General features: G+C 70.5%; 49 protein-coding genes and 2 pseudogenes (1 of these 51 only partly in view). 30 read left to right on the forward strand and 21 right to left on the reverse strand.

What is annotated here, in order from left to right; all coding sequences use genetic code 11:
- From Q0C41_RS01465 to Q0C41_RS01495, 7 genes and pseudogenes are all read left to right on the forward strand, one after another.
- Window positions 1-694: hypothetical protein (locus Q0C41_RS01465; RefSeq protein ID WP_291980664.1), on the forward strand; the 694-nt coding region annotated here is incomplete at its 5' end.
- Between the two features lie 107 nt (window positions 695-801).
- Complete coding sequence (locus Q0C41_RS01470) at window positions 802-1,944, forward strand: acyl-CoA dehydrogenase family protein (protein ID WP_291980665.1); 1,143 nt, start codon at window positions 802-804, stop codon at window positions 1,942-1,944.
- The gene (locus Q0C41_RS01475; protein WP_291980666.1) at window positions 1,941-3,134 is read left to right on the forward strand and encodes a HupE/UreJ family protein; all 1,194 of its coding nucleotides are present in this window, start codon (window positions 1,941-1,943) and stop codon (window positions 3,132-3,134) included. The genes Q0C41_RS01470 and Q0C41_RS01475 overlap by 4 nt, the downstream gene beginning before the upstream one ends.
- 31 nt (window positions 3,135-3,165) lie before the next feature.
- A complete protein-coding gene (locus tag Q0C41_RS01480; RefSeq protein ID WP_291980667.1) occupies window positions 3,166-4,755 on the forward strand; it encodes an amino acid adenylation domain-containing protein in 1,590 nt (529 codons plus the stop codon).
- The gene (locus Q0C41_RS01485) at window positions 4,745-5,044 is read left to right on the forward strand and encodes an acyl carrier protein (protein WP_291980668.1); all 300 of its coding nucleotides are present in this window, start codon (window positions 4,745-4,747) and stop codon (window positions 5,042-5,044) included. Before Q0C41_RS01480 ends, Q0C41_RS01485 begins: the two co-directional genes overlap by 11 nt.
- A pseudogene (locus Q0C41_RS31305) lies at window positions 5,041-7,437 on the forward strand (AMP-binding protein); the annotation flags it as partial. The gene Q0C41_RS01485 and the pseudogene Q0C41_RS31305, both read left to right, overlap by 4 nt.
- 139 nt (window positions 7,438-7,576) lie before the next feature.
- A complete protein-coding gene (locus Q0C41_RS01495) occupies window positions 7,577-9,274 on the forward strand; it encodes a phosphopantetheine-binding protein (protein ID WP_291980670.1) in 1,698 nt (565 codons plus the stop codon).
- 17 nt (window positions 9,275-9,291) lie between these two features.
- Here the strand turns inward: Q0C41_RS01495 and Q0C41_RS01500 are convergent, their stop codons facing one another.
- Window positions 9,292-10,050: a glycosyltransferase family 2 protein gene (locus tag Q0C41_RS01500; protein WP_291980671.1), complete on the reverse strand. Its 759-nt coding sequence runs from the start codon at window positions 10,048-10,050 to the stop codon at window positions 9,292-9,294.
- Window positions 10,047-14,153, reverse strand: a complete 4,107-nt coding sequence (locus Q0C41_RS01505; RefSeq protein ID WP_291980672.1) for an amino acid adenylation domain-containing protein — start codon at window positions 14,151-14,153, stop codon at window positions 10,047-10,049. Before Q0C41_RS01505 ends, Q0C41_RS01500 begins: the two co-directional genes overlap by 4 nt.
- Window positions 14,154-14,176: 23 nt before the next feature.
- Between Q0C41_RS01505 and Q0C41_RS01510 the strand changes: the two genes are divergently transcribed.
- On the forward strand, window positions 14,177-15,379 hold the full coding sequence (locus tag Q0C41_RS01510) for a glycosyltransferase family 4 protein (RefSeq protein ID WP_291980673.1): 1,203 nt from the start codon (window positions 14,177-14,179) through the stop codon (window positions 15,377-15,379).
- Here Q0C41_RS01510 and Q0C41_RS01515 read toward each other — a convergent pair.
- Both Q0C41_RS01515 and Q0C41_RS01520 read right to left on the reverse strand, forming a co-directional pair.
- Window positions 15,361-16,812 carry a lipopolysaccharide biosynthesis protein gene (locus tag Q0C41_RS01515; protein ID WP_291980674.1) on the reverse strand — a complete coding sequence of 484 codons (1,452 nt, stop codon included), beginning with the start codon at window positions 16,810-16,812 and terminating at the stop codon, window positions 15,361-15,363. The two genes, Q0C41_RS01510 and Q0C41_RS01515, sit on opposite strands and share 19 nt — an antisense overlap.
- Window positions 16,809-18,215, reverse strand: a complete 1,407-nt coding sequence (locus Q0C41_RS01520; protein ID WP_291980675.1) for a nucleotide disphospho-sugar-binding domain-containing protein — start codon at window positions 18,213-18,215, stop codon at window positions 16,809-16,811. The genes Q0C41_RS01515 and Q0C41_RS01520 overlap by 4 nt, the downstream gene beginning before the upstream one ends.
- A gap of 273 nt (window positions 18,216-18,488) precedes the next feature.
- On the opposite strand from Q0C41_RS01520, the gene Q0C41_RS01525 reads away from it, so the two are divergent.
- The 5 genes from Q0C41_RS01525 to Q0C41_RS01545 all read left to right on the forward strand — a co-directional run bounded on the left by Q0C41_RS01525 (window position 18,489) and on the right by Q0C41_RS01545 (window position 22,722).
- Window positions 18,489-20,264: an NAD(P)/FAD-dependent oxidoreductase gene (locus Q0C41_RS01525; RefSeq protein WP_367079078.1), complete on the forward strand. Its 1,776-nt coding sequence runs from the start codon at window positions 18,489-18,491 to the stop codon at window positions 20,262-20,264.
- Window positions 20,248-20,565, forward strand: coding sequence for a hypothetical protein (locus Q0C41_RS01530; protein WP_291980676.1), 318 nt, complete (start codon window positions 20,248-20,250; stop codon window positions 20,563-20,565). The genes Q0C41_RS01525 and Q0C41_RS01530 overlap by 17 nt, the downstream gene beginning before the upstream one ends.
- A 68-nt stretch (window positions 20,566-20,633) precedes the next feature.
- Window positions 20,634-21,539: an aldo/keto reductase gene (locus Q0C41_RS01535; RefSeq protein ID WP_291980677.1), complete on the forward strand. Its 906-nt coding sequence runs from the start codon at window positions 20,634-20,636 to the stop codon at window positions 21,537-21,539.
- 11 nt (window positions 21,540-21,550) lie between these two features.
- A complete protein-coding gene (locus Q0C41_RS01540) occupies window positions 21,551-22,285 on the forward strand; it encodes a class I SAM-dependent methyltransferase (RefSeq protein ID WP_291980678.1) in 735 nt (244 codons plus the stop codon).
- A gap of 131 nt (window positions 22,286-22,416) precedes the next feature.
- Window positions 22,417-22,722 (forward strand): laminin B domain-containing protein, encoded by a 306-nt coding sequence (locus Q0C41_RS01545; protein ID WP_291980679.1) that lies wholly within the window; start codon window positions 22,417-22,419, stop codon window positions 22,720-22,722.
- An 18-nt stretch (window positions 22,723-22,740) separates the two neighbouring features.
- On the opposite strand, the gene Q0C41_RS01550 is transcribed toward Q0C41_RS01545, so the two are convergent.
- From Q0C41_RS01550 to Q0C41_RS01560, 3 genes are all read right to left on the reverse strand, one after another.
- Window positions 22,741-24,696 carry a S41 family peptidase gene (locus Q0C41_RS01550; RefSeq protein WP_291980680.1) on the reverse strand — a complete coding sequence of 652 codons (1,956 nt, stop codon included), beginning with the start codon at window positions 24,694-24,696 and terminating at the stop codon, window positions 22,741-22,743.
- Between the two features lie 149 nt (window positions 24,697-24,845).
- On the reverse strand, window positions 24,846-27,854 hold the full coding sequence (locus tag Q0C41_RS01555; RefSeq protein WP_291980681.1) for a serine/threonine-protein kinase: 3,009 nt from the start codon (window positions 27,852-27,854) through the stop codon (window positions 24,846-24,848).
- 290 nt (window positions 27,855-28,144) lie between these two features.
- Window positions 28,145-28,441, reverse strand: a complete 297-nt coding sequence (locus Q0C41_RS01560; protein ID WP_291980682.1) for an HU family DNA-binding protein — start codon at window positions 28,439-28,441, stop codon at window positions 28,145-28,147.
- Between the two features lie 224 nt (window positions 28,442-28,665).
- On the opposite strand from Q0C41_RS01560, the gene Q0C41_RS01565 reads away from it, so the two are divergent.
- Together Q0C41_RS01565 and Q0C41_RS01570 are read left to right on the forward strand one after the other, a co-directional pair.
- Complete coding sequence (locus Q0C41_RS01565; RefSeq protein ID WP_291980683.1) at window positions 28,666-28,899, forward strand: hypothetical protein; 234 nt, start codon at window positions 28,666-28,668, stop codon at window positions 28,897-28,899.
- On the forward strand, window positions 28,883-29,401 hold the full coding sequence (locus tag Q0C41_RS01570; protein ID WP_291980684.1) for a hypothetical protein: 519 nt from the start codon (window positions 28,883-28,885) through the stop codon (window positions 29,399-29,401). The genes Q0C41_RS01565 and Q0C41_RS01570 overlap by 17 nt, the downstream gene beginning before the upstream one ends.
- Before the next feature lie 4 nt (window positions 29,402-29,405).
- On the opposite strand, the gene msrB is transcribed toward Q0C41_RS01570, so the two are convergent.
- Complete coding sequence (gene msrB, locus Q0C41_RS01575) at window positions 29,406-29,864, reverse strand: peptide-methionine (R)-S-oxide reductase MsrB (RefSeq protein ID WP_291980685.1); 459 nt, start codon at window positions 29,862-29,864, stop codon at window positions 29,406-29,408.
- 146 nt (window positions 29,865-30,010) lie between these two features.
- Between msrB and Q0C41_RS01580 the strand changes: the two genes are divergently transcribed.
- Both Q0C41_RS01580 and Q0C41_RS01585 read left to right on the forward strand, forming a co-directional pair.
- Window positions 30,011-31,576 (forward strand): Gfo/Idh/MocA family oxidoreductase, encoded by a 1,566-nt coding sequence (locus tag Q0C41_RS01580; RefSeq protein WP_291980686.1) that lies wholly within the window; start codon window positions 30,011-30,013, stop codon window positions 31,574-31,576.
- 13 nt (window positions 31,577-31,589) lie between these two features.
- Entirely contained in the window at window positions 31,590-32,300 is a 711-nt protein-coding gene (locus tag Q0C41_RS01585) for a class I SAM-dependent methyltransferase (protein WP_291980687.1), read from the forward strand.
- A gap of 27 nt (window positions 32,301-32,327) precedes the next feature.
- On the opposite strand, the gene Q0C41_RS01590 is transcribed toward Q0C41_RS01585, so the two are convergent.
- The 3 genes from Q0C41_RS01590 to Q0C41_RS01600 are packed head-to-tail and all read right to left on the reverse strand — an operon-like array spanning window position 32,328 to window position 33,397.
- A complete protein-coding gene (locus tag Q0C41_RS01590; protein WP_291980688.1) occupies window positions 32,328-32,597 on the reverse strand; it encodes a hypothetical protein in 270 nt (89 codons plus the stop codon).
- Window positions 32,585-33,079 carry a M20/M25/M40 family metallo-hydrolase gene (locus tag Q0C41_RS01595; RefSeq protein WP_291980760.1) on the reverse strand — a complete coding sequence of 165 codons (495 nt, stop codon included), beginning with the start codon at window positions 33,077-33,079 and terminating at the stop codon, window positions 32,585-32,587. Before Q0C41_RS01595 ends, Q0C41_RS01590 begins: the two co-directional genes overlap by 13 nt.
- Before the next feature lie 60 nt (window positions 33,080-33,139).
- Window positions 33,140-33,397, reverse strand: coding sequence for a hypothetical protein (locus tag Q0C41_RS01600; protein ID WP_291980689.1), 258 nt, complete (start codon window positions 33,395-33,397; stop codon window positions 33,140-33,142).
- A 103-nt stretch (window positions 33,398-33,500) separates the two neighbouring features.
- Here Q0C41_RS01600 and Q0C41_RS01605 point away from each other — a divergent pair, with 103 nt between their 5' ends.
- The 5 genes from Q0C41_RS01605 (at window position 33,501) to Q0C41_RS01625 (ending at window position 40,296) form a co-directional block, all read left to right on the forward strand.
- Window positions 33,501-34,871 (forward strand): sulfatase-like hydrolase/transferase, encoded by a 1,371-nt coding sequence (locus tag Q0C41_RS01605; RefSeq protein WP_291980690.1) that lies wholly within the window; start codon window positions 33,501-33,503, stop codon window positions 34,869-34,871.
- 82 nt (window positions 34,872-34,953) lie between these two features.
- Window positions 34,954-37,119 (forward strand): PKD domain-containing protein, encoded by a 2,166-nt coding sequence (locus Q0C41_RS01610; protein WP_291980691.1) that lies wholly within the window; start codon window positions 34,954-34,956, stop codon window positions 37,117-37,119.
- Window positions 37,120-37,210: 91 nt separating this feature from the next.
- Window positions 37,211-37,978, forward strand: a complete 768-nt coding sequence (locus Q0C41_RS01615) for a Crp/Fnr family transcriptional regulator (RefSeq protein WP_291980692.1) — start codon at window positions 37,211-37,213, stop codon at window positions 37,976-37,978.
- A gap of 28 nt (window positions 37,979-38,006) precedes the next feature.
- The gene (locus Q0C41_RS01620; RefSeq protein WP_291980693.1) at window positions 38,007-39,404 is read left to right on the forward strand and encodes a hypothetical protein; all 1,398 of its coding nucleotides are present in this window, start codon (window positions 38,007-38,009) and stop codon (window positions 39,402-39,404) included.
- Between the two features lie 187 nt (window positions 39,405-39,591).
- Window positions 39,592-40,296 (forward strand): PEP-CTERM sorting domain-containing protein, encoded by a 705-nt coding sequence (locus Q0C41_RS01625; protein ID WP_291980694.1) that lies wholly within the window; start codon window positions 39,592-39,594, stop codon window positions 40,294-40,296.
- 60 nt (window positions 40,297-40,356) lie between these two features.
- Here Q0C41_RS01625 and Q0C41_RS01630 read toward each other — a convergent pair whose 3' ends face one another.
- The 4 genes from Q0C41_RS01630 to Q0C41_RS01645 form a co-directional block, all read right to left on the reverse strand.
- Entirely contained in the window at window positions 40,357-40,515 is a 159-nt protein-coding gene (locus Q0C41_RS01630; protein ID WP_291980695.1) for a hypothetical protein, read from the reverse strand.
- Between the two features lie 15 nt (window positions 40,516-40,530).
- Window positions 40,531-41,154, reverse strand: coding sequence for a hypothetical protein (locus Q0C41_RS01635; RefSeq protein ID WP_291980696.1), 624 nt, complete (start codon window positions 41,152-41,154; stop codon window positions 40,531-40,533).
- A 131-nt stretch (window positions 41,155-41,285) separates the two neighbouring features.
- Window positions 41,286-42,386, reverse strand: a complete 1,101-nt coding sequence (locus Q0C41_RS01640) for an ionic transporter y4hA (RefSeq protein WP_367079080.1) — start codon at window positions 42,384-42,386, stop codon at window positions 41,286-41,288.
- Between the two features lie 124 nt (window positions 42,387-42,510).
- Window positions 42,511-42,975, reverse strand: a complete 465-nt coding sequence (locus Q0C41_RS01645) for a glycine zipper 2TM domain-containing protein (protein WP_367079081.1) — start codon at window positions 42,973-42,975, stop codon at window positions 42,511-42,513.
- A gap of 269 nt (window positions 42,976-43,244) precedes the next feature.
- Between Q0C41_RS01645 and Q0C41_RS01650 the strand changes: the two genes are divergently transcribed.
- From Q0C41_RS01650 to Q0C41_RS01660, 3 genes are all read left to right on the forward strand, one after another.
- Window positions 43,245-44,300 (forward strand): zinc-dependent alcohol dehydrogenase family protein, encoded by a 1,056-nt coding sequence (locus Q0C41_RS01650; RefSeq protein WP_367079082.1) that lies wholly within the window; start codon window positions 43,245-43,247, stop codon window positions 44,298-44,300.
- 77 nt (window positions 44,301-44,377) lie between these two features.
- Window positions 44,378-44,617 (forward strand): hypothetical protein, encoded by a 240-nt coding sequence (locus Q0C41_RS01655; protein WP_291980700.1) that lies wholly within the window; start codon window positions 44,378-44,380, stop codon window positions 44,615-44,617.
- A gap of 90 nt (window positions 44,618-44,707) precedes the next feature.
- Window positions 44,708-45,934, forward strand: a complete 1,227-nt coding sequence (locus tag Q0C41_RS01660; RefSeq protein ID WP_291980701.1) for a hypothetical protein — start codon at window positions 44,708-44,710, stop codon at window positions 45,932-45,934.
- A gap of 12 nt (window positions 45,935-45,946) precedes the next feature.
- Here Q0C41_RS01660 and Q0C41_RS01665 read toward each other — a convergent pair whose 3' ends face one another.
- Window positions 45,947-47,119 (reverse strand): P1 family peptidase, encoded by a 1,173-nt coding sequence (locus Q0C41_RS01665; protein ID WP_291980702.1) that lies wholly within the window; start codon window positions 47,117-47,119, stop codon window positions 45,947-45,949.
- Between the two features lie 71 nt (window positions 47,120-47,190).
- Between Q0C41_RS01665 and Q0C41_RS01670 the strand changes: the two genes are divergently transcribed.
- The gene (locus Q0C41_RS01670) at window positions 47,191-48,390 is read left to right on the forward strand and encodes an amidohydrolase family protein (protein WP_291980703.1); all 1,200 of its coding nucleotides are present in this window, start codon (window positions 47,191-47,193) and stop codon (window positions 48,388-48,390) included.
- Between the two features lie 22 nt (window positions 48,391-48,412).
- Here the strand turns inward: Q0C41_RS01670 and Q0C41_RS01675 are convergent, their stop codons facing one another.
- Window positions 48,413-49,036, reverse strand: a complete 624-nt coding sequence (locus Q0C41_RS01675) for a YdeI family protein (protein WP_291980704.1) — start codon at window positions 49,034-49,036, stop codon at window positions 48,413-48,415.
- Window positions 49,037-49,144: 108 nt separating this feature from the next.
- On the opposite strand from Q0C41_RS01675, the gene Q0C41_RS01680 reads away from it, so the two are divergent.
- Together Q0C41_RS01680 and Q0C41_RS01685 are read left to right on the forward strand one after the other, a co-directional pair.
- Window positions 49,145-52,240, forward strand: a complete 3,096-nt coding sequence (locus tag Q0C41_RS01680; RefSeq protein WP_291980705.1) for a serine hydrolase — start codon at window positions 49,145-49,147, stop codon at window positions 52,238-52,240.
- A gap of 71 nt (window positions 52,241-52,311) precedes the next feature.
- Window positions 52,312-52,971, forward strand: a complete 660-nt coding sequence (locus tag Q0C41_RS01685; protein ID WP_291980706.1) for a carbonic anhydrase — start codon at window positions 52,312-52,314, stop codon at window positions 52,969-52,971.
- A gap of 54 nt (window positions 52,972-53,025) precedes the next feature.
- Here the strand turns inward: Q0C41_RS01685 and Q0C41_RS01690 are convergent, their stop codons facing one another.
- Window positions 53,026-54,297 carry a CotH kinase family protein gene (locus Q0C41_RS01690; protein ID WP_291980707.1) on the reverse strand — a complete coding sequence of 424 codons (1,272 nt, stop codon included), beginning with the start codon at window positions 54,295-54,297 and terminating at the stop codon, window positions 53,026-53,028.
- A gap of 16 nt (window positions 54,298-54,313) precedes the next feature.
- Window positions 54,314-55,582 carry a porin gene (locus Q0C41_RS01695; RefSeq protein WP_291980708.1) on the reverse strand — a complete coding sequence of 423 codons (1,269 nt, stop codon included), beginning with the start codon at window positions 55,580-55,582 and terminating at the stop codon, window positions 54,314-54,316.
- 96 nt (window positions 55,583-55,678) lie between these two features.
- Here Q0C41_RS01695 and Q0C41_RS01700 point away from each other — a divergent pair, with 96 nt between their 5' ends.
- The gene (locus Q0C41_RS01700; protein WP_291980709.1) at window positions 55,679-56,509 is read left to right on the forward strand and encodes an ATP-binding protein; all 831 of its coding nucleotides are present in this window, start codon (window positions 55,679-55,681) and stop codon (window positions 56,507-56,509) included.
- A 103-nt stretch (window positions 56,510-56,612) separates the two neighbouring features.
- Here the strand turns inward: Q0C41_RS01700 and Q0C41_RS31310 are convergent.
- Window positions 56,613-56,816 (reverse strand): annotated as a pseudogene (locus tag Q0C41_RS31310) (helix-turn-helix transcriptional regulator); the annotation flags it as partial.
- Here Q0C41_RS31310 and Q0C41_RS01710 point away from each other — a divergent pair.
- Entirely contained in the window at window positions 56,815-57,129 is a 315-nt protein-coding gene (locus tag Q0C41_RS01710) for a DUF2834 domain-containing protein (protein ID WP_291980711.1), read from the forward strand. The pseudogene Q0C41_RS31310 and the gene Q0C41_RS01710 sit on opposite strands and share 2 nt — an antisense overlap.
- Here Q0C41_RS01710 and Q0C41_RS01715 read toward each other — a convergent pair.
- Window positions 57,116-57,534, reverse strand: partial view of an enolase C-terminal domain-like protein gene (locus tag Q0C41_RS01715; protein WP_291980712.1) — the final stretch only. Its footprint extends 949 nt past the window's final position; only the last 419 of its 1,368 coding nucleotides appear in the window; its start codon lies off the right edge, out of view; the stop codon is at window positions 57,116-57,118. The two genes, Q0C41_RS01710 and Q0C41_RS01715, sit on opposite strands and share 14 nt — an antisense overlap.

The following is a 57,534-nucleotide window of genomic DNA, read 5'->3' on the forward strand; positions in this document are numbered from 1 at the left end:
CCTCGCGCCGTCGCGGGCGCCGTCGTGGTCGGTGGACCTCTTCGATACGCACGACACCGCTGAGGCCCGCCGTCTGCAGGCCCTCGAGACGCAGGACGACGTGCCGCCGACGCTGCGCGTCCGGGCGCGGTGGGTGGCGCGGGTGGTGGTGACGCCGCGTGGCCCATGGGGGGCGGGCCGCGTGGCCGTCAGCGCCGGCACCGCGCCCGAGGCGTGGGTCGTGCGCCGCGCGGCCGACGGGCGACGCCCTGACACGTCTGCCCCCTGCGCGATGGCGGCGGCGGGTGATCGCCTGCTGAACGGCGAATACGGCCCGATGGACGACGACAGTGCACACGAGCTTCCCGTGACGGCCGTGGACGGCTGGCATGCCGCCGATGCGCTGCACGGGCAGGTGTCGCAGTGGACGGCTCGCCCCGTGGCCACCGCCGTCTTCCGGGTCGACGCCCCGCTGCCGCTGACCCTGGCGATGGATGCCGCGGCCACGGGCGCCCAGACCATCCTCGTGCGCCTGAACGACCGCGTGCTCGAGACCAGCTGGCAGGGCGCCGGCCGCATCCCGATCCCCGCCGATGCTGTACGTCCAGGCGACAACACGTTGTCGCTGGAGGTCCGCGAGGTGGTCCGCCCGGACGGCGACACGCGTGCCCTCGGGATCCAGATTCGTCAGCTGCGTGTCATACCTCGGCGCTGATCGTGCCAGTCGTCGTCGCGCGGCGCCGGTGGGCGCCGACCGTCGACGTACCATGAACGGCCGGCAGGGACGCCGGTGTGTGCCGTCACTCGTGCCAAGGGAGGCGTGTGGAGTTCGAATGGACCGCTGACCAGCTGCGCCTCCGCCGCGGCGCCGTGGAGTTTGCCCGCGCGCGGTTGGTCGAGGGGGTGGCTGGTCGCGATCGTGAGGGGACCTTCTCCCGTGAGGCCTGGCAGGCCTGCGCCGAGTTCGGGCTGCAGGGCCTGCTCGTGCCTGCCGAGTGGAATGGGGGCGGGCAGGATCTCCTGTCGGCCGTCGCGGTCTTCGAGGGCCTTGGCTACGGCGCGCGCGACAACGGCCTGGTGTTCTCGGTCGCCGCGCATGCGGCGTCGTGCGAAGGACCGCTGTGCGCCTTTGGCAGCGAGGCGCAGAAGCGCGAGTGGCTGCCCGGCCTGGCTGAGGGCAGCGTCATCGGCGCGACGGCGATCACGGAGCCGGACTCCGGATCGAGTGCGCTGTCGCTGGCGACGACGGCGGTGCCGCACGACGACGGCTGGCGACTGCAGGGCTCCAAGACGTTCGTCACCAACGGCCCGGTCGCCGACCTCTTCATCATCTATGCGCGCACGGGACCCGGTGTCGGTGGCGTCACCGCGTTCCTGGTGCCGCGTCACACCAGCGGACTGGTCGTCGGCGCACCGATCGAGAAGATGGGACTGCGCACCAGTCCGATGTCCCAGGTCTTTCTGGAAGACTGCTGGGTCCCGGCCTCTGCCGTCGTGGGTGGCGTCGGGTCGGGGGCCCTGATCTTCAGCCAGGTGATGGAGGCCGAGCGTCTGCTGGTGATGGCGCCGGCCATCGGCGTGATGCAGCGGCTGCTCGAACGCTGTGTCGCGCACGCCAGGCAGCGCAAGGTCGGATCGGTGCCAATCGGCAAGCACCAGGCGATTGCGCACCGCCTCGCGGACATGGACGTGCAACTGGAGGCGGCGCGGCTGCTGCTCTACCGGGCCGCCTGGCAGCGGGCGCGCCACGGCACGGCGACGCGGGAGTCGGCGATGGCCAAGCTCGCCGTGAGCGAGGCCTACGTGGAGACGTGCCGCAGCGCGGTCCAGATCTTCGGGACCTACGGCTATACCGTGGAGTACGAACTCGAGCGGGAGTTGCGCGACGCACTCGCCGCCACGCTCTATGTGGGCACATCCGAGATCCAGCGCAATCTGATCGCTGGACTCAGGGGGTTGGGATGATCGCGTCGTTGCGACTGGCGCTGCTCTTCGTGGTGCTCGTGCTGTCGGCGAGCGAGGTGCGCGCCCACAACGTGGGCCAGAGCTACCTGTACCTGCAGGTCTACCAGGACCGCGTCACCGGACGCTTCGAAGTCTCGCTGGCCGACTTCAACGCCGCGCGCCGGCTGACGGGCACGGATCAGGAGATCACGCCGGCGAATCTCGACGAGCGGATCGGCGTCCTGCGCGACTACTACCGCTCGCACGTCACGATTGCCGACGCCCGGGGGCCTCTGGAGATTCGCTTCACCACGCACGGCGTGCTCGACGTGCGCGGCGGCTACGCCCAGCTGTCGTTCGACCTCGGTGGGCTCGACGGCGTGCCCGATCGGCTGACGTTCGACTATTCGGTGCTGCTGGACGAGGAACCCGGTCACCGTGGTTTCCTGCTGGTCGAGCACAACTGGGCCACCGGCACCATCGCCAACGAAGGCCAGATCTCGCTGGTGTTCAGTCCCGACGCCCGTCACCAGACGTTCGAGATCACCACCGGCGGCCGCTGGCGCGGCTTCGTCGCCGTCGTCCGGCTCGGGGTCGATCACATCTGGATGGGGCTGGACCACGTGATGTTCCTCGTGGCCCTCCTGCTGCCGGCGGTGCTGGTGCGCCGGGACGGCCGATGGGGTGCGATTGAAGACTTCACGCCGGCGCTGGTCAACGTCGTGAAGATCGTGACGGCCTTCACCGTGGCGCACAGCGTGACGCTCTCGCTGGCCTCGCTCGGCATCCTGCACCTGCCTGTGCGCATGGTCGAGGTCATCATCGCCGGCTCGATCGCGGTGGCGGCTGCCGACATCCTGTTTCCGCTGTTCCGCGGGAGAATCTGGCTGGTCGTGTTCGGCTTCGGCCTGTTCCACGGCTTCGGCTTCGCTGCGGCCATGGAGGAGATCGGGGTGCTGCGCGAGCACATCGGCCTGACGCTGTTCGGATTCAACCTCGGGGTCGAGCTCGGCCAACTGGCCATCGTCCTCGTGGTGTTCCCGCTGTTGTTCCTGGCGCGCCGGCTGGCGATCTACCGGCGCGTCGCGTTGCCGCTGACCGCGGCCGCGATGATCCTGATCTCGATGGTGTGGGTGGTGGAGCGATCCTTCGACATCAAGCTGCCGAGGCCCGGGACCGTCGTGTCGGCCGTGCGCAGCTCACTGTCGTGACTGGGGGACCCGAGAACGGAGGCAAGTCCGCATGCCCGTGCTACTGAACCGGCTGGTCGACGAGGCGGCGTCGCGTGACCCCGGCGCTCCGGCGATCCGGTGCGACGGCGACACCCTCACGTACGAGCAGCTGGCGCGGCGCGCCAATGGACTCGCGCGAGTCCTGCTGGAGACCGGCCTCTCGCGAGGCGACCGCGTGGCCGTGTGGCTCGGCAAGGGACTCGACGTTCCGGTCAGCTTCTACGGCGCCCTCGCGGCGGGCGCCACTCTGGTGCCGATCGATCCGAAGTCGCCCGTGGATCAGGCCGTCCGCATCATGCGCGCGACCGGGGCGACCCACCTCATCTCGGAGCCGGACCGTCGTGCCGCGGTCTCCCGGGCGCTTGCCGACTGCCCCGATGTGGCCCAGGTGATCGGGCTCGCTGGCGACGAGGCGACGCCGGTGCCGTGCGTCACGTGGGAGACGGTCCTGGAGCAGGCGAGCGACCGGCCGCCTGACGTCCAGGTGCTCGACCTCGATCCGGCCTACATCCTCCACACGTCGGGCTCCACCGGCCTGCCGAAGCTGATCCTGCACACGCACTACGGCGCGATGAGCTTCGTCGACTGGGCCGCGTCGACGTACGCCCTGCGCAGCGACGACCGGCTCACCAACCACTCGTCGCATCACACCTGCTTTGCGACCTTCGACTACTACGCCGCGGCCCGCGCCGGCGCCACGACGGTCATCCTGACGCCGGCGGTGCTGATGATGCCGGGCAGCCTGTCTGCCGTCCTCGAGCGCGAGCAGGTCTCGGTGTGGTACTCCGTGCCGGCGGCGCTGGTCCAGCTGTCGCTGCGTGGCGACCTCGAGGCGCGGAACCTGCGCGCGCTGCGCTGGGTGCTCTTCGCGGGCGAGACCTTCCCCGGCAAGCACCTGCGTCGGATCCGGCAGCAACTGCCCGGCGCCCGTCTCAGTCACGTGTACGGATCGACCGAGGTCAACGTCTGCACGTACTTCCACCTCCCGGAGACCGGCGACCCGGTGGGCCCGCTGCCCATCGGCAAGGCGTGCGCCACCACGCGCACGCTCGTCGCGGATGCGGCGCTGCACCCGGTGCCGGATGGCGAGGTGGGTGAGCTGTTCGTGCGTGGCTCGACGGTGATGGCGGGCTATTGGGGCGACCCCGAGCGCAACCGCGAGGTGCTCGTCCGGCGGCCTGCCGGCGGCGGCCTCGACGAGGTGTACTTCAGGACGGGCGACCGGGCCCGCGTGCTGGCCGACGGCAACCTGGCGTTCGTCGCCCGCGCCGACCGCCAGGTCAAGGTGCGCGGCCACCGCGTCGAGCTCGAAGAGGTCGAGGCCGCCCTGCTCTCACTGGCCGCGGTGGAGGAGGCCGCGGTGTTCACCGTCCCCGATGGCGAGGGCAGCTCGGCGCTCCGGGCCGCGGTCGTGGTGGGTGGCGATGCGCCACCGGCGGTCCGGGACATGCTGGCCGACCTGCGGCGGAGTCTCCCGCCGTACGCGCTGCCGTCGGACATCGCCGTCGTGGACGCCCTGCCGCGCACGCCCACCGGCAAGGTCGACGTGCGGGCGCTCGCCGGGCAGTTGATGGAAGGAAAGACACGCGATGGCGACTGATGCGCACCCGACGCCCGAGACCTCCGAGATCGAAGGCCGCATCGTGGAGTTCCTGCACCGCGAACTGCTGGAGCCGGGCGTGACGATCGGCCGCGACGCCGACCTCCTGTCGGGCGAGGTCATCGACTCGATCGGCATTCTGCGCCTGGCGACCTTCGTCGGCGAGGAGTTCCGCATCGTGATCCAGCCGGCCGACTTCGTGGTGGAGAACTTCCGGAGCGTCGCGGTGATCGCCGGCTATGTCGTGCGCGCGCTGGCGGCACATGGGCCAGGAGACACGAGGCCATGAGCGATGCCGGGCCGTCGGACCGGTCGCGCGACGCCGCGGCCGCGCCGCAGCCGTTGACGCACAGCCAGCAGCAGATCTGGATCGGCCAGCGGCTCACCCCCGAGAGCCCGCTGTACAACATGGCGTTCGCCTTCGTCTTCCCGACGGCGCTGCGCGCCGATCTGTTCTGCGCGGCGTGGCAGCGGATCGTCGACGCCAGCGACGCCCTGCGGACGCGGATCGTGGACGACGAGCGCGGGAACCCGCGGTGGACGCTGGCCGCGCGCGGGCGGTCCACCGAGGTGATCGTCCTGGCTCCCGGACCCGATCCTGCTGGCACGTTCCGCGAGTGGTGCCGTGCACGCTGCGCCCGTCCCCTGCCGCCGGACGGCGATCTGGTCGACAGCGTGCTCGTGCCGTTCGGTGACGGTCGCACCGGCTGGTATCTCAACCAGCACCACGTGATCGCCGACGCCTGGTCGACGCAGTTGCTGTACCGCCAGGTCGGGGCCGAGTACGAGCGCCTGCTGCGCGGCGATGGCACCGCGCCGCCGGCGCTCGCCGCCTACTACCCGACGATCGCGGTTTTGCCAGCGGGCGTCGCCACGCGCGCGAGCGCCCGGGAGCACTGGCGACTCCGGCCGCAGCGGGCCGGTCGGTCGGTGCCACTCTACGGTCGTCCTGCCGTCCCTGTCGACACGGCCAGCAGTCGCCTGACGCTCGACCTCGGCGAGGCCCGGTCTCGCGCACTCGACCGCCTCTGCCGCGATCTGGGATGGGCCCATCTGCCGGAGGGCGTGGCCAGGTTCGCCGTGTTCGCGACGCTGCTCGTCAGCTGGCTCCACCGCATCAGCGGCGCCCGCGACCTCGGCTTCGATACCCCGGTCAACGGTCGGCCGACGGCGCAGGCCCGGCGCGCGCTCGGCCTGTTCATCGAGATGTTCCCCTTCTCGGTCACCGTCGAGGTCACCGACACGTTCCGGACGCTGGCGACCCGGTGCCTGCAGGAGTCCCTGCTCCTGCTGCGCCATGCGCTGCCGGGCCTCAGCGCCCCGACGGCTGCCACCACCGGCACGGTCGTCCTCAACTACGTGCCGGGCTCGTTCGGCACCTTCGCGGGGCTGCCGGCCGACGTCGACTGGGTGCACCCGGGACACGGCGACCGCGTGCATGCCCTGCGGCTCCAGGTCCACGACTTCGCCGGCACCGGGCGCGTCGTGCTGCACCTCGACGTCAATGACGACGCGCTCGAGGCGCGGCTGCGGGTGCGCAGTCTGCGCCACTTCGAGACGCTGCTCGATGCCGTGCTCGACAATCCCGATCGGCCGATCGCCGCGATCGACATCCTCGTGGACGAGGAGCGAAGAACACTCGCCGCGCTGAACGCCACCGCCGCGCTGCCGCTGCCGCAGCAGTCGGTGACCGCGATGTTCGAGGCACGAGCGGCCAGTGATCCCGACGTGGTCGCCGTCCGGCAGGGCACGACGTCGCTGACGTTCGCCGCGCTGCGGGATCAGGCCGACGCCCTCGCCGCGACGTTGCTGGCGCACGGCATCGCCCCGGGCGATCGCGTGGCGATCGCCGGCCGCCGGTCCGTGCTCTCGGTCGTCGCCATGCTCGGCACGCTGCGGGCGCGCGCCGCGTATGTGCCGATCGACGCCTCGACACCATCGGCGCGCCTCGACCACGTGCTGCAGGACTCCGGCGCACGCGTGCTCCTCGTGGGCGAGGGCGTGTCCGCGGTGCCGGCGCGTCACGGGGTCACGGTGCTTTCGGTTGCCGAGGCGATCCACGCCGGTGTCGGGACGAGACCGGTCCAGCCCGGGCCGAGCCTGGAGGACCTCGCGTACCTCATCTACACGTCCGGCTCGACGGGCCGGCCCAAGGGCGTGCCGATCGACCACGGCGGGCTGGCGGACTATCTGTGCTGGGCAGAGCGCCGCTACGTCCGCGGCGACCGTCTCACGTACCCGCTGTTCACGTCTCTCGCCTTCGACCTCACGGTCACCAGCGTGTTCCTGCCGCTGATCACCGGGGGCACGCTGGAGGTCTACCCCGAACCCGACGGTCCCGTCGATGCCGCGCTGATGGACGTGGTCGCGGCCAACACCGTCGACATCATCAAGCTCACGCCCTCGCATCTCTCGCTGCTGCGGCGCCTCGGCGTCGACGGCTCGCGGCTGCGCCGCCTCGTGGTCGGCGGCGAGGATCTCAAGACCTCGCTGGCCGCCGCCGTCGACGCGGCACTGCACGGGGCGGCGGAGATCCACAACGAGTACGGCCCGACCGAGGCGGTCGTCGGATGCGTCGCGCATCGCTTCGACCCATCGTCGGACACCGCGGCGAGTGTGCCGATCGGCGTGCCCGCCGATCACGTCCAGGTGGCGATCCTGAACGAGGCGCTGTCGCCCGTGCCCGAGGGCGTGGCGGGCGAGCTGTGGGTGTCACGCTTCGGGCTCGCTCGCGGGTATCACGAGGCGCCGGAGCTGACGCAGGAGCGATTCACGTCGCTCCCGTGGCGTCCCGGCGAGCGCTGGTATCGCACGGGATCTGGTGCGGATCACCAGCGGGGGCCTGCTCGACTACCTCGGCCGGATCGACCGACAGGTCAAGGTGTCGGGGCATCGCATCGAGCTGGGAGAGGTCGAGGCCGCCCTGCTCGCCGTGCCGTCGATTGCGCAGTGCGCCGTGATCGCGCGCCGACGCACGGCGCCAGCGCCGGCGGCGGAGGAGGCCGTCCGCCACTGCGTCCGCTGTGGCCTGCCGTCCAACTACCCGCGCGTGACGTTCGACACCGACGGCGTGTGCAACCTGTGCCGCGCCTACGACGCCATCGAGCCGCATGCCCGGGCCTACTTCCGCACGATGGCCGACCTGCGGGCGCTGTTCGAGGCGACGGCCCGCGCGCATCCCTCCCGCTACGACTGCCTGATGCTCTACAGCGGCGGCAAGGACAGCACCTACGCGCTGTGCCGGCTGGTGGAGGAGGGGCTCTCGGTCTACGCCTTCACGCTGGACAACGGCTTCATCTCGGACGGCGCCAAGGAGAACATCCGGAAGGTGACCGCGCAGCTCGGCGTGCCGATCGAGTTCGCCACGACGCCGGCGATGAACGCCATCTTCCGCGACAGCCTCGCGCGCTTCTCGAACGTCTGCAACGGCTGCTTCAAGACCATCTACACGCTGGGCATGCTGCGGGCGCGCGATCTGGGGATCCCGATCGTCGTCACCGGGCTGTCGCGCGGCCAGCTGTTCGAGACGCGGCTGTCGGAAGAGATGTTCCGCGACGGCCGGGTCCGTCCCGACGAGGTCGACGCGGCGGTGCTCGCGGCCCGCAAGGTGTACCACCGTGCGCCCGACGAGGTCTCGCGGACACTCGATGTGCGTGCGTTCCAGGACGACCGCATCTTCGAGCAGGTGCAGTTCGTCGACTTCTACCGGTACTGCGACGTCGGCATGGACGAGATGCTGGATCACCTCCGACGGACCGTGCCCTGGATCCGCCCATCCGACACTGGCCGCTCGACCAACTGCCGGATCAACGACCTCGGCATCTACGTGCACCAGAAGGAGCGCGGGTACCACAGCTACGCGCTGCCCTACAGCTGGGACGTGCGCCTCGGTCACAAGACGCGCGCCGCCGCGCTCGACGAACTCGACGACGACATCGATCCGGCCGCCGTGCGCGGGCTGCTGGCCGAGGTCGGCTACGACGAGCAGCGGATCGCCGGGGCTGGCGAGCAGACGTCGCTGGCGGGCTTCTATGTCGCCTCAGGGGACGTCGCCGAGCAGGACGTGAGGCGAGCGCTGGCCGAGCGCCTGCCCGCCGCGTCGATCCCCGCGTGGTTGCGGCGGGTCGACGCGATTCCGCTCACCACCAACGGCAAGGTCGACGAGCAGGCGTTGTCCGGCCTGCTCGCGGACCGGACCATCGAGGCATCGGACGATCCTCCGCAGGGACCGGTCGAGGAGTTCCTGGCTGGCGTCTGGCGTGAAGAACTCGGCGTGCCGCGCGTGGGCTCTGGCGACAGCTTCTTCGATCTCGGCGGCACCTCGCTGGTGGCCATGCAGGTGATGGTGCGCCTGTGCCGTGAGTTCGACATCACGCTGCCGCTGGCCACGATCTTCACGCGGCCGACGCTCGCTGCGCTGGCCCGCGCCGCGGAGGAGCAGATCCTCGCCGACGTCGCCGGCGACACGGAGCTAGTGGACACCCAGACGGCTCGCCCGGCATCGCGTCACCCGGACTGACGGGGCTGGCGCTCGCGCTACCGGCTCCCCCGCACCAGGTGCAGCAGGACCCCGGCGCGTTCGGCGACCCCCAGTTCCCTGAACGACGCGATCTGCGCATTCGTCCGGGTGTACAGCGAGAGGCGGCGCACCCGGTCCCGTACGCGAAGGAACTCGAGGTGCGTGATCCGCATGTCGGGTCGGAACTCGACCCGCAGGTCCGGACGAGCCGCTGTCATCCGGTGCACGAGCTCGGTGTCGGCGGCGCGAGCCCACAGCCTGAACGGTCCCACCTGCGCGAACAGCGACGCCCGCACGGCCATGTTGTTGCCGTAGGCGAAATGGTACGCAGGCGCGCACCGGGTGAGCACGTACTCGGCCTTGGCGTTCTCGTACGCGCCGAGCAGCGTCAGGGCCCACGACGCCTCGGCCGGATAGCGGCAGTGGCCGATCAGGATGGCGACACCGGGATCGCGCATGCCGTCGCACACCGACTGCAGCCAGCGTCGGTCGGTGACGCAGTCGGCGTCGGTGAAGGCCAGCAGCGGCGCGCGCGCCTGCCGGATGCCGGCGTTGCGCGAGGCGTACGCACCCGGTGACTCCTCGCGCAGCAGCGTCACCTGCGGGTAGCGGCGGACCACGGCCGCGGAGTCGTCCGTCGACCCGTTGTCGACCATGATGATCTCGACCGGCCCGCCGACGTCCTCCTGATTCAGCAGCGCCTCGATGCACGCCGTCAGGCTCGGCTGGCGATTGAAGAACGGCACGATCACGGACACGCGGGGCAACTCGGTCATGGGGTCGGCATCGCGGGGGCGTCCTCGGCCTCCAGGTGCTTGAGGACCACGGCCCGTGCCGCGTCCACCGACGCCGCGTCGTGCGGATCGGGCGTGGGGTGGACGGTGAACGGGCCGAGAAAGTAGGGCCGCCACGTCGCGGCGGCATCGCTCGGCGTGCCGACCGGGTTGAAGAAGACGGTCGGGGTGTGCACCGGTCGGGGCTGATGGTGCGCATGGAGCCGGAAGCGCTCGGCGCGCACGTCGGCCTCGATGATGCGCGGCGTGAGCGGCAACCCGGCCCGCCGTCTCATGCCGCCCACCAGGCTCAGTAGACGCCGCCAGGGCCGCTCCGTGAGCCATTGCCTGGTCCGCCGGTAGGGCCCTTGCGTGAGCGGATGGTGTCCCTTCATGTACAGGCGCAGGATCTGCGCAGTCGAGAGTTCGGCCAGCGGCCGGTCGAGGCCGTCGATGCGGGCGCGGAACGGACCCACGCCGTAGAAGTCCACGGGCATCGGTGCGATCACGTACAGACGCTGCACCGGCATCCCGCGCGCTTCCATCACGCGCACGGCCTCGATCGCCAGCCACGCGCCGAAGGAGTAGCCGGCCACGATGCAGGGGGTGGCCGGAAATCGTCGGTGAATCTCGCCCACTACGTCCTCGGCGAGGTCGGTCATCGTGGGCCAGCGCCCGCGATTGCCCTCGGTTCGCCGGCTGACCCCCCGCAGGCCGTACACGGGCCGTTCTCCCCGATACCTCGCCGCAAGCGCCTTGGCGAAGAGGTCGGGCACGGCCATGAGCAGCGGTGCCTTGCGGCCCGTGGGCTGGATGGGGAACAGGTGCTCGTACTGGTCGGACGCCTGAGCGCCGCCGCGCTGCTCGATGCGCCGGGCGAGTTCGCGCACGGTCGGGTGTTGGTACACGTCGGCTGCCGACAGGGTGACCTCGAAGTCCTGCTCGATGGCGGTGACCATCTGCACCACCTGCAGGGAGTGGCCGCCGAGTTCGAAGAAGTTGTCGGACACCGCCAGGCCGGTGCGCCCCAGCAGTCCTTCCCACAACGACAACAGGGCGTGCTCACGGGTGCTGGGGATCGCGTCGGCGGCGGGGCTCCGGCGTTCGGCGGGGAGCGGCAGTTCGGCAAGCCGCCGGCGGGCAACCTTGCCGTTGGGCAGCGTCGGGAGCGCGGGCACTTCGACGAGCCGACTCGGCACCATGTGCTCCGGCAGTCGCCCAGCCAGGGCCTGTCGCCACCCCTCGAGACTTCCTGGCTGCGTCGCGACGACGAACGCGACGAGTTGCGCCGGCTCGCCGTCGCCTGAGCCTGGCGACTCTTCGCCGGCGCCGCGCACCACGACGGCCGCCTGCTCGATGGCGAGGTGCTCGAGCAGGGCCGTCTCGATCTCGCCGGGCTCGATGCGGAACCCGCGCAGCTTGATCTGCTCGTCGTCGCGTCCGAGGAACAGCAGCCGGCCGTCGGCGGTCCAGGCCATGCGGTCACCGGTGCGGTACCGGCGTTGCGTCGCCTCCTGCCCAGGCAGGGCGTCGCCGAACCGTTCGTCGGTGAGGTCGCGGCGTCGCCAGTAGCCGTCGGCGACGGTCGGGCCGACGATCCACCCGTGACCGGGAATCCCGGCGGGCACGCGACGGCCGAGATCGTCCAGCACCTCGACGCGCACGCCGGGGATGGGGCGTCCGATGGCCACCGGGCGTGCCGCGTCGGCGGCCGTGACTTCGTGGACCGTGGCCCAGACGGTGGCCTCGGTCGGGCCGTATTCGTTGAAGAGCCGCACGTGGGGCAGGCTCGCGACGTGGTCCGCGGCGAGCCTCGACGAGCAGCTCTCCCCGGCGACGATCACCATCTCGAGCCCACGCAGCCGATCGCCGCCGACCTGCAGCAGCTGGGCGTACAGCGAGGGGACGCACAGCAGGCTGGTGACGCGGTGTTCGGCCACGAGGTGCGCCAGTCGCCGGGCGTCCCGCGCCTCGTCGTCGGTCGGCACGACGAGCGTGCCTCCGGTGGCGAGCGTCCAGAAGAGGCCCGCCACCGAGCTGTCGAAGGCGGGGCTCGGCAGGAGCAGGAATCGCCCCGGGGGCGTGTCGTAGTACTGCACGCGGGCCTGTGTCGAGCGCCGCAGGTGCTCGTGGGAGATCACGACGCCCTTGGGGCGGCCGGTGGAGCCGGACGTGTAGAGGATGTAGGCCACCGACTCCGGTGAGAGGTCGGCCACGGCCGCTGCGGGAGCGGCGTCGCGCTCCAGCGCGTCCACCGCGATCGTCTGCCACGGTCCCGCCGGCAGACGGCTGGCGAGCGCCGACGTCGTGAGGACGGCGGCGACATCGGCGTCGGCGAGCAGATCCCGGTTCCGGGCCTCCGGGTATGAGGGGTCCATCGGCACGTACGCCGCGCCGGCCAGGTGACTGCCGACGACGGCGGCGATCAACGACGTCGAGCGAGGGAGGAACACCGCGACGCGGTCGCCGGCGGTCACACCGCCAGCGCGCAGGGCGGCGGCGATCGTCCGTGCCGTCGTCTCGAGCTCGTCGTAGCGCAGGCCGGCCGCGCCGCACGTGACGGCGGGCGCCTGCGGCTGGCGCAGGGCCTGCGCGAGGACCTGCCGCGGGAGCAGATCGTTTTCCGGCCCGTCGAGTCGAGGCCCGCGCTCCCACGCCGACACCCGCTGCACCTCCGCGGCGTCGAGCATCGGCACCGCGTGCACGAATCGTTCGCGATCCTCCGGCACGTGCTCGAGCAGGGTCTCGTAGTGGTCGAGCAGCGCCTCCATCCAGACGTCGTCGAAGCGGTCGGCGCGATACTCGACCGCGAGCTGCAGCCCTCCGTCGCCTTCGGCCACGAGGAGCGTCAGGTCGAACTTCGACGCGCCCAGGTCGAGCGTGATCGGCTCGAGCGAGACGCCGCCGAGGACGGGGGCCGGGCCCGACTCCTGGTAGACGAACATCGCCTGGAAGATCGGATGCCGATCCGCCTCGCGCTGTGGTGAGACCGCCGTCGCCAGGACGTCGAAGGGCAGCGACGCGTGGGCAAGCAGGGTCCTCAGTTCCGCGCAGAAGTGTTCGACGCACCTGCCGACCGTCTGCTGCTCGTCCAGCGTGGTGGCGACCACGAGCGGATTCAGGAAGTAGCCCACCATCTCCGCCGTGGCGGGATGCGAGCGCGTGGAGATGGGCGTGGCGAAGGCGACTCGCTGGCCCTGCGTGTAGCGGTGGAGCAGCAACCGGAACACGAAGGCGTAGACCATGAACGGCGTGGCGCCGGTGGCGGAGGCGAGGCGCCTGATGCCTGCCTGCACCGAGGTGCGCACGGGCCGCTCGATGAGTCGCCCGCGGCTGTGGCCCGACGACGAGGGGTGCTCGAAGGGAAGCCGGAGGTCCTCTGGCAGGGGGGCGAGGCGCGCTCGCCAGAAGGCCAGGTCCTCGTCACGGCGACCCGGGTCGGCCTGACCCAGCCAATGCACGTAGTCGTCGTACTGCGCGGCGGGCGGCGAGTCCTCGAGCCGACCATCGTAGGCCTGTGCCACCTCCTGCCACAGACAGGCCAGCGATCGCTCGTCCGCCAGGATGTGGTGCAGCACGAGCAGCAGGAGGCGCGAGTGGCCCGACACCTCCTCGATGAGGTGGACCCGGACCAGCGGCCCGTGCGCCAGGTCGAAGGGCCGGCGGGCCTCTCGAGTGGCGACCGCGAGTGCGCCCTCGTCACCGGCCTCGACCCGTGCGATCGTCAGTGGCTGCGCCGCGTGGACGACCTGACGGGCGGAATCCCCATCCGCCTCGAACGTGGACCGCAGCAGCCGATGCCGCGCCACCACCCGGTCGAACGCCTGCTGCAGCCGCGGCAGGTCCAGCGCGCCGAGGACGCGGAACGCGCTGCAGAGGTTGTAGGCGGGCGACCCCGGGTCCAACTGGTGCACGACCCAGAGGCCGCGCTGCATCTCGCCCAGCGGCGCCGGTGCCTCCGCGGGCCGCGCCGCGAGGTCGAGCCCCCGGCCGGGTCCACGGGCGCCCGTCTTCTTCGCCTGGATGGCCCGTTGCAGCCGCGCGGCGCGGTCGTCGGTCGTCTCGGGGGCGGTCATCGGATACGCGCCCGACGCACGCGGCGGCACGGGGACGGTGTATGAAGGTCACGATGCGGATCCTCGAGGTCGAGACCTTCGGTCGCGGTGGGCTGATCCACTACGTGTACAACCTCTCCTGCGCGCTGGCCGACCGCGGACTCGACGTGACGCTCGTGACCGCTGCCGCGTACGAACTGGAGGGTCGGGTCCTGCCGCCGCGCGTTAGGCTCGTGAAGGCGATTGGGCGACTCACGCACCGGTTCCGTGCGTCGCTGCCACGCCGCGCCCTGGGATGGGCGGTCAAGGTCGAGGCGGTGGCAGATGCGGTCACCGTGGCGGTCCTGGCACGACGAGCCCGTCCGGACGTCGTGCATCTGCATTGCACCAACCAGATAGCGTTAGCGTACCTCATCCTGTTGCGGCTGACAGGCCTCCCCGTGGCCGTGACGGCGCACGTGGTCACGGCGCATGAACGGACCCGCGTGCAGGACGCCGTGCACCGGGGCATCCATCGTCTCAGTCAGCTGATCATCGCCCACTCCGAGTTCGACCGGAGGCGCCTGATCGACGAAGTCGGCATCGATCCGGGCCGTGTGACCGTGATCGCGCACGGAGAATACGGGTTCTTCGGCAAGGACACGGCGCCTGTGGAGCCAGAGGTGGCGCGGCGCCGACTGGGCCTCGAGCCCGGCGACCAGGTCGCGCTCTTTTTCGGCTACATCAGGGAATACAAGGGGCTGGACGTGCTGCTCGACGCGTGGCCCGCGGTGGCGAAGGCCAGGCCCGCGGCGCGACTCGTCGTGGCTGGTGACCCCGTGCGGCTCGACGCCGCGCGGCGCGATGCGCTGCTCGCCGCGGCGACGCGTGTCGGCGCGATCCACCGGTTCGGTTATGTGCCCTTCTCCGAGGTGACCGGGTATCTCGCCGCGGCGGACGTGCTCGTGCTGCCCTATCGGCACGTCAGCCAGTCCGGGGTCCTCTTTCTGGCCCTGGCGCATGGGCTCCCGGTGGTGGCCACGCGCGTGGGCGCACTCCCCGAGGTGCTGTCCGACGGCGACAGCGGCCTGCTCGTGCCGCCGGATGCCCCAGGTGCGCTGGCCGAGGCGGTGGCCCGCGTGCTGGGCGACCGCGACCTGCGGCAGCGCCTGGCGGCAGGCGGTCGCGCCGTGGCCGCTCGTCACGCCTGGCCGGCGATCGCCGAGCGCACCGCGTCGGCGCTCGAAGGGCTCGTCGGGCGGGACGTCCGACCGGGGGATCAGCGGGACCAGAGCTGAGCGACACGCCACTCGATGCCCGCAGGCCGGCCCTCGAGCCTCCACATCACGTACGACGTGCACCCGAACACCGCTCCGCCCACCACGACCTCGACCGCGGGCCACAGGGCACGCGGCAGCGCCGCGAGTGCATCGGCCGGCACGGTCGCGCCAAGGCCCGCCACCGTGCCGACCATCAGCGCCGTGGCCGCCAGGGGCCGCCGCACCTGGCGCGCGATCTCGACGGGCGAGATGCCGAGCACCCGGCGCAGCAGCCAGGCGTTGAGATAGGTGTAGAAGATGCCCGCCAGGACGATGCTCCAGACCGCACCCGGCAGGCCGAACAGGGCGGTGCCGGCCACGAACAGCGGGACGTGGACGAGCGCGTAGATCGCACTGACGCCGAACAGCAGCCGGGTGTGGCCCAGGGCGAGCACGCACGGCAGCGTCATGGACAGCGTCGAGCGCAGGCCGAGGTAGGGCGTCAGCACGACGAGCAGCGGGACGATGGGGGCCCACGGCTCACCGAGGGCCAGCGGGACGAAGTCGGCGGCCACCAGGGCGAAGCCGAAGCCGGCCGGCAGGCTCAGGCTGGCGAGCACGCTGATCGACTCGGCGGCGGCGCGTCGCAGGCGGACGGTGTCGCTCCCCAGGGCGCTGAAGGCCGGGAACAGGATCCGCTGCAGCGGGCTGAGCAGTTCCTGGGTGGGCAGCACGCCCACGCGCTGGGTCATGAAGTAGAGGCCGGCGTCGGTGACGCCGACCAGCCAGCCGACGATCAGCTTGTCGGTCTCCATCGACAGCACGGTGACGACGCTGGTCAGCGAGAGCCAGCCGCTGAACGAGGCGAGCGCCGAGACGCGCGCCAGCGACACGGCGGGGCGATAGGGCCGCAGCAGGTAACTGAGCACGACCCCGGCGAGGGCATACGCGAGCTGCCCGACGACGAGCGCCCAGTAGCTGCGGACCACGACGGCCAGGGCCAGCGTCGCGCCCACGGACAGCACCTTGGCGGTCACCGTGAGTACGGCGAGCTTCGAGTAGACCAGGTCGCGTTCGAAGGTGACGAAGCGCGGGTTCCGCAGCCCGTTCAGGATCGGGACCACCGCCAGCACTCGCAGGACGTCCGCCATGCGGGCGTCGCCCACCCACGGCGCGACGCCCCACATGGCGAGGGCCGCGAGCAGGCCGCGCAACACGGACAACGTCCAGGCCGTGTCGAAGAGGGCCCGGTCGTCGTCACGGCTCCGGATCAGCGCCTTGTCCACGTCGAACGCGCTGAGTCCCTCGACGATGGTGGCGAACGAGGCGGCGATGGCCACGAGGCCGAAGTCGTCGGGCGCCAGCAGGCGCGCCAGCACCACGAGGGCGACGAAGTCGAGCAGGCGCTCCAGCCAGCGGTGGGCGTACACCCACCCGGCGCCCAGGACGAACCGCCGTGTCGACCCGCTCACCGGCGCCGCCCGCCGTGGCCAGACCCGCCGGCCGGGTCGGCGCCGCCGTCTGTGACCGGGGCCTGGAGCAGCGCATCGACCGCTCGCTCCGCCACACGATGGGTCTCGTAGGCGGCGTAGAGGCCCTGCATCCGCTGCACGCGCTCGCGGACGCCCGGCTCGCTCAGGAGGCGATCGACGTGCGCGCGGATGTCGGTGGTGCTGTCGCGCTGCCGATCACCGGCGATGCCGACGCCGTGGTGGACGGCGCGGGCCGTGGTCCCCGCCATGTCCGTTTCCCAGCCGCAGTAGATGAGGGGTGGGACGCCGCTGAGGACGCACTCGTCGACGGTGCTGATGCCGCCGTGCGTCACCGCGACGTCGGCATGCTGAAGCACCTGCACCTGTGGCACCCAGGGGAACGTGTGGACCCGCGGCGGCAGCGGGCCGACGGCGGCGGGCTCCACCTGGTGGCTCAGGCTGATGATCAGTTCCCAGTGGGGACGTGCCTCGACGATGCCGACGAGGCGCCGGAGGAAGGTGAGATCGGTGGAGAAGACCGAGCCGAAGGCCGCGTAGATGAGCCGGCCGTCCGCGCCGGCGGCTCGGCGGCGCGCGACAATCGCCTCGAGCCTGTCGCGGTCCGCCGCCGTCTGTGGCTGATCGATGCGCGAGGCGAGCACCATGGGGCCGACGAAGTGCACGTGCGCCGGAGGGCGATGCGGGAACTCGAATTCCTGCGCGTGCAGGCTCAGGACGGGCAGGTGGCGGTAGGTGAACGGGATCAGCCACTGGCGGTCGTCGGTGTCCCGCTCGAACGGGAAGCCCACCGCACGGGCCAGGTCACGGTACACCGACACGCGATCGCAGCCGATGTGACGCACGCGTTCGGACCAGCGCCGGTGCTGCTTCCGAAGCCGCAGGGCCCGCCAGAGCAGCGCAGCGCCCGCCCTCGTGCCCGACCAGCCGACGCCCGGCCGTGCCAGGGTGTGCGGCGGCGGGATGCCGGCCTCCCGCCAGATCGACACGAACGAATTGAGCAGGGCCATCCGCGCGCCGGCCATCGCTGCCGCGATGATGTGCGCGTGCATCTCGCCGTTGACCAGGATCAGATCCGGGCGTGTCTCGCGCACGAGACGGGCGAACGCTCCGACGCCCAACGACTCCCGTGCGCGCGCGCGACGGCGGCCGATGGCCAGCAGCCGGCGCACGGCGGGCGTGGTGGCATCCTCCTCGAGGAACGGCTCGTAGCCGTCCGGATCGAGGCTCTGGAAGGCCACGCCGTGATGTTCGACGAGGGGACGCGCGGAGGGGTCGCCGGCAAACGTGAGCCGATGGCCGGCGACGGTGAGACGCCGGGCGAGTTCCACGCTCTGGTAGAGCACGCTCGGCAGGCCCCGCGTCACGATGAGGATGCTGGCCATTCGGCATGCCAGCCGGTGGGGCGGGCGACCCCGTATGGTAGCGTCAACCCGCGTGCCGTCGACACACACTGCAACGCCCCGAGTGGTACCGGCGTCCATGAGCCGTAAGTGATGCGCCCGCCAGCCGACGCAGTGGCTCCCGTCTCGCAGCCCCTCCGCGGCGAGCAAGACCCACCCGGATTCCCCAGTGATGCCGCTCGCCGGCCAGATCCGCCTCCCGGTGGCGGTCGCACCGCCATCGTCGGGGCCGGTCCTGCAGGGCTGACGGCGGCCGTGACGCTCGCGCGACTGGGGCGCGCGGCGGTCGTCTTCGAGGCTGACGATCAGGTCGGCGGTATCTCGCGCACCGTGGTGTTCCGTGGCTACCGGCTGGACATCGGCGGGCACCGGTTCTTCACCAAGGTGCCGGAGATCGAGCGCCTGTGGCACGACATCCTCGGCGACGATCTCATCGTGCGCCCGAGGTTGTCGCGCATCTTCTACGGCGGAAAGTTCTTCGACTACCCGCTCCGGCCCGTGAACGCCCTGCGGGGCCTCGGTGTCGTCGAGGCGGTGCGCGTGCTGGCGAGCTACATCCACGCGCAGCTGTTTCCGGTCGCCGACGAGCGCACCTTCGACGTCTGGGTGAGCAACCGGTTCGGCCGGCGTCTCTTCGAGGTGTTCTTCAAGACCTACACCGAGAAGGTCTGGGGGATGCCGTGCTCGGAGATCAGCGCAGCCTGGGCCGCCCAGCGGATCAAGAACCTCGACCTGATGACGGCGCTCAGGAACGCGGTGCTCGGCAGCGCGGGGGGTGGCCGCCCGGCGGTCACGAGCCTCATCGAGCGGTTCCACTACCCGCGTCTCGGCCCTGGCATGATGTGGGAGCGCTGCCGGGACCTGGCGGCCGCGGACGGCGTGCACACCCACCTCCGCACGCGGGTGGTTCGGGTGCTGCACGACGGCGGCCGGGTGTCCGCAATCGACGTCGTCGGCCCGGACGGGGCGACGCGGCGCGAGCCCTGTGACACGGTGATCTCGTCGATGCCCGTGGGCGAACTCATCCGCGCCATGGACCCGCCGCCGCCGGTCGAGGTGCTCGAGGCGGCCGGCAAGCTGCGGCACCGGGACTTCCTGATCGTGGCCCTGATCGTGAATCGCGACCAGCTGTTCCCGGACAACTGGATCTACGTCCATGCCCCGGAGGTGCACGTCGGTCGTGTCCAGAACTTCAAGAACTGGAGCCCCGACATGGTCGACGACCCGAACGTGTCGTTCATCGGCCTCGAGTACTTCACCAACCGGGGCGACGCGCTCTGGCAGCGCTCCGACGAGGAACTGATCGCGCTGGGCACCTCCGAGGCGGCCACCATCGGCCTGTTCTCGCCGGGCGAAGTCAGGGCTGGCACCGTGGTGCGGATGCCCATGGCCTATCCGGTGTACGACGGCGAGTACGAAGCGCACCTGCAGATCCTCCGCACCTGGCTCGACCGCATCGACAACCTCTTCACCGTGGGACGCAACGGCCTGCATCGCTACAACAACCAGGATCACTCGATGCTCACCGCGCTCTACGCCGCGCGCAGCGTCACCGGCGCCCGACTCGACGTCTGGACGGTGAACGAAGAAGAGAGCTTTCACGAGGAGATTCGTGGCGAGGCCGGCGCGCACGTTCGCGATCGCCTCACGCCGATGCCGGTGGAGGGCGGGCTCGACGGCCTGTTGCGGGAGGCGTTTGCCGAATACGACGAGATCGCCCTGGGCGGCGCCTTCGGCATCGCGGCGGCGGCGCTGCTGGCCCTCACCACGGCGCTGCTCCTGTGGGGACCCCACGACGGCTTCGTCCCCATGTTGTCGCTGCTGGGACACTACCTGTTCGGCTACGAGGTGTCCTGGCCCGGGTTACTGGTCGGGTTCGTCGAGGCCGCTCTCGGTGGCTTCGTGGTGGGCTGGATCGTGGCCCGGCTCATCAACCTGCTCACCGCGATGTTCCTGAGAGATCTGGAGCGTCAGCTCGCGACGCTGACGACCCTCGAGGCCGTGGATGGAGGTCGTGTTGACGCGGGCTGATCGGGAACGCGTGCTCGTCGCTCGCGCCGTGGCTCGCCTTCGCGCGGGCATCGTCGCCATCGTGACCGGCATCGTCGGGGGCGCGGCGCTCTGGGCCGCGACGATGTGGCTGGTGATCAAGGGGGGGCCGAACGTCGGCCAGCACCTGAGTCTGCTCCGGGCCTTCTATCCGGGGTACGCGGTCACCTCGACGGGCGCCCTCCTCGGCTTCGTCTACGGCGCACTCACCGGCGCGATCGTCGGCTGGTGCGTGGCGTGGCTCTACAACGTCCTGGCGAGTTGGCGTTCAGCCGACACGTGAGCCCCGCGCGGCGATCGACGCGAGGGCTGATACCATCCGGCCAGACCTGAACACGGAGGGACGACGCCATGCCGCCTTGCAGCCGCCGCACGCGACGCGATTTCCTCAGGACCAGCCTGGCCGCGGGGACGCTGGCCATGTCCGGGGGCCTTCCCCTCGGTGCGCTCCCGCTCGCCGCGCCGCGCGGGAAGGCGACCGACCTGGTGACCCTCGGTCGATCGGGCGTCAAGGTGACACGGCTGGCCTTCGGCACGGGAAGCTTCAGCGGCCGCGTGCAGCGGGAGCTCGGGCAGGCCGGGTTCACGCGGCTGGTGCGACACGCCTACGACCGTGGCATCCGCTTCTTCGAGACGGCCGAGTCGTACGGCGAGATGCACCGGATGCTGGGTGTGGCCCTGAAGGGGATCCCGCGCGACACCTACCAGATCATGTCCAAGGTGACGACCAGGGACGGCGTCGATCCGCAGAAGACGTTCGACCAGCTCCGCACGCTCGCCAACACGGAGTACTTCGACATCATGTTGCTGCACTGGCAGCACACGGCGTCGTGGCCGACCGAGTCCGCGCGCTGGCAGGACGCGATCCTCGAGAGCGAGGCGCGCAAGGTGGTGCTGGGCCACGGCGCGTCCGTGCACGGGTTGCCGGCGCTGCGCCGCATGCCCGGCAACGACTGGCTCGAGGTGGCGATGATTCGCGTCAACCACATCGGCACGTCGATGGACGCAGAGGACTACCGCACGACGGGGCTGGGTAACGTGCCCGAGGTCGTGCGTCACGTCGAGCAGGTGCGGACGCAGGGCATGGGCGTGGTCGCCATGAAGCTCGTGGGGGAAGGGACCTTCGATCGCGAGGACCGTCGCAAGGCCATGCGGTTCGCCTTCCGCCATGCAGGGGTCGACGCGGTCACCGTCGGCTACAAGTCTCCGGCCGAGATCGACGAAGCGATCGAGAACCTCAATCTCGCCCTGGCCTAGAGGATACCGTCGTGACGCAGTTCTACGGAGCCCTCGCGGAGTGGTGGCCCGTCATCTCTCCCGTCGAGGAGTACGCGGAGGAAGCCACCGCCATCCGTGACGTCATCCTGCAGTATCGGCCGCAGGCCCGTACGCTGCTCGAACTCGGGAGCGGCGGGGGACACGTGGCGCACCATCTCCGGTCGCACTTCGCCTGCTGCCTGACCGACATCAGCGCCGCCATGCTGGCCGTGTCACGTCGACTGAACCCCGAGTGCGCCCACATCGAGGGCGACATGCGCACGCTGGACCTCGGCCGCACGTTCGACGTCGTGCTGGTTCACGATGCCATCGACTACATGACGTCCGAGGCCGATCTCGCACGGGTGTGCGACACGGCGTGGCGACACCTCGGCCCCGGGGGCCTCGTGCTGTTCGTCCCCGACGCGGTCACCGAGACCTTCGAGCCGGGCACGGAGGCCGGCGGTGGTGACCACGCGGACGGACGCGCGGCGCGCGTGCTGGAGTGGACCGAGGATGTCGCGCCCGGTGCCACCCGGATGGCGGTGCACTACAGCTTTCTGCTGCGCGAACCCGATGGCCGCGTGTGGTCGGTCTACGAGCGCCACGACTGTGGCCTGTTCCCGAAGGACACATGGACGCGCCTGCTGGCGGAACGCGACTTTGCCGTCGACGTGGTCGTCGAGCGCACCACCGACGAGCGGACGCCGCGATACATGTTCCTCGGACACACGCCTGCGCCGTGAGTCGGGCTCATTCCTGCCGCCACGCCTGACACCGCGCGAGCCACACGCCCGGTTCAGCGGGCGGCGGTCGCCGGCTGGCCCCGATCACGTAGCACGGCCCGGACCGCGGCAGATCAGGCGAGGAGACCGACGTGCAGACGCTGACCGACAGCCTCGAGCAGTCGGCGGACATCGTCGGCAACTTCGAAGACGATGTCGTCGTCATCGGGCCGGCGGGCCGACTGTCCTACCGCTTCCCGACCTCGCCCGGCACGACCTGGGCGGTGTTCTCGGTGCGGTTCTCGGCCGACGCCGGATGGAACTGGAACATGGCGGCCACGCAGGCGAAGATCCGCAGCGTCCTCGCCAACCCGACGAGTCTCGAGATCCGCGGCGAGTACCACACCGGGCCTGACGAGGGCGCGCTCGACAGCCTGGTGCTCAGCGCCGGCAGGTAGCCGGCCGTGGGTCGGCCACTACCGGATGCGCGTGCGCCACACGGCGACCAGCGTGCCGGCGCGGCTCCACGCTTCCGCGTCGATGCCGGGGCGTGCCGTCCCGGTCTGCGCGATCTCCACCTCCGTGGGCGGCACGGTCCCGTCCACCGCGTCGATGGAGCGCACGGGGCGGCCATCCACGTAGAGGTCCACCCGGGCGATCTGCAGGCGGGTCTTCGCCGCCGGTACCTTCGACGCGGCGGCGACGAGCAACCGGCGGGGGCCGTCGCCGCTGACCGGCGTCACCGACAGCCGGTACGACGGCCGCTGCCGAAGGAGCCGGGCCGCGCGCGACAGGAGATCGACGTTGTCGCTCAGGAGGTCGCGCTTCGTCATGTAGTGCAGCACGTCCGGGGCCACCCCGAACTCCTCGAGCGGTGAGCCGGCGTTCGGGCCGACCCGCACGCTCCGACGCATGGCGACGATGAGTTCGGCCCCCTTGGGCAACTTCCGGAACGGCGTCGTCGGGGCCTGCGCCTGCGCCGCCATCAGATCGTCGAGCGACCAGAAGTTGGCGCCGCCTGCGCCGGTGTTCCCGCTGGTGCCGAGCACCGGGCCCACCCTGTTGTCCTGAAAGCCCGCGGCGAAGATGTCCGTTGCGCTGTACGACAGGGCGTCGGTGATCAGCACGACGGGGCCGTAGTACACCTGGCCGACGCCGTTGCACAGCGGACCGAGCGTCAGCGGGAATCCAGCCGAATAGGTCGCCCCCGTCATCACGGAATCACCGATGGAGGGCAGCCATCGCTGGAGATCCCAGTCATCCGGCGCGAATTTGCAGATCTGGAAGTTCAGCGGCGTGTTGAGGAACTCGAACGACTCCGGCTCGATGGTGGTGGGCGTGAGCAACTGCAGCAGCGATTCGGCCGCGCGGATGTTGCCGCCCGGATTGCCACGCACGTCCAGCACGAGGCCGTCCTGCGGGAAGCCCTCCTGCGTGATCAGCCGGGCGAACGCCGTCCGGAAACGCACGGCATCCTCGACGTCGAAGCTGAAGATCCGGATGTAGCCCAGCGCCTGGCCGCGCACGGTCTTCTTCACCGCGTACAGGACGTCCTCGATCGCGCCGAGTGTCTCGGTGTCGGCGCGCGGGTAGAGGTCCTTCTTGACCTCGAGGATGCGCGTCCGCTTGACGTCGAGCGCCGTCCGCTTGGTGCTCGACCAGGCAGACCCCTCGCCGGTGTCGCGGCTCGTGTGCACCAGCCAGGACGACCGATGCGTGGCGACGACGCCGTTGTTGGCGCGGAAGACGATGTCCACCCACATCTCGTCGGGTGGCAGGGTGCTGTTGAGTGGACGGATGGTCAGGTTGTCGAGCCCGCGCGCGAACCGCGCATCGGGATTGCTCCCGGCCTGCGACTCGCCGTTGATCTCGATGGCCCGCACGATCGGCACGCCGTTCCACGCCAGCACCTCGACACCGCGCTCGAACCGCGCCTCGCGCCCATCCAGCGACAGGCACCGCGCGTCCTCGTCGCGCAGCGCCGTCCGCGTCACGATGAAGCGCTCGCAGCCGTCATCGAAGTACTGCTCGATGAGGAACGGCAGATAGGCCGTGCAGTCCCTGAACGGCTCCGGCAGCAGGTAGAGCGTGTGCAGGTCGCGCGTCGAGCCGAAGATCGACAGCAGGCGCCGATGGAAGTCGATGGTGGGCTCGAGCGAGGCGTTCCATTCCGCCAGCTGGAACCTGAGGAGCTTGAGCTGCTGGATGGGATCGATGGCGTGGATGGCCCGCTTCATCGGCAGATGGACGTAGTTCATCTCCATCATCAGCAGCGCCTGCTCGACGATGCGCAGGCGCTCGTCCCTGGTGAGGGCGGTCCTGGTCTCGGCTCGCTCGAGGAAGGTGTCGAGGTCCCGCTCCGTCCGTCGTCCGCCCCGGGCATGGGCGATGTCCAGCAGGGCTCGCCGCTTGCCGATCTCGATGTCAGCCATGGTGCTCCATCGATGGCCGGCGCACGGCACCTCGCCGCCGGCCATCGTCTGACGGCTACCGCTTCTTCGCCGCGGTCTTCTTCACAGCCTTCTTCACAGCCTTCTTCGCGGCCTTCTTCGTACCGCCACCGCCCTGACCGCCACCTGGATCACCTTGCCTGCTTGCCATCGGTCGCCTCCTTCTGTGCGTGGACCAACCCTGTCGACCCGAGCAATCGCCCGAGCGCCTTCACGCGGACCTGAATGTCAGGCCGCTGCGCGTACCCGCGGTAGGTGTCGTCGCCCCACCGCGCCTGCAGCGCCGCGCGGCTGGCCTCCGCGCGCGACGCCTCCTCGTGGGCAGCTGCCGGCTCGCCCGCCAGCCGCCTGGCTTGCGCGACCACGAGCCTGGCGCGCCAGTCCGACTCCAACTGGCAGGCCGCTGAGAAGACGCGCTGCGCGGCCTGGGCGTCGGCGAGGGCGCCCCGGCCGTCACCGGCGGCCAGGCGCACGTCGGCCGACGCCAGCAACGCCGTCGACAGCGGCCGCGGCAGCTTGAGCGCCCTGGCCATGACCACGGCCTCCTCGACCAGGGCGACGGCCCTGGTCGGCGCCCCCGACAGCGACTCGACGAGCGCCAGCGTCTGTCTGGCCTGGAGCGCGGCGTCCTTGTAATCGGGTTCCGCGAGGGCGAGGGCGGCCGTGGCCCGCGTCCGTGCCTCCGCACGCTGGTCCTGGCTCAGCGCCATCTGCGCACGGATCACCTCCACCCAGGCCAGCTGCGACTTGAACCCGGCGTCTGGTCCCGCGGCGATGCCGTGCGCTTCGTCCAGCGCGGCCCGGGCCTCGTCGTACCGGCCCAGCATCGACAGCGAGAGCGCACGGTTGATCTGGTCCCACCCCATGGCGACGCGGGCGCCGATCGACGTGTTGATGCGATAACTCTCGGCGAAATGCGGTAGCGCCTCGGCGTACTGCTCCTGGTTGTCGCCGAGCAGGACGCCGATGCTGGAATGCGCCGCGGCCAGTCGGGCCGGGTCGCCTGACTGCGTCGCCAGAGCCAGCTGCTCGGTGAACGCCTTCATCGCGATGGCGTACTCGCCCTTGTCGCCGTACGCCCGCCCGAGCAGGATCAGGGCGTTGGACGTCTCGGTGCGGTAGCCCGCGGGCTGGTAGAAGGCGAGCGCCGCTTCGAGGTGCGCCACCGCGTCATCGAAGGCGCCTTCCTGCGTACTCAGGCTGCCGAGCGCGAGTCGGGCCCGTGCTTCGAGACGCGTCGACTTGTCTTCACGGGCCAGCGCGAGCGCCTGCTGCAGGTACGCGCGCGTGTCGACGAACTCGCCCCGCGCCAGCAGCGTGTATCCGAGGTCGATGAGCCCGTTGGTCGCGAGCGACCGGCTGTTGAGGCGCTGCGCGGCCGTGACCGCGTCGGCGGCGATCGCCTTGGCCTCGCTGCTGTCGCCTTCCGCGTAGTACACGTTGCTGAGCTGCAGCGATGTCCGGATGGCCTGGTACTCGCTGGACGACGCCCGCGAGATCGCCAGGGACTGCTCGAGTTCCGCCTTCGCTTCAGGCAATCGCCTCAGTCTGGCGAACAGGGCGCCCTTCTGGTAATGCACTTCGGCCAGGCCTTCCTGGCTCGACATCGCCCGGTAGATCTCCTCTGCCTTCGAGAAGGCGGCGCTGGCCTCCGACAACTGCTGGCGACGGCCATGGAGGATGCCCGACCGCAGGAAGGCGGCCGCGCCCTGCGGATCGAGCTGGGTCGCCTTCGCGTACGCCGCGATGGCGCGATCCAGATCCTCGTTCCTCTCGTAGGCGCGGCCGAGATCGACCTGCGCGGCCGCCTTGTCCGCGTCTGGCACCGCGTCGGCAATCACGGCGTACTTCTCGATCGCCGTCCTGAAGTCGCGGGCGAGCGTGGCCGCGACCGCGTCCACGTGGGTGGACTCGATCGCCGACAGCGTCGAGCGATCCGGAAGGAGGGCCATGGCCTGCAGCAGGTCCTCCCGGGCCCGCTCGGTGAGGCCCATCTCCGCGTAGGCGTCGGCACGCCGCGCGTGCGCCATCGCGAACGCGCTGTCGAGCGAGAGCGCACGTTCCAGCGCCTTGGTGGCCTGAAAGTACGCGCCTTCGCGAATGGCACTGGTGCCGCGCTCGTACCAGACGACGGCCTCGGGGGGCGGCTCGTGGCGGCGAGGCCGCAGGCGATCCGACGCGAACCACGCGGCGCCGAGCAGGGCGACGACAGCGGCGGCGACCAGGCTCCACACGCGGATGGATCTGCGGCCCACGCTCGGCGTCAACGGCGCCGTCACGGCTGGCCGCATCGTCGACCCCTCGAGGGCGTGTTCGAGGTCACGCAACTCGTCGTGGAGCAGGCGGGCCGACTGGTAGCGTGCCGTCACGTCCCTGGCCATCGCGCGGGCAATGATCGCGTCCAGCGCCGGCGGCATCGCCGGGTTGATCTCGGAGGGCGGCTGAGGCGTGACGCTCATCACCCGCATCGCCACTTCCACCAGCGTGCCGCCGCCGAACGCCGATCGGCCGGTGGCGCACTCGTACAGCGTGGCGCCCAGCGCATAGATGTCGGCGCGGGCGTCGATCTCCAGGCCGCGCAACTGTTCGGGCGCCATGAAGGCTGGCGTGCCGAGCACGCTGCCGGCCAGCGTCAGGCGTTCGCTCGTCTGCGTCTCCGCCAGTTCGGGCGTCGCCAGTTTCGCCAGGCCGAAGTCCAGCACCTTCAGCTGCCCGCGCGGCGTGACGATGATGTTCTGGGGCTTGATGTCGCGATGGATGACGCCGGCGGCATGCGCCGCCTCGAGCGCCTGCGCCGCCTGGATCCCGATGTCCACGACCTCGGCGGGCGCGAGCGGCTGGCGCGCGATCCGCTCGGCCAGCGTCTCACCGTCGACGTGCGGCATGACGATGAAGACACAGCCGTCTTCCTCGCCGACTTCGTGGATGGCGCAGATGTTGGGATGGTCCAGGGCCGCGGCGGCCCTGGCCTCGTTGATCAGCCGTCGTCGCGCCAGATCGCTGCCGACGCTCTGCTCGGGCAGCATCTTGATGGCGACCTTGCGGCCGAGGGTGGTGTCTTCGGCAAGGAACACCTCACCCATGCCGCCAGCCCCGAGCTTCCGGACGATGCGATAGTGGCTGATCGTCGATCGTGCCAAGAGCCGCATCTTAAGCGATCAGCTCAGCAGAATCTTTCGCGCCTCGCCATCCGGGTCGTCCACCATTCGGCCGTCGTTGTCGAAGACCATGGTCTCGCCGCGGTCCGGCGTGAAAGGCTGGCCACGGCAGTGGGCGTCGTCGGCAGGATGGCGCGGCTACCGGCGCCCGCGACCGGAGTGCGCGTGGCGCCGGGCGCGCTGAGCGGGGCCGAGCTCTCGAGAGAGTCTCGGCGTCCGCGCGTCCAGCAGGTGCGTCGAGTCGGCTCGTCGCCGACCGACACGGGCAGGAACTACAGGAGAGCGTCCTTGGCGGCCTTGACCGGCCGGACCTTGATCGTCTTGCTCGCCGGCTTGGCCTTGAACACCGTCGGCTCCTTCGTGAAGGGGTTGATCCCCTTGCGGGCCTTGGTCGCCGGCTTCTTCACCACGACGAACTTGGCGAGCCCGGGCATGACGAACGTGCCGGTCTTCTTCAGTTCCTTGTGCGCGACCTCGACGAGGCTCTGCAGGACGCCCTTGACGTCCTTCTTGCTCAACCCCTCCGAACCCGCGACCAGCTTCTCGATCAATTGCGTCTTCGACAGCATCGTTCCGTCCTTGCCTTTTCGGGCTGAATGTCACGGGGCGAGGGACTCGCCGCCGCGTCCTGCCGCCGATTCGGAACCCTGCGAGACACGCCTCGCGCCGACCGGCCGCACGCAATCATACCGACGTGCCGGGGAAATCGCGTCATTTTCCCGGGTGTCGGGTCGTGTCGGCCCATCCAGGCCGACGCGTCGCGGGCGTCCCCAGTGGTTCTATACTGCCGTCCATGCCCTCCGTCGCCGACGACCTGCGCCGCGACACGCGTGCCCGCGTGCTGGCGATGACGGTGGCCGAACGCATCGCGCTGAGCCTCACGTTGGGCGACGAGGACATCGACCGGTATGCGCGGGCCGCTGGTGTGCCTCTCGACCGTGCGCGCCGTCAGCTTCAGTCCGGCCACATCGCGGGTCGCCCCGTGTCGCGCGCTGCGCGGCTGTCGCCCGATGACCCTGCTCGATGAGGTGGTCGGCCTGCTCGCGGCTGATGCCATCCCGCATGCCCTGATCGGGGCCGCGGCGTTGGCGGTGCGCGGCATCGCGCGCTCCACCTTCGATATCGACCTGCTGACTACCGACCGTCGCGTGTTCGCCCCAGAGCGATGGGCGCCACTGGTCCGGACGGGCGCGACCGTCGACATACGCCACGGCGATGCCGAGGACCCCCTGGCCGGGGTGATCCGGATCACGTCGGCAGGAGCGCGCCCTGTCGACGTCATCGTCGGGCGCCACGCCTGGCAGGGGCGTGCCGTCGCGCGCGCGGAGCCCGGCGTCGACGCACCGCCGGTGGTCACCGCGGTCGACCTCGTGCTGCTCAAGCTGTACGCGGGCGGGACGCAGGACCTCTGGGATGTCCGCGAGTTGCTCCGTGGCACCGACGCGGAGGCGCTGATCGACGCCGTCGACCGAGAGCTGCGCACCCTGCCCACGGCCATGCGCGCTGCGTGGAGTACCGCTCGCGCCTGAGGCCCTACCCGTGGCCCTCGGCGGCCACCTTCTCCAGCGACAGCGCGTTCATGCAGTACCGCAGCCCGCTCGGTGCCGGCCCGTCAGGGAACACGTGCCCGAGGTGCGCATCGCAGACGGCGCAGGTGGCTTCGATCCGCACCATGCCGTACGAATGATCGGCCGTGTACGCGACGACCTCGGGTGTGGCCGGTTGCGCGAACGAGGGCCATCCCGTCCCGGACTCGAACTTCGTCGTGCCGTCGAACAGCAGCGTCTGGCAGCCGGCACAGGCGTACTGACCGGGCTCGAAACGACTGCACATCTCGGAACTGAAGGCCCGCTCGGTGCCGTGCTGCCGCATCACGTGGTACTGCGCCGGCGTCAGCCGGGCCCGCCACTCCTCGTCCGTGTACTCCACACGGCGCGGTGGTGCGAGGTTGCCGCGCTGAGCGCGGTCGACGACATCCTTCCAGGTCAACACGTTGGTATCCCTCGATCTCCGCCGGGGCGACTGGCGTGCCCGGCCTGCCCTCCCTGTCTTACCACAGGCGCTTCCGTGGAGGTGGCGCCATCTCACATGGTGATACCCTCGCCTCGACGACCCACAGGGCACCGCACGGAGGGTTCATGAGCCACGACATTTCACGACGACGGTTCTTCTTCTACGGCACGTTGCTGGCGGGCGCGGTGCCTGCCAGGGGGTACGGCAGCGTCCCGTCGCTGCAGGCCCTCGGATACCAGTCGGCCTCGAGCAAGCTCAACGTCGCCGCCATAGGCTGCGGCGGTCAGGGGGGCCTGATCCTCGGCCAGGCGGCGTTGACCGAAAACCTCGTTGCGCTCTGCGACGTCGACCACGGCCGCGCCGCCGGCACCTTCAAGAAGTTCGAGGCCACGCCGAAGTACAAGGACTTCCGCGTGATGCTCGACAAGGAAGGGAAGAACATCGACGCGTGCACGGTCGGCGTCCCCGACTTCATGCACGCCACGGTCGCCCTTGCCTGCATGCAACGGGGCAAGCACGTGTACGTCGAGAAGCCGCTCACCCGAACGCCCTGGGAGGCCAGGCTGCTGCAGGACGCGGCCGTCAAGTACAAGGTGGCCACCCAGATGGGCAACCAGGGCTTCTCGCACGAGGCCCACCGGGTGGCGGCCGAGATCGTCTGGTCGGGCGAGATCGGCGACATCACCGAAGCGCACGTCTCGACGTCGCCGGGCATGTTTCCGACCGGATTGACCGAGCCGCCGCCGCCGTCGGCCGTGCCCGCGACCCTCGATTGGGACCTGTGGCTGGGCGGCGCGGCCCCGCGCCCCTTCAGTGACGCGTATGTCCCCTACAACTGGCGCGGGTTCCTCGACTTCGGCACCGGCCAGATCGGCAACTGGGCGACGCACACCGCCGGCCCGGTGCACACCGCGCTGAAGCTGGGCGCCCCCGTGAGCGTGGAGTGCCTCCGCATCGAGGGCAAGAGCACCATCTCGATGCCGCACCGCGCCGTCGTCCGGCTCGACTTCCCGGCCCGCGGCGAGATGCCGCCCGTGTCGGTCTACTACCACGAGGCGGCGCGGCCGGGTGACCCCGAGGCGTTCGTCGTGCCGGGGATGGAGAACGAAACCATCCTGCCGCCGTCGAACAACCTCGCCGACAAGGGGCGCCAGACCAGCAACCGCGCGCCGGCGCTGGGCGAGACGCCCGCCGGTGCCGGCCGCCAGGGACAGGCCCAGGCGCCGGCGGCGCCCGCGGCCCCACGCGCCGTCAGGAGCCCTGGCGGCCCGGACGTCCGCGTCTACACCCAGCCTGGTGGGCGCAACGACACGCCGCAGCCGGGCGTGCTCACCGGCAACGGATCGGTGATGGTCGGAACGAAGGGCATGCTCGCGACGCGGGATCGGGGCGAGGGGGTGTGGTTGTTGCCCGCCTCGCGCTGGAAGGAGTACACGCTCCCTCCGCCGATGCTCACGCGGTCGCCAGGACACATGCTCGACTGGGTCCGTGCCTGCAAGGGCGGCGACCGTGGCTGCTCCGACTTCGCGATCACCGCGCCGTACGCCGAGTGGCTCGCGCTGGTGGTCATCGCCTGGCGCGTGCCTGGCAAGCTGCAGTGGGACAGCAAGAACACGCGCTTCACCAACAGCGAGGAAGCGAACCGTTACGTGAAGCCGATGTTCCGCAAGGGCTGGGACCTGAAGCTGTAGCATCACCGATCCCATGGTCACGGTCTGTCGCGTCATCGCTCTCGGCGCCGCCCTGGCGGCCTCCGCCCCGCTCCTCGCTGCCCAGCCGCCCACGGCCGCCGGCAGCCACGGCCAGCATGGTGCCCCCGCGGCCCAGCCGCCGGCCGATCACCACGCGCACCGGTTCGACAATGCGGCCGAACTGGCCAAGCGGTTCGACGACCCCGCGCGCGACGCGTGGCAGTTGCCAGGGCGCGTCATCGAGACGCTGGCGCTGCGACCGGGCCAGGCGGTGGCCGACATCGGGGCGGGCACCGGCTACTTCTCGGCGCGCCTCGCCTCCTCTGCGGCCGCGCCCACGGTCTACGCCGTCGACGTGGAAGCAGCGATGGTCGACCACCTCACCGCACGTGTGAAGCGGGAGGGGCTCACCACGGTCACCCCCGTCCTGGCCGCGGCCGATCGCCCGAACCTGCCCGCGCCAGTCGATCTCGTGCTCGTGGTGGACACGTATCACCACATCCCGAATCGCGTCGCGTACTTCACCGCGCTCAAGGCGAGCCTGCGGCCGGGCGGGCGACTGGCAATCATCGACTTCCGGAAGGACTCGCCCGAGGGCCCGCCCGTGCAGTACCGCTTCACGCCGGAGCAGATTGGCGCGGAACTGGCGCAGGCCGGGTTCGCCCTCGCGGCCACCCACGACTTCCTGCCGCGGCAGCACTTCCTGATCTACCGCGTGCAGTGAGTCGACGCGCCCTGGCGGAGGCCATGGCTACGGCTTGTCGGCCGGCGGCAGGGCCTGCCCGCGCAGCCGTCCTCCGGACTCGCCACCGGCGTTGAACGACGGCATCGCGTCGGCCTGGGCGATGCGGTGGCCGATGATCGCCATCATGTCGGCCACCGTGCGCGCACCGTCCCAGTGCCAGTCGCCATAGACGTCGTCGGACGGCTCGCGATACTTGGTCGCCTCCAAGGCGTCGAAGCGCTCGACGAATCCCTGCTGGGTGTCTGCCGGTGAGCCCACCAGCATCAGGCCAGGCACGCCCCGTTCGACGAACGCGTAGTGGTCCGATCGGCTGAACACGCCCTGCGCGGGGATGGGGTCGTCCATCGGTCGGAGGCGTAGGCGCGTGCGGCGTCGAGGAACATCGGCCCGAGCGAGCTGAACGGCGCGCCGTAGGCCACCATGCTGTTCATCGGCCCCATGATCTCGGTGCCGATGCCGTCGAGGTTGAGCACGGCGGCGGTCCTGGCCAGATCCCACGTCGCGTGCGCGACGAAGTGGCGCGATCCCAGCAGTGCGTACTCCTCGGCCGTGAACGCGATGAAGACGAGCGATCGCCGCGGCTTCAGCTTCAGCCGCGCGAACGCCTCGGCCACCGACAGCATCTCGGCGACCCCGATGGCGTTGTCGGCCACGCCGTTGTAGATGGCCTTGCGGATGACGCCGAAGCCGTCGTAGTGGGCGGAGAAGACCACCGCCTCGGCCGCCAGCGTCGGGTCCGACCCCTTGAGGACCCCGATGACGTTCGGTGACGTGCCAGCCTTGCGCGACGAAGACGAACTGCACGTCGGCCTTCGCCGTCAGTGGCGACGGCCGGAAGGTGGCCTGTCGGCCTCCGTGAGGGCCTCGGCCATCGTCTTGCCCGAGCTGGCAAAGAGCCGCTCGGCCGACGGGGCGCTGAAGAACATCAACGGGATGTCCATCGGCGCCGCCGCTGCCGCGAGGCCAACCGAGCGTCGAGCCGTCTGGTCGATGATGAACTCCCGCGTATACAGCTCCCGCCCGTTGGGGATGTCGATCAGGCCGGCGATGCCGCGCTGGCGCAGCGTCTCCATCATCTTCGCGTCGTCGGCGATCTTGCTCCACTGTTCCTGTGCGACGTCGGCAGGGCAGATTCAGACACTTGACCCGGACCGGGGCCACCGTCACCATGCCGCTCGCATGCCTCGACTCGGCCTCACCTTGCTGCTCGTGTGCCTTCTGCCTGCCGGTGTTCGTGCGCAGGAGGCCGACCGCCCGAACGTGGTCGTGATTCTCACCGACGACCAGGGGTATGCCGATGCGTCCGCCTGGGGCGGCACCGACGTCCGCACGCCGAACCTCGATCGACTCGCCGCCGAGGGCCTGCACTTCAGCCGCATGCGATCCAACGGCACGGTCTGTTCACCGACACGCGCGGCGCTGATGACCGGCCGCGATGCCGATCGGGTCGGCGTCCCTGGCGTCATCCGCACCGCGCCGGACAACTCCTGGGGACGTCTGGCCCCCGACGCGCCGATGCTGCCGGCGGTGCTGCGGTCGGCCGGCTACCACACGGCCATGGTGGGCAAGTGGCATCTCGGGCTGACGCCGTCCGATGCGCCCAATGCCCGCGGCTTCGATCTGTTTCGCGGCTTTCTCGGCGACATGATGGACAGCTACACGTCGCACCGGCGCCACGATCAGAACTACCTGCGACACAACGGCGCGCCGATCGAGGCGACCGGCCACGCCACCGACCTGTTCACCGAGTGGGCGATCGCGTACCTCCGCGAGCGTGCCTCGGCCGCTGCCGCGACATCGGCCACCACGACGTCGTCGCGGCAGCCGTTCTTCCTGTATCTCGCCTACAACGCGCCGCACTTCCCCATCGAGCCGCCTGCCGAGTGGGTGGCCCGCGTGCAGGCGCGCGCACCGGACATGCCCGAACTGCGACGCAAGGCCGTGGCCTTCGACGAGCACCTCGACGCCGCGGTCGGTCGTGTGTTGGCGGCGCTCGACGAGACCGGCCTGGCGCGCGACACGCTGGTCGTCTTCACCTCCGACAACGGCGGGTCGCTACCCCACGGCCAGCGCAACGATCCCTGGCGCGGCGGCAAGCAGCAGCACTACGACGGCGGCGTGCGCGTGCCCTTCGCCGTGCGGTGGCCCGGCCGCGTGACGGCAGGACGCAGGACCGATCACCCCGGGCAGACCTTCGACATCTACGCCACGCTGCTCGACCTGGCCGGCATCGCTCCCCCTGAGGGCATGGACGCCGTCAGCTTCGCCCCCGTGCTGCGGGGCGAGCCGATGGAGACCTCGACGCGTGCGATGTACTTCGTGCGGCGGGAAGGCGGAGCGGCCCACGGCGGCAATGCCTACCATGCGATCGTGCGTGGCCCCTGGAAGCTCCTGCAGAACACCCCGTACAGCCCGCTGGAGCTGTATCACCTCGATCGCGATCCGCAGGAACGGACCAACCTCGCCGACACCGAACCGGACGTGCTGCGCGACCTGCAGGCGGTCCTGCAGCGGCGCATCCAGCGCGGCGGCGCCGTCCCCTGGCAGTGAGTCGTCGCGGGCACGGCGACGGGCTCCTGTGTGCGTCAGGTCACTGACGGGCGGGCGAAGGCCGACTACGCTCCGTGGCGCCATGAGACACGCCACGCGCACGTCGCACGCGTCACGCCCGCCGATCAGGGACGGGTCGTCCGGAATCGGTCACGCGATCGCCCTCAGGATCGGCACGCTGCTGTTGGCGCTGCTCGTCACGCTCGGCACCGCGGTGGCCGCCACCACGCCACCGGTCCTGTGGACCGTGGGCGGCGCCGACGCGGGCAACGGCGGGGCGGGGCAGGCCAGCCGCATGGCCGTCGATGCGGCCGGCAACGTCACGGTGATCTCGGGCCCGGCCGGCGGTCGCCTGCTCGCCGTCACCTCGTACACCATCGACGGCGCGCTGCGCTGGCGCACGACGGTCGCCCCTGTCTCGGGGACGTTCGTCGGCGACTGGGTCGCCTCGACATCGAACGGAGACGTGGTCGCGCTCGGCCACAGCCTCGACTCTCGCGGCCGCACCTTCGCGGTGACGTTGCTGCGCGTCTCGTCGGCCGGCACGCTCCTGTGGCGGGTCGACTCGGCCGGCACGGTCCTGTCGTTCGGCCGGCTGCTGGTGGACCCGGCCGGCAACGCGTACTTCCGGTACAACTCGATCCTCTACAAGTACGCGCCATCGGGGGCGCTGCTGTGGTCGGTGCCGACCTCCGTGCCCGACGGCGCCGGCGCCTTCAGTCCTGATGGCGCCGACCTCGTGTTGACCGGTTCGCCGAGCGGGGGAGCCGTCTGGACCACCGCGGCGTTCAGCACGGCGACGGGAGCCCGCCGGTGGCTGGCGTCGGCGGCCGAAGGCACGGGGGCGCTCGACGTCGCCGTCGATGGCGGACGTGTCTACGTCGCCGGCCAGGGCGTCACGGGCGCTGGCACGCCGGGCATCGCCTACCACATGACGGTCGTGGCCTACGACCGGGCGACCGGCGCGCGGCTCTGGCGTACCGACAGGAGACCGGCCGACGCCGCCAGCGCCGCCGGGCTGCGCATGGCGCTCGCGTCCGATGGCAGCCTGGTGGTCACGGGACAGGCGCTGCGCGGGTTCCTCGACTGGTACACGGTCGCGCTCGAGACCACCGGCGCCATCCGCTGGGAGGCCGTGCGCGACGGTGGCTTGAACACCGATGAGATTCCGGCCGCCCTCGTGGCACTTCCCGACGGCACCACCGTCGTCACCGGCCGCGGCGGGCCGAATCTTCCCGGAGGGTACATCCCCGGCGTCACGGTCGGTTACGACCTCGCCGGTCTGCCGGTCTGGGAGGCCTTCTCGCCGATGGCGACGGTCTGGGCCGTGGCGCTCCCCACCGGCGACGTGTGTGCCAGTGGTGGCTACGATGCGCTGGTGACCTGCTGGGCGGTCGGTGCGGCCGTCACGCCGCCTGCGGCGCCGACGGGGCTGACCGTCACGCAGCGGACCGGCGCGCTCGTCCTCGCCTGGCAGGACAACGCGACCGACGAGACCGCCTACGTCGTCGAGCGGTCCGAGTTCACCAGCACCGGATGGTCGGCGTACGTCACTCGGGCGACGCTGCCGGTCGGCACCACGACCTGGGCCGACACCAGCTACCAGGCGCGCTCCTACAACTATCGTGTGCGCGCGACCAACGCGGCCGGCGACTCCCCGTACTCGAACGTCGCCAGCATCGCCATCTTCAGCGCCAACGACCCTCCGACGGCGGTCCTCTCGGCGACGCCGTCCTCTGGAGCCGCGCCCCTCGGCGTCACGTTCAACGGCTCGGCCTCCTTCGACCTCGGGGGCGTGATCACGGCGTGGACGTGGTCGTTCGGCGATGGCGCGGTCGGCACCGGCGCGATCGTCAGCCACACCTATGCCACCGCGGGGACCTACACCGTGACGCTGACCGTGACCGACAACGGTGGCCTCTCGAACGCCGCCACGACGTCGGTGGTCGTCAGCGCGCCGGCGCTGCCATCGGCGCCGACCGGTCTGACGGCCACGGCGGTGTCCCGCCGGGCGGTTCGGCTGGACTGGACCAACACGGCCGTCGGCCAGATCGACGTGCGCGTCGAGCGCTGCCTCGGGTCCGGGTGTACGAACTTCGTGCAGATCGCCGTCGTGAGCGGCACCGCCACGACGTTCACCGACACCGGCCGCGCCTCGCGCACGACCTACACCTATCGGGTGCGTGGGCGCACCGCGGCGGGTGATTCGACGTACTCGAACACGGCGAGCGCCAGGACTGCACGGTGACGGCCGCCCTCCGCACCTCCCGGGTCGGCGAGATCCGGGCGGTGTGAGGGCGCCCCTATATCAGGCACGTCGGGGCGGCCCCTCATGAGGCGTGCTCACGCCGATCGCCATCCGACACCTGCTCGATGTCTACCCCGTGCTGCACGGGCTCGCGCCCCACGATCTCGCGGCCCTGGCCAGCGGAGCGACGGACCTCGCGTTCGCCCCCGGCGCCGCGGTGTTTCGCGAGGGTGACGACGATCTGCCGCTGGTCCTGCTCCGGCGAGGCCACGTGCGCGTGTCACGCGCGCTGCCCACGGGCCAGCGTCTGACGGTCTATCACGTCGGCCCCGGCGCCTTCTGCGCGGTGAACGCGGCGCTCGTCTTCGGCGGCGGCCAGTCGCCGGCCAGTGGCCATGCCATCGACGACGTGTCCGCCGTGGCCCTGCCGCGACCGCTCGCCAACGGGCTGCTCGCGCGCTGCCACGCGTTTCGCCAGGCCGTGTTCGCGGCCTTCTCGACCCGCATGGACGCGCTGTTCTCGTTCGTCGACGATCTCGCCATCCACTCGCTCGATCGACGGCTGGCGACCCTGCTGCTCGCGCGTGCGCCCATCGTCGACGCCACGCATCAGACCCTGGCCGACGAACTCGGCACCGTGCGGGAGGTGGTCAGTCGCATCCTGCATCGCTTTGCGACCGACGGGCTGATCCGGCAGTCGCGGGCCCGGGTCGAGGTGCTCGATCGCGCCGGCCTGGGCCACGTCGCCGGTCGCCCGGACATGCCGCTTCCCACGCGCTGTTCGACGACCGCCGCCCTCGTCATCGATCGCACCCACTCGGTGACGCCAGTCACAGACGCGGGCTGCGAAGTTCGCTAGCGTGCATCCGCAGCCCCTGGAGGCCTTCATGTCATACGCAGTCATCAGCAGTTCCGCGCGCGTCTTCCTGCAAGGGCGGTCGATTCTGGCCGCCGGCATCGTCGTCACCGCCGTGGTCGCCCTGTCGGCCACGCGGCTCGAGGCCCAGACCGCCGTCAACGGTCAGATCGCCTACGTCGCGTCTGGACCGTCCACCATCCCGTTCGGCCCGCCGACGCAGACCGACATCTGGGTCATGAACGCGGACGGGTCCAACCCGCGCAACCTGACCAACACCAGCGAGGTGGACGAGTTCACGCCCGCCTGGTCGCCCGACGGCACTCGCATCGCCTACATCTCGGATGCCTTCACCCAGACGCTGTCGGTCATGAACGCCGACGGCAGCAACCAGACGCCCATCGCGACCGGCGCGACGTTCCCCACCTGGAATCCGGCCGGCACCGAGATCGCCTATGTGCGCGGGCGGGATGGCCTTCCCGTCAACATCGTCATCCGCACGCTGGCCACCGGCGCCGAGCGTGACGTGACGGGGCCCGTCGACTTCGGCAACGGCGTCTTCATCGACGTCGACGAACTCGAGCCGTCGTGGTCGCCGGCGGGCGATCGCATCGCCTTCACCAGCGTGCGACCCGAGACCATGCTCAACCCGGTGACGGGCGAGCCCGAGGTGGCGGCGCAGTACGAGATCATCACCGTGAACGTCGACGGCACCGATGAGCGGGTCGTCAGCCGAGGGGACCCGGGCAGCGATCGCGCCCAGTTCCTCGAGGAAGACCGGTCGCCGTCGTGGTCACCTGATGGCCGCCTCGTCGTCTTCATGAGCCAGAGCCAGGCACAGGGCTGCTGCGGCCCATGGCAGCTGTGGGCGGTCGGCGACGATGGCACCGGGGCGACGAACCTGACCAACGACGACACGTTCAACGACCTGTACCCGACGTGGTCGCCTGATGGGACGCTGATCCTGTTCACGCGTGTCGACGGCGGTGGCTCCAACCTGTACACCATGCCCGCGCCCACGGCGCCTGTGCCTGCGGCCGCGCTCGGCGCGCGGATGGCCGTGGCCCTCGATGCGCCGGCACTCACCGCCGCGAGTGGCCCGGCCACGCCGCTCACGTTCGACGGCAACGCCCAGGACGGCGTCTGGGCGCCCGCGCCGCCGCCTGGACCGGCGGGGTTCACGCTGACGGTGACCATCCAGGCGAGGCCCGGCGCCGACGGCAGCGTCGTCAGCCTGCCGCGCGGCATCGTGTGCGGCAGCGACTGCTCGGAGTCCTACGACGATGGGAGCTATGTGGTGCTGTTCGCGGTGGCGAAGCGCGGCACCCGGTTCACCGGCTGGTCCGGCGCGTGCCACGGGGCACTGCCGGTGTGCGTGGTGAAGATGGACCAGGCGCGCACGGCCGTCGCCTCGTTCCGACGACGGTAACTGGGAGCGCTGGGTAGCGCCCGGAATACTCCCCACCGGGGCGACCCGCCGGTGCACTCGTTTCAAAACGAGTGCACCGGTCGTGTGGACGGCTTTACCACCGCCGTCCTCGTCGGTCCGATGCGGCTGCCGCGCTGAGTCGTCCGGCGGTGTTCGAGGCAGGCCGGAATGGCGTAGACTCCCGGCCATGTTCCACCGACGTCTGATCCTGCCCCTCGTGCTCCTGCTCGGCGCGGCGCCTTCGGTCGTCCACGCGTCGAGTCTCAGTATCCAGACCCTGAGCTTCGGCGGCATCGTCGACTCGATTGGCGCGACGCGTTTCGATCCGACACTCGGGACGCTGGACAGCGTCGGTGTGACCATCAACGGGGTGCTGACTGCCAGCGGGATGGCACCGCCGGTTGCCGGGACGGCCGGGCCCTATCTCTTCGCGGTGAGCGTCGAGCAGCGGTTCGGCGTATCGGCCGCTGAGCTCTTCGAGTTTGGCAGCCCCGCCCAGTTCCGGCTGGACGGTGTGAGCGCCGCTGCAGGCCAGCCGTTCACGCTGGTCGTGCCCTTCACGTATACCTTCACCTTCACGTCGCTGAGCGACATCCTCGGCTTCGTGCTGCCCGGTTTCAGCGGCCCGACGGTCCCGCCGGTCACGGTGAACGGGCAGCGCGCGGACTTCGTCGGCGATCCGGCCGTGCCTGGCGTGATCACCCTGACCCACGTCGGCACAGGTGTGGCCGTCACCGGCCCCGTGCCGGTGGTCACATCCGTCAGCAGTCAGGGCGCGATGATCCTCGAGTATCGCTATACGCCCGCGGATCCGTCGGTGCCTGAACCCGCCACCGCGCTGCTGCTCATGGGCGGGCTCTGGTTCGTGGTCCGGCGTCGCCGCGCGTCCTGACGCGTCCTGCGGCACGCCGCGCGGCGGCGGTGTCCTCGGTCGGCGAAGGGCGGTTCGCCCTCAGCGCGCGCCGGCGATCGTGTAGTCGACCAGCACCCCGCCGACGAAGCGCGCCGTGACCTGCTGGCCGTCCGTGGCGTACTGCCGCACCACGACCTCGAGGCGTCCGTCGGCGCGCTGGCATGGTAGTGCCAGGTGTCGTCGGTCGCCAGCGGCCACAGCACTCCCTTTGGTCTAGGACACCAACCGCCGCGTGTTCGCATGTGCCTCGCGCCTCCCCAGCGCGGCCCGCATCGTCGCCTGCGCCAGGCGCTCACAGACGTCGGTCCACGCCCGCCCCAGCTGATCACCAGTGACCTCGGAGGCCTCGAACCTCGCGGCGCACTCCCGGCGCCACTCGGCCCCGGCCCGAGCGACGACCCACTGCTCGTACGCGGCCATCCAGCGAAGCGCCTTCAGGGCGGACCACCAGGCCGGCAACTGCCGGCCGGCGGCCTCGTGTGGCGGCAGGTCCTGCAGGCACCACACCTGCCGCAGCGCCTCGGTGTCCGCGACCGTTCGGGGCGTCGGGTCGTACCGCGGCAGCAGCACGCTCAGACCTGGCGACGGGACGCAGGCGACGCCGAAGCCCCACAGCACCAACCAGCCGCCACCGTCGAGTGCCACGTGGTATGCCGCCGAGCGCGAGTCCGAGGGGACGCGCGGCGGCACGCGGCGTGCGCCGTGCGCGACGAGCAGGTTCTCGTGGTGATGGCGGATGTCGCACCCCCAGCACCACAGCTGCTGATTCATCAACAGGCGGATCTCCCGACGGAGCGCTGACGGCGGCAGGCCTGTGGACGACGGCAGTGCGGACATGTCGGCAGCACATCCCAGGCCGGCGGACGGCCGCGAGCAGATTCCGACGAATGGCGCCGCGACCACGACCGCCTGTCGCCGCCGAGCGGCGAGCGGCGCGGTCGACGTGCGACGTTCAGCAGATGCGCCAGCTACGGCGACACGGACAGGAACAGATACGTGGCGAGCAGCGACAGGTGGACGCCGGCCTGCAGCAGCGTGGCGCGCCCGGGCACGACCGTCAGCACCGACACCACCGCCGTCAGCGCCAGCAGCACCAGGTGCACGCTGCCCAGGCCCAGATGCAGCGGACTCGGCAGCCACGGCGACACCAGCGCCATGACCGGAATGGTCAAGCCGATGCTGGCCATCGCCGATCCGTACGCCAGGTTCAGGCTGATTTGCAGCTTTCGGACGCGTGCCGCTCGCACCGCCGCCACCGTCTCCGGCAGCAGGATCAGCAGCGCGATCACCACCCCCACCACCGCGAGCGGCATGCCTGCGGCGAGGACGCCGCGCTCCACCGCGGGCGACACCAGCTTGGCCGATCCCACCACGGCGACCAGCGCCACCAGCAGCAACGCCAGCGAGATACCCGCGACCCGCGCCGACGGTCGCTCGACATGCGTATCGTCTGGCAGTGGGGCCCCCTCGTCGGTGGTCGGCAGGAAGTAGTCGCGGTGACGTCCCGTCTGCACGATGACAAACAGGCTGTAGAGCGCCAGCGAAATCACGGCGGCGAAGACCAGTTGCGTCGGCGAGAACACCGGGCCCTGCGCACTGGACGTGAAGGTCGGCAGCACGAGCGCCAGCGTCGCCAGCGTCGTCACCGTGGCCATCGCCGCGCCGGCGCCCTCGGCGCTGAACTGCGCGACGTTCTGTCTGATCGTGCCGGCCAGCAGCGAGAGGCCGACGATGCCGTTGCACGTGATCATCACCGCCGCGAACACCGTGTCCCGGGCCAGCGTCGCGGCATCGCCGCCACCACTGAACATCAGCGTGACGATGAGCGCCACTTCGATGACGGTGACGGCGACCGCGAGGACGAGCGAGCCGTAGGGTTCTCCCACGCGCAGCGCCACCACCTCCGCGTGGTGGACGGCGGCCAGCACCGCGCCCCCAAGGAGCGCCCCAATCAACGCCACCGCCAGCAGCGGCAGGTCGCGTCCCCACGCGACGGGGACGGCCAGGGCGGTCACGATGGGCAGCAGCGTTGTCCAGCTCGTCGGTGAGACACGGGAGACATCGACCATTCCCCAGTGTTTCACGAGCGACCCACTCTGGTCGCGTGTGCCATGCCTTACGTGTCGGGAAGGACGCGCACGTCTGAGGCTGCCCGGGAACCAGCGAGCCTCAGCCGTAAGGAGAGGGTTCAGCTCAGCGGCAGACGATGTCGCCGTCGTCGACGGCGCGGCCGATCAGGGCGCCGGCGCCGGCGCCGAGCAGGGTGCCCAGCGTCTTGGATCCGCCAGGGGCGATGACATGCCCCAGCACACCCCCGGCGAGACCACCGACGATCAAACCCGTGGTGCCATCGTCGCGCCGGCAGTAGTACCGGTTGTCCGAGCCGCGGTAGATCATGTCGCTGCGCCCCATGCGGCGCGGCCGGTAGCGCCGGTCATCCCGGCGGTAGTACTGCGCCGCATCCCAGCCACTGTAGCGGGCGTCGTAGCGCGGTCCGCCCCAGTCGCGGCGGTCGTCGTAGCGGTCGCGTCGATCGTCCCGGCGATCGTAGCGGTCGTCATAGCGATCGCGACGGTCACGGCGCTGGTCGTCGTCAGCCCTGACCGGCGTGGCCTGGAGAGCGATGACCGAGGCCAGGAGCGCTGCCACGGTTGCCATTCTGATGCGATGCACGTCGACCTCTCGTTCGGCGGTCCCGATTGACCTTGCCCCGGGGAGTGCAAGCGATGTGCCGGCTGTGCGACGACGAGAACGACCAGCCGGGGGCTTCCGGACGACCCGAGTGGCCCCTCGGGAGGACGCCTCGCCGCGAGATCCGTCCTCGTTGGCGGAAACAGGGATGTGTGCCACACACGACAGCGGATGGCCCAGGGCGCCGATACGCTGCGGCCATGACATCTGTCGCGCAGGCTCTCACCACTCGTCGCATGCATGGGCTGGTCTACCGTGGCCCCGGTCAGCGTTCCTGGGAGGAGGTCCCCCGGCCGCAGCTGCGGGACCCCGGAGACGCCATCGTGCGGCTGACGACGTCCACCATCTGCGGCACCGACCTCCATATCCTGAAGGGCGACGTCCCCAGCGTCACCGCGGGGCGTGTCCTCGGGCACGAGGGCATCGGTGTGGTCACCGAGGTGGGCCCAGGGGTGTCGACGTTCGCGGTCGACGATCGGGTCCTGATCTCGTGCATCACGTCGTGCGGCCGCTGTGACTTCTGTCGCCGTCAGATGTACTCGCACTGCCGGCAGGGCGGCTGGATCCTGGGCAACACCATCGACGGCACCCAGGCCGAGTACGTCCGCATTCCCTTTGCCGACACGAGTCTCTACGCACTGCCGGCCGATGGCGATGAAGAGGCCCTCGTGATGCTGAGCGACATCCTGCCGACGGGCTTCGAGTGCGGCGTGCTCAGCGGCCAGGTGGCGCCAGGCAACACCGTCGCCATCGTGGGAGCGGGGCCCATCGGCCTGGCCGCCCTGCTGACGGCGCAACTCTATTCACCGTCCAGCGTGGTGATGATCGACATCGACGACGCACGCCTCGCGATGGCGAAGACCTTCGGCGCGACGACGCTGGTCAACAGTGCGGATGGCGGCGCGGTGCAGCGAGTGCTGGACCTGACGGACGGGCTTGGCGTGGACGTGGCCATCGAGGCCGTTGGCGTGCCGGCGACGTTCGACATCTGCCAGGCCATCCTGGCGCCGGGTGGTCGGCTTGCCAACGTCGGCGTCCATGGCGCGCCCGTGTCCCTGCACCTCGAGAAGCTCTGGGATCGCAACATCACGATCACGACGCGGCTGGTCGACACCGTCACCACGCCGAAGCTGTTGACCATGGTGGGGACCGGTCGGCTCGAGCCGCGCCGGCTGGTGACGCACCGCTTCGCGCTGCACGACATCCTGCAGGCCTACGACACCTTCGAGCACGCCGCTCGAGAGGGCGCCCTGAAGGTCATCCTGCACAGTGATCCCGCCGCGTCGCACTGAGCACCGGCCCTGGCGTCGCCGACCGACGTGTGCCCGATGGAACTGCGCCGCGCGCGCAGGTGCGGGATCCTCGTGGCATGTGGAACAAGAAGGAACCCGACTCCCTGACCAGCATGCAGCCGGGGGACGTCCTCGTGTCGCACGGCAGCGCCGTCACGGCCCATGAGATCAGCATCGTGCCGGATGCCCCGCACACGGCCGCCGCCACCCACGACGCCGCCGTCAGCGATGGCTGCGCGGAGGCCGAGGAACTCGGCGTCGATGCCTGGCTCACCGAGGATCAGACCCACGTCGTCAAGATCGCGTCCAATCGCTGACCCGACCTGACCGCCGCGGCGCCCTGCCGATCCGGGGGGGCGCGACAACCGGTCGCAGGCAGGCATCGCGTTCCGTCGGACAATGGCCCGATGCGCATCCTTCCGATGCTCGCCGTGCTCCTGTCCGCCTCGTGCGTGGGCGTCACCGCCCAGCGCCCCGTCGAGCTACTGGCCACGCCCGCCGGCGCCGGCAGCGGCATGTATGCCCTCGCGACGGGGGCTGATGGCCGGACCTACCTGACCTGGCTCGAGCCCGTGACAGGCGGGGGGCACGCCCTGAAGTTCTCGCGGCTCGACGCCGGTGCCTGGGCGCCACCCAGGCAGATCGCGCAGGGCGCGAACTGGTTCGTCAACTGGGCCGACCATCCATCACTCACGGCCACGCGCGATGGCCGCCTCTTCGTCCACTGGCTGGTCAACACCGGGCAGAAGGCGGGCGCCTACGGGTACGCGATCCGCGCCCAGTCGTCCGCTGACGGCGGGCAGACGTGGCAGACGGTGTTCGAGGAAGGCACGCAGAACGTGTCGGACTACTCCGGCTTCCTCTCGTTCCTGCCGACCGGTGCGGGCATGAGCGCGGTGTACCTCACCCCGCTGGCGCCAGACACCGCAGCGACACACGCGGCGCACGGCGGTGGGCACGCCGAGGGCCACGTCAAGACGGTGGGCATCGCCAGCTTCGCGCCCGACGGTCGCGAGCTCGCACGCACGATCGTCGATCGCGACGCGTGCTCGTGCTGCAGCACCGACATGGCCGACACCGCGGACGGCCCCGTCGCGGTCTACCGCGATCACGAACCCGGCGAAATCCGCGACATCGCCATCGTCCGCCGCGTCAACGGCACGTGGACGGCCCCGACGCCGGTGCACCGGGATGGCTGGATGATCCCCGGGTGTCCGACCAACGGTCCGGCCGTGGCTGCGGCCGGAAAGACGGTGGTCGTCGCCTGGTTCACCGCCGCCGGCGGCACAGCCAAGGTGCTGGCGGCCTTCTCGGACGATGCCGGGGCGACGTTCGCGGCCCCCATTCGCGTCGACGACGGCGACCCGGTCGGCTGGGCGGGAGTGACCATGCTCGATGGCAGTCGCCCCATCGTCAGCTGGCTCGAACGCAAGGGCGGCGGTGGTGAGGTGCGGCTGCGCGAAGTGTCCGCGACCAGCCGATCGGAAGCCCTCACCGTGGCCGCCACCTCGAATGGGCGCGCGACCGGCATCCCGATGATCGCGCGCGCGGGCGACGACCTGATCGTCGCGTGGCGCGACGGCCAGGTGAAGACGGCGCGCGTGCCGTGGCCGACACCGCGCCCGCGGCCGTAGGCGGCGTCCCACTCACGGCACGGCGATGCCGTACTGACTTAGGACCGCCCGCACCTTGTCGAGCGGAAGGGCCTCGACGGTCCGGCCGTTGCCCGTCACGGTGGTCGCGGCGAACATCGAGTTGTAGATCGCCTCCTCGGTGGCTTCGACCACAGCCTGGAACAGGCCGGACATCGGCTCATTGGCCAGGTCCTCCACCGTGCGCTGCCGCGTGTCTCGGCCCGCGGTGCCCTGCGCCAGCGGTCGCCGACGCACCTCGCGGGCCGTCGAGAAGGCGAGCACGTAGTCGCCGCTGCCGTTGGAGGCCGATGACCCCGTGCGCGCGAGGCCCATGATGCCGCGCGCGGCCAGGCGCTCGAGGTTGCGATCGGAGAGCGGCGCGTCGGTCGCGACCACGATCATGATCGAGCCGTCGCCCCGCTCCTGGTCGGCGACGTCGCGGAAGGCGTACTGCCCCAGCGCCTTGCCGACGGGCGCGCCGAGCACCTGCAGCACGCCCCCGAAGTTGGATTGCACCAGCACACCCACCGTCCAGCCCCCGAGCGCGACGGGAAGCACGCGCGACGAGGTGCCGATGCCACCCTTCCAGCCGAACGCCACCGTGCCCGTTCCGGCGCCCACCGAGCCTTCCGCCACGGGACCGCTCGTGGCACCGTCCAGCGCGCGTCGCACGTGGTCGGCCCCGATCGGCCGCCGACGAATCGCGTTGAGTCCGCCGTCGTTGGTCTCGCCGACCACGGGGTTGATCGAGCCGACCGCCGCCATGACGTCCCGCTCGAGCATCCACTCGGTCATCGCGTCGGCGGCCTTCCACACACAGAGCGTGCAGGTCAGCAGGATGGGCGTCTCGAGTTCGCCGAGTTCACGCAACTGCGTCACGCCGAGCAGCTTGCCGTAGCCGTTGCCCACATGCAGGGCGGCCGGCACGCGCTCGAGGTACGGGTTGCCTTCGTGCGGAAGGATCGCCGTGACGCCGGTCCGCACGTCGTCCCCCTCGATGATGGTGACCTGGCCGACGCGTACGCCAGCGACGTCGGTGATGCCGTTGAGAGGACCCGGTGCAAAGACGCCCGGAGCGACGCCGAGCTCACGCGCCCGTGCGCGCCCCTGGGCCTGAAGCCCCGACGGGGGCACGGTCACGACAACGAGCAGCAGGGCGACGGCGAGGGACTGACGACGCAGCATGGCCTCAGCCTCTCACACCGGGGTCGACGCGGCGGGCGCCGTCGTGCCCGGGGTGCCGCTACACTGCGCGCATGTCTGCCGACGCCCTCGTCATCACCAACGCCACCGCCATCCTGCCGGACCGCCTCCTGCCCGATGCCCGCATCGTCGTGCGTGACGGCCGGATCACGGCGGTGGGCGGCGCCAGGACCCGCGTGCCTCGCCGTGCGGCGGTGATCGACGCGCGCGGCGGCTTCGTCTCGCCCGGCTTCATCGACGTGCATGTGCATGGTGGGGGCGGCGCCGACTTCATGGACGGCACGCCGGCCGCCGTCCGCACCGCCTGCGCCGTCCATGCGCGGCACGGCACCACCACGATCTTTCCGACGACGACCACCGGCGCCCCGCACGAGATCCACGCGATGATCGATGCGTGCCGGACGGTGCGCGACGAGGCCGTGCCGACGGGTGGCGCGCGCATCGCGGGCATCCACCTGTACGGGCCGTTCTTCGCGCCCGACAAGGTGGGGTGTCATTCCGCCGATGGCCGGCGCGACCCGACGCCGGCGGAGTTCGCCCGGTACTTCGCGACGGGCCTCATCCGCATCGCGACCTGCGCGGCCGAACTCCCCGGGGCGCTGGCGTTCTTCCGCACGGCGCGCCGCCAGGGGTGCTTCATCACCTGCGGTCACTCCAACGCGTCGTGGACCGAGATGGCGGCGGCGTTCCGCGCCGGCATGCGACACGTCGATCACTTCTGGTGCGCCATGAGCAGCGTGCCGTCCATCCGGGCCAGGCTGGGCACACCGATGCAGGGCAGCATGGAGCAGTACGTGCTGATGCAGGAGGCGATGAGCACCGAGGTCATCGCCGACGGGCAGCACCTGGCGCCGGAACTGCTGCAGTTCGCCTGGCGGATGCTCGGCGCCCGCCGGTTGCTGCTCGTCACCGACGCCAGTCGTGCCGTCGACATGCCGCCGGGCCGTTACCGGTTCGGCCCCGTCGAGACGGGCACGGATTTCGATCACGATGGCAAGGTCGGGCGTGCTCCGCAGGGGGGCCTGGCCAGTGCCTCGGTGGGCATGGACCACATGGTCCGCACGATGCTCGCGGCGACGAAGGCCCCGCTGTGGGAGGTCGTCCGCATGGCCAGCCTGACGCCGGCCGAGCGGACCGGCATCGCGCATGACACCGGCAGCCTGACGGTCGGCACGCGGGCCGACATCGTGGTGCTGGGGCGCCGCCTGGCCGTGACGCACGTGCTGGTCGGCGGGGTGCTGCAGCCGCGGTAGCGAGACGCGCGGCCAGGCGCGCTCACTTCTTCTTCGCGGCCGTCCGTGTCTGCGGCACGATGGTCTCGGCGCGCGCCAGCATGTCGACCAGGCTGGCGATCTTGCGCGCGCGCCCCTCCGGCGTCTTCATGGCGTTGGTACGGAAGGCCAGCGCGAACAGGTTCACGCGTCCGAGCGTGGCGAAGGTGCGCCGGGCCTTCGGATTGGCGTCGATGGCCGCGCGCAGGTCATCGGGCAGCGCGTCGACACTCGCGCTGCGAATGGGGGCGTACGCCGCATCCCAGCGCCCATCGGCCTTCGCAGCATCGACCTGCGCCTGTCCGTGCGGCGTCATGCGTCCCGCCGCCGTCAGGCGGGCGATGTGATCGCGGTTGACCTGACTCCAGATGCTGCGGGCGCGGCGCGGCGTGTAGCGCTGCAGGAACGACTGGGCGTCGAGCGACTTCCTGATGCCGTCGATCCACCCCCAGCACAGCACGACGTCGAGCGCCTCGGCGTAGGTCACGGTGGGCAGGCCCGACCCCTTCTTGTACACGCGAAGCCAGAGCTCCGGCTCGGAGGCGTGGTGCTGCCGCATCCACGCCTCGAAGGCGGCCTCGGTGGGGAAGCTGTGGATGCGGGCGGGGTCGGGAACGATGGGCGCCATGGCGTGCTTCGGTACCACGACCGCCAGCGGGGGCACAAGGGTCCGAACGACTGGTCATGGCCCCGAACGCGGGCCGCCCGCGCTATTGCCAGTGAGGTGCCACGCCACATGCGCTCCAGGACTCTCCCGCTCGTCGTCTCGCTCCTGCTCGCCACCCCCCTCGTGCTGTCGAGTCAGGCTCCGCCGGAAGTGTTCGACTCCTGCCCGACCGCCGCCCAGGACGCCATGCGCGCGGCCCGTGTCGAGTTCGAGCTCACCGGCATGAGCTTCGCGATGTCGACGCAGGGCACGCTGAACTGCGGCGGGGCCGTCGGCTTCGCGGATTCGGCGACCGGTCGGGCGATGCGGCCGACCACCATGCTGCGGATTGGCAGCATCTCGAAGCCCGTGACGGCCATGGCCATCCTGACGCTCATGGAGGCCGGGCAGCTGTCGCTCGACGACAAGATCATCGATCGGCTGCCTGACCTGGTGCCCCCTGGCGGCGTCGTCGATCAGCGGTGGACACGGGTGACCCTGCGCCACCTGCTGCAGCATTCCTTCGGGTGGGCCCGGGCCACCGGTGGCGAGCCCATTCAGAGCAGCCGCACCATCGCGCCGGCGCTGGGGATTCGCGGACCGGCGACGTCGACCGACGTCACCCGATGGATGTTCCAGCGGGCCCTGCACTTCGAGCCAGGCACCAGATACGAGTACACCGGCATTGCGTACGCCATGCTGGCGCTCGTCGTCGAACGTGTCTCGGGCATGCCCTACGAGAAGTACACGCGCGAGACCGTGCTGGAGCCGCTCGGCATCCGGACGTCGATGCGCATCGGACGGACGCTCGTCGAGGGCCGCTCACAGCCGGCGACAGCGAGCCGCCACGAAGCCGCGTACTTCGTCGCCCCCTCGGTCACGCCCGTCCCGAGTGTGTTTCCCTGGGTCACCGGCAACGTGCCCCGACCGTACGGCGAGTTCTACCTGGAGAGCATGGAAGGCTCCGGGGGCTGGTTGGCGACGGCGCCGGCCCTGGTCCGCCTCATCGATGGCGTGTTCGGTCGGCCGGGCCGCCCGTCGATCTTTCAGCCGGCGACGCTGACGGCGATTCAGGCGCTGCCGTCCTTCCTGCCCCCGGGCTCGTCCGGGTACATCGGCCTCGGCTGGCAGATCTTCCCGGTGGCGGCCGGCAATCGCATCCGGTTCGCTGGCGGACTGCGCGGGACGATCTCCGAGGTGTACTACCTGCCCAACGGCCGCTCCTACGCCTACATCACCAACTCTTCGGGCGACGTCAACGACAGCGACGCCGGCCCGATCTCCAACCGCATGTTCAGCGCCGTCGCCGCCGTGCCGAATCCTGGCACCGATATCGGCAGCACTGCGGCCTACATCGACTCGACGGCGGTCGTGCCGCAGATCCGCGCGCAGCGGGGCGTGGTCGATGCCACCACAGGCCTGCCCGGCCTCACCCCCGGCCGTCGCTTCTCGATCCATGGCTGGCGTCTCGCCGGGACCTCGAACCAGTCGGTGGCACTGCCGACGACGCTCTCGGGTGTGCAGGTGCGGATCAACGGCCAGGTCGCAGGGCTGTATTCGGTCAGTCCGGATCGGATCGACGCCCTCGTGCCAGCGTTGACGACGGTTGGCACGGCCACGCTCGAGGTCGTGCGCGACGGTGTGGTCGGAGAACCGGAGCCAGTCGAACTGCAACTCGGCGCCGACGACGGCGATGGGCTGCCGACGGACTGGGAGGTGCAGTTCGGCCTCGACCCGGCCTCGGGAACCGGCCCCAACGGTGCGATCGGTGACGCGGATGGCGACGGCATCTCGAACGCGGCGGAGTACGCCGCCGGAACACATCCGCGGGGCACTGTCGTCCGCTACTTCGCCGAAGGCGCCACGTCGTCGCTGTTCGATTCGTCGTTCGCCATCGTCAACACGTCGTCGAAGGCGGCCAACGTGCTGATGCGGTTCCTCAAGGCCGATGGCACGCGCGTCGGTCACTATCTGAAGGTGGGGCCGAGCACGCGCGCCACCGTCGCGGCCAAGGACGTCCCCGGTCTGGCCGTCGCCGAGTTCTCGACCATTGTCGAGGCCGACCAGACCCTCGTCGTCGACCGCACCATGCGGTGGGGTGATGGCGGCTACGGTGCCCACGCCGAGACGGCCGTCGTGGCGCCAGCGCCGACGTGGTATCTCGCCGAAGGCGCGACGCACAGCGGCTTCGACCTCTTCTATCTGCTGCAGAACCCGTCGGACACCACCCGTCCGGTTCGGGTCCGCTATCTGCGTCCCGTCGGCGCACCGCTCGAGAAGACCTACACGCTCGCGCCGAACTCCCGCACCAACATCTGGGTCGACGTCGAGGAGTTCCCGGGCATCGGCCAGGCCCTCATCGACACCGACGTCAGCGCCGTCATCGAGTCGATCGACGCCGTGCCGATCATCGTCGAGCGGGCGATGTACCGGTCGAATCAGGGACGCACCTTCAATGCCGGGCATGAAAGCGCCGGCATCACCACGCCGGGCACCCGCTGGTTCCTGGCCGAGGGCGCCACCGGCGCCTACTTCGACCTGTTCGTCCTGTTGGCCAATCCCAACGGCGCCGATGCGCAGGCCGTCGTGACCTACCTGCTGCCCGACGGCACCACCTACACGAAGGCGATGACGATTCCGGCCAACTCGCGACAGAACATCTGGGTCGATGTCGAGACACCGGACGGGACCACCGGATTCCCGCTCGCGGACACGGCCGTCTCGACCACGGTGGAGGTGACCAACGGCGTGCCGGTCATCGTCGAGCGCGCCATGTGGTGGCCGGGCGATGGCAACTCGTGGCACGAGGCACACAACTCTGCCGGCGCCACGTTCACGGGCACGGCGTGGGCGCTCGCCGAGGGCGAGATCGGCGGTGGCGGCGCCGCCTACGAGACCTACATCCTGGTGGCGAACACGTCCTCGCGCACCGGGCAGGCCCGAGTCACGCTGATGTTCGAGGATGGCACCAGCGCGGTGCGGACCTTCGACCTGCCGGAGACGAGTCGGGCCAACGTCGCGGTCGCCGCGGAGTTCCCCGAAGCGGCCGGCCGCCGGTTCGGCGCGCTGATCGAGAGTCTCGGCACCACGCCCGCGGAGATCGTCGTCGAACGCGCCATGTACTCGAATGCCGGCGGTGTCACGTGGGCGGCTGGCACCAACGCGCTGGCGACGCGTCTGCGGTGACCGGCGCGGGAGATTGACAGCCCGACCGTGCGCGTCATAATCGCCGCGACACCGGGCCTCGAGGTCCCCGCATGAGGAAGACGCTGCTGGCTGGATTCGCAATGGTGGTGCTCGGCGCCGTGATCGTCGCCGGGGCACGCTGGACATCGGTGGGACAGCAGTCGCAGTTCGTCGTCGGCGGGGCGCTGATCGACGCCGGCTACGGACTGCAGGACGGCCTCGAGAGCTACGACTTCGAGCACCACCACGAGATCACGCCCGAGCAGGTCTGGGCCGAACTGCAGAAGCAGAACGGCCGGGCTGCGGGCATGCGGCACACCTTCCCGCGCACGCCGCGTCACGCACTCGTGGCGCTGGTCGTGTGCATGGACGCCCGCATCGACACCAACGAACTGGTCGGCGACACGCGTCACTACTACTACGTGATTCGCACGGCCGGGTCGGTGATGAGCGAGCGCGAGGAAGAGATGCTGGAACTCGCCGTCGAGAACGGCGTCAAGCTGGTGGTGCTGACCACGCATTCCGATTGTGCCGCCGAGCGCGTCGCGAAGACCGAGGCGCTGCGCGCCCGGTACCCGTCGCTGGCCTCCGCCGTCGACGAGCGCGAGTCCCGCATCGCCGAGTTCCTCGCCCGCCCGGCCATCAAGGCGGCCGTGGACACGGGCGCGCTGGCCGTCAAGCGCGTCGCCATCGACACGCTGCACGACGAACTCGCCGCCCGCGTGCCCTGAGACGGACCGCCAGGCGAGCGTGTGCCCTGCGAGGGGCTGCCAGGGCCTCGGGGATCAGAAGCAGCCGTCGGGCAGCGGCGCGTCCATGGCACGGGCCGAGTCGCACCGCACGAAGGCGATGCGCGCGGCCGGAAACGCCAGAAGGGTCTCCCGCGCCGCCACGTGGTCGTCGTTGCTGTACGGCCTGGACGGGTCCTCGCGCATCGCGTCCGCGATGGCGTCGAGCTGGCGGCGCATCTCCGCCTGCAACCAGCCGTCGGTCTGCCCCTCATCGACCTGTGCCGCGGTCGCCGCCGCCTCATCGAGCACCGCGAAGTACTGGGCGCGCCACTCCGGCGTGGCGAGAAGCTTGCGCAGCAGGACGTTCTCGTCGTGACGCATCGTGACGGGGAAGTCGGCGTTCTGGAAGGCGTTGTCTTCGTCCCACGCGATGAACACGTGCTGGCTGCGGTCCTCCAGGCGGTACAGGTAGAAATTGTTCATGCCGTCGTAGCCGAGGAAGCCGTCGTTCTGCGCGACGAAGTTCTGGAGCGCAACGTAGCGGATGAACGCCGGCAGGTCGAGGCGGTCGGCCAGGGGCGCCGTCAGGGACTCCGCGGGTGTCTCGTTGGCCAGCCGCACCAGTTCCTCGATCGGGCCCCACTTCTCGCCGTCGCTCCTGTCCTCCCTCGTCTTGGCATCGAACCGTTCGCCGTACGGCGCGAGGTCGGCGCCGAGGTACTCGAACCGCCAGGGCGCCCCGAGGACGTAGTTGTATTCGAACAGATAGCCGTCGTTCTGGACGTTGTCGTCGATCTCGCCGAAGACGCGTGCCAGCAGGTCCTTGTCCACCGACTCGACGATGGCGTAGAGGCCGATGAGCTCGTTGTTGACGTAGAGCCGCGCAAAGGACTCACGCGAGGCCGGCACACCCATCCGGGCGAACAGCCGCATCGTCACGCTCTCCTTCACACCCGACGGGTCCTGCGTCAGGTTGTCGAGCACGATCGACTTGAGGCCGAGGAAGGTCTGGGCGCTGGCGTAGCGATCGAAATCGACCCGCAGGCCGGGCTTGGTGGCACTGCGCGATCCGAGCCCGCGCGAGCGGATGCCGATGTTGCGGACCGTCAGGTCGTTCCAGCGCAGATCGGCCGGGTAGTAGGTGTTCTCCTGGAAGCTCTGCTTGAGCTTCTCCCAGTCCTGCGAGTGCATCAGCAGATCGACGCGGTGCAGCGTCGTGATGTCGAAGAGGACGTCGGTGCCCTGGGCCAGCGCCGGACGGGCGGTGCACAGGACCACGGCGACCAGCACCCCCAGCCAGCGGGCCAGCCGACCTGACGACGACATGCGATCCCTCACTTCCTCAGAACACCACCTGCAACCGGACGACACCTGACAGGAAGGACGACGCACCGGCCTTCGGAGTTCGTGTCGCATCCGTGAAAGTTTCGTGAAGCGCGTTGAGGACCACCTTCACGTGCGGCATCACGTACCAGTTCACGCCAGCGGTGGTGATGCGGGTCCTGTTCTCGACCAGGTGATCAGCGCGCGGATTGCTCAACGCCGGGCCGTCCCTGTTCACGCTGCCGAAGGCCAGTTCCTCGTACCGCGCCGCCAGCTCGATGGCGCCCGGTCCGCCGCGCACCACCGAGCGCTTCATGCTGATGTTGTCGTCCTTGTCCTGGCCCGTGACCAGCCAGGTGCCAGCCACGTACCATCCCGTGCCGAGCAGATCGGACAGGTCCACGTTGCCGAGTCCCTGGCCACGGCGGTCCTCGCGCGACTGGATCCACTCGGCGCGCAGGCCGTACGGGCCCGGCGTCCAGTCGAGTTCCAGCCCGAGCCGCTGCCGGCGCCCGTTCACGTAGACGGGCTCGAAGTAGTCGTAGCCGTAGGGCGTCTCGCCTCGCAGGCTGTTGAGGCCTTCTGGCAGCTGGCCATTGGTATAGGCCGCTCCCACCCGCAGCGATCGCAGGACGGTGTCCTCGCCCACCAGTGGACGCAGGAGCGCCGCCGTGACACGGCCGGCGTAGGTGGGCCCCAGGTCATCCTCGGCGTCTGGCGTGAACTGAGGCTCGGTCAGCTTGCCGATGTCTCCGTCCGTGGCAAACGCGCCCACTTCGTAGGTGAGGCCGCGCCCGAATGCGCGCCCGTGCAGCAGGACGCCCGTGTCGCGCGCCGGCGTCAGCTGGGTGGAGATGCGGGCCCGGTAGATGAAGTCGATCTCCGTGCGCCCGAGATTCTGCTCGAACCCGAACGGGATCTTGAACCGGCCGGCCCTGACGCCGGCGCGGTCGAACGTGTCCCAGTTGACGTAGACGTCCTTCCAGTCCTCCCACTCGCCGTTGTCGTCGATCTCGCGCTCGATCTCGAAATCGACGTGCCGCGTCAGTTCGCCCTTGAGCCCGATGCGCGCCACGTCGAGCCGGTAGGTGTCCTCGTCGACGTCGGGGTCGAAGCCTCGCGTGTCGAACACCAGCCGTGATCGCAGCGTGACGTAGAGGTCGTCGCCGAAGATCAGGGCGGGGCGCTCGTTCTTCCAGCCGAACCCGCGGGCTGCGGGGGGCTGGGCGGACGCGGCCGGGGCGCCGCAGAGCAACGAGGTGGCAAGGAGCAGGGCACAGCGTCGCATGGACGTCACGTGAATCACCTGACAGGCCATGGTGTCATGCGATAGTGGTGCGACGCCATGCCAGAGTGTGGCAGTGGTGTGAAAGAGGATGCTGCCATGGCCCGCCTGCTCGTCGTCCAGCAGATTGCCGACGACGACGAGATTCTCAACAGACTGCCAGGACTCGAGAATCTCCACGTCGAGCACGTGACGACCGCCGCGGCCGCACTCCGTCGCCTGGCCGACACGCCCTTCGACGCGATGCTCCTCAGTCCGGCGTCGTCGTTCGAGGAGGATCTCGCGTTTCTGGAGCAGGCGCGGGCGCTGCGCCCTGGCGTGCGCGCGGTGTTCCTCGCCGACGACGCCACGCCCGAGGCCGTCATCGCCGCGCTGCGGGCGCACGTCTTCGCCGTCTTCACCAGGCCCTTCCATCCCGATCAGATCGCCGACCTCGTGCGCAAGGCGGCCGACGACCACGACTGGGACAGTCATGGCATTCGCGTGCTCGGCGCGTCGCCGCACTGGATCTCGCTGCGGGTCAGTGCGCACCTCGTGAGCGCCGATCGACTCGTCACGTTCATGGGCCAGCTCCATCGACGGCTGTTCCCGGCGCCGACCATGGACCTGCTGCTGATGGCGTTCAGGGAGATTCTGCTCAACGCCATCGAGCACGGTGCGGGCTTGGATGCGGGGAAGGACGTCCGCGTCGATGCCATCCGCACGCAGCGTGCCCTGACGTTCTACTTCCGCGATCCGGGGCCGGGTTTCGTCGCCGGTGCGCTGCCACACGTGGCGTCAGCCGGCGATCCGATCTCGCACATCGAGCGACGCGAGCAGGCAGGCCTGCGGCCGGGGGGCTTCGGCCTGATGCTGTCGCGGCAGCTGGTCGATGAAGTGCTCTATCACCCGATGGGCAACGAGGTCCTGCTGGTCAAGCACCTGGAGTGAGCGGATCGGCCGCCGCCTGACGCAGGAGGCGCTCGGTGGCGTCATCGGCCGGCACGTCCTGAGCGGTGCCGAAGGTCGCGATGACCGTGAACAGCGACAACCGCAGGCCGTCGGCCAGCTGCAGCAGCATCGCCCGGCTCGGGTGGGCGCGGCCAGACTCGAGGAAGCTCACGTGCCGCTGTGACACCACGGACTCGAGGGCGAGCCCGAGCTGCGACAGCCGGCGCTTCTGGCGCCACGAGCGAAGCAGGTGCGGGAAGGACACGGGCAGTCTGGCGTCGGACCCCTTCTCGAGGAGAACGCACATGACGACCCGCCTGCTGGCCCTCTCCATGGTGATTGCGCTGTTCGGCGCCTTGACGGCGATCGCACTCGCCGACGTCGGCTTCATCGGCATCCTCGCGCCGCACTTCCAGAGCTGGGGCGCTGGCCAGGTGTTGGCCGACCTGGTGATTCTCGCCCTGCTCTCGTGCATCTGGATGGTCCGCGACGCCTCGGCGCGCGGCCTGAACGCGTGGCCGTTCGTCCTCGTCACCCTCGTGGCCGGGTCGTTCGGGCCGCTCTTCTACCTGGTGGTGCGCGAGCGTCGGGCCACGCGCCCCCTCGTCACGGCCGGATGACCGTGCCGTCACGTCGTCGGGTCGTGCCCCACGAGTAGTCGAAGTTGGGGGGACCTGGCTTGAACGGGAACTTCGCGGCCAGCGCCTCGTCCACCTCGACGCCGTGCCCGGGCGCGTCGTTGGCCACCATGTAGCCGTTCTTCTGTTCCGGCGCGCCCTTGAACACCTCGCGCGTCTCGGCGGGGAAGGCCCCGCCCTCGTGGATGCCGAAGTTGTAGGTGGAGAGTTCCAGCGCGAGCTGTGCCGCATGCGCCACCGGCGAGGCGTCGCCCGGGCCATGCCAGGCCGTGCGCACGCCGAAGAACTCCGACAGCGCCGCCACCTTGCGCGCCGGGCTGAGGCCGCCGATCTGCGAGATGTGGATGCGGATGAAGTCGATCAGGCGCTCGGAGATGAGCGGCAGGT

This window comes from Luteitalea sp., assembly GCF_022842525.1.
Taxonomy (GTDB): Bacteria; Acidobacteriota; Vicinamibacteria; order Vicinamibacterales; family Vicinamibacteraceae; genus Luteitalea.

Coding starts and splice junctions, on each gene's coding strand:
- Q0C41_RS01520 (WP_291980675.1), bottom strand. CDS start 18,215: ATGGCCAGCATCCTCATCGTGACGCGGGGCCTGCCGAGCGTGCTCTAC.
- Q0C41_RS01640 (WP_367079080.1), bottom strand. CDS start 42,386: ATGGTCGATGTCTCCCGTGTCTCACCGACGAGCTGGACAACGCTGCTG.
- Q0C41_RS01620 (WP_291980693.1), top strand. CDS start 38,007: ATGTCATACGCAGTCATCAGCAGTTCCGCGCGCGTCTTCCTGCAAGGG.
- Q0C41_RS01685 (WP_291980706.1), top strand. CDS start 52,312: ATGAGGAAGACGCTGCTGGCTGGATTCGCAATGGTGGTGCTCGGCGCC.
- Q0C41_RS01680 (WP_291980705.1), top strand. CDS start 49,145: ATGCGCTCCAGGACTCTCCCGCTCGTCGTCTCGCTCCTGCTCGCCACC.
- Q0C41_RS01625 (WP_291980694.1), top strand. CDS start 39,592: ATGTTCCACCGACGTCTGATCCTGCCCCTCGTGCTCCTGCTCGGCGCG.
- Q0C41_RS01560 (WP_291980682.1), bottom strand. CDS start 28,441: ATGCTGTCGAAGACGCAATTGATCGAGAAGCTGGTCGCGGGTTCGGAG.
- Q0C41_RS01550 (WP_291980680.1), bottom strand. CDS start 24,696: ATGGCTGACATCGAGATCGGCAAGCGGCGAGCCCTGCTGGACATCGCC.
- Q0C41_RS01600 (WP_291980689.1), bottom strand. CDS start 33,397: ATGATGGAGACGCTGCGCCAGCGCGGCATCGCCGGCCTGATCGACATC.
- Q0C41_RS01610 (WP_291980691.1), top strand. CDS start 34,954: ATGAGACACGCCACGCGCACGTCGCACGCGTCACGCCCGCCGATCAGG.
- Q0C41_RS01480 (WP_291980667.1), top strand. CDS start 3,166: ATGCCCGTGCTACTGAACCGGCTGGTCGACGAGGCGGCGTCGCGTGAC.
- Q0C41_RS01635 (WP_291980696.1), bottom strand. CDS start 41,154: ATGTCCGCACTGCCGTCGTCCACAGGCCTGCCGCCGTCAGCGCTCCGT.
- Q0C41_RS01485 (WP_291980668.1), top strand. CDS start 4,745: ATGGCGACTGATGCGCACCCGACGCCCGAGACCTCCGAGATCGAAGGC.
- Q0C41_RS01650 (WP_367079082.1), top strand. CDS start 43,245: ATGCATGGGCTGGTCTACCGTGGCCCCGGTCAGCGTTCCTGGGAGGAG.
- Q0C41_RS01700 (WP_291980709.1), top strand. CDS start 55,679: ATGGCCCGCCTGCTCGTCGTCCAGCAGATTGCCGACGACGACGAGATT.
- Q0C41_RS01695 (WP_291980708.1), bottom strand. CDS start 55,582: ATGCGACGCTGTGCCCTGCTCCTTGCCACCTCGTTGCTCTGCGGCGCC.
- Q0C41_RS01665 (WP_291980702.1), bottom strand. CDS start 47,119: ATGCTGCGTCGTCAGTCCCTCGCCGTCGCCCTGCTGCTCGTTGTCGTG.
- Q0C41_RS01710 (WP_291980711.1), top strand. CDS start 56,815: ATGACGACCCGCCTGCTGGCCCTCTCCATGGTGATTGCGCTGTTCGGC.
- Q0C41_RS01660 (WP_291980701.1), top strand. CDS start 44,708: ATGCGCATCCTTCCGATGCTCGCCGTGCTCCTGTCCGCCTCGTGCGTG.
- Q0C41_RS01535 (WP_291980677.1), top strand. CDS start 20,634: ATGCCGCCTTGCAGCCGCCGCACGCGACGCGATTTCCTCAGGACCAGC.
- Q0C41_RS01510 (WP_291980673.1), top strand. CDS start 14,177: ATGCGGATCCTCGAGGTCGAGACCTTCGGTCGCGGTGGGCTGATCCAC.
- Q0C41_RS01655 (WP_291980700.1), top strand. CDS start 44,378: ATGTGGAACAAGAAGGAACCCGACTCCCTGACCAGCATGCAGCCGGGG.
- Q0C41_RS01580 (WP_291980686.1), top strand. CDS start 30,011: ATGAGCCACGACATTTCACGACGACGGTTCTTCTTCTACGGCACGTTG.
- Q0C41_RS01565 (WP_291980683.1), top strand. CDS start 28,666: ATGCCCTCCGTCGCCGACGACCTGCGCCGCGACACGCGTGCCCGCGTG.
- Q0C41_RS01500 (WP_291980671.1), bottom strand. CDS start 10,050: ATGACCGAGTTGCCCCGCGTGTCCGTGATCGTGCCGTTCTTCAATCGC.
- Q0C41_RS01690 (WP_291980707.1), bottom strand. CDS start 54,297: ATGTCGTCGTCAGGTCGGCTGGCCCGCTGGCTGGGGGTGCTGGTCGCC.
- Q0C41_RS01605 (WP_291980690.1), top strand. CDS start 33,501: ATGCCTCGACTCGGCCTCACCTTGCTGCTCGTGTGCCTTCTGCCTGCC.
- Q0C41_RS01570 (WP_291980684.1), top strand. CDS start 28,883: ATGACCCTGCTCGATGAGGTGGTCGGCCTGCTCGCGGCTGATGCCATC.
- Q0C41_RS01585 (WP_291980687.1), top strand. CDS start 31,590: ATGGTCACGGTCTGTCGCGTCATCGCTCTCGGCGCCGCCCTGGCGGCC.
- Q0C41_RS01670 (WP_291980703.1), top strand. CDS start 47,191: ATGTCTGCCGACGCCCTCGTCATCACCAACGCCACCGCCATCCTGCCG.
- Q0C41_RS01475 (WP_291980666.1), top strand. CDS start 1,941: ATGATCGCGTCGTTGCGACTGGCGCTGCTCTTCGTGGTGCTCGTGCTG.
- Q0C41_RS01645 (WP_367079081.1), bottom strand. CDS start 42,975: ATGGCAACCGTGGCAGCGCTCCTGGCCTCGGTCATCGCTCTCCAGGCC.
- Q0C41_RS01675 (WP_291980704.1), bottom strand. CDS start 49,036: ATGGCGCCCATCGTTCCCGACCCCGCCCGCATCCACAGCTTCCCCACC.